Source organism: Pseudomonas sp. NPDC047961, assembly GCF_050272435.1.
Lineage (GTDB): Bacteria > Pseudomonadota > Gammaproteobacteria > Pseudomonadales > Pseudomonadaceae > Stutzerimonas.
In genome coordinates, this window is record NZ_JBNNMD010000007.1 from 1 (window position 1) to 56,830 (window position 56,830).

General features: G+C 60.0%; 51 protein-coding genes (1 of these 51 cut by a window edge). 24 read left to right on the plus strand and 27 right to left on the minus strand.

Annotated elements, in window-relative coordinates; translation table 11 throughout:
* Positions 1 to 101 precede the first annotated feature (101 nt).
* A complete protein-coding gene (gene tyrS / locus ACQKIK_RS20065) occupies positions 102 to 1,301 on the minus strand; it encodes a tyrosine--tRNA ligase (protein WP_499137250.1) in 1,200 nt (399 codons plus the stop codon).
* Positions 1,302 to 1,484: 183 nt separating this feature from the next.
* On the opposite strand from tyrS, the gene ACQKIK_RS20070 reads away from it, so the two are divergent.
* Together ACQKIK_RS20070 and ACQKIK_RS20075 are read left to right on the plus strand one after the other, a co-directional pair.
* The gene (locus tag ACQKIK_RS20070; RefSeq protein WP_499137397.1) at positions 1,485 to 2,882 is read left to right on the plus strand and encodes a peptidoglycan DD-metalloendopeptidase family protein; all 1,398 of its coding nucleotides are present in this window, start codon (positions 1,485 to 1,487) and stop codon (positions 2,880 to 2,882) included.
* Positions 2,883 to 3,974, plus strand: coding sequence for an anhydro-N-acetylmuramic acid kinase (locus ACQKIK_RS20075; protein WP_499137251.1), 1,092 nt, complete (start codon positions 2,883 to 2,885; stop codon positions 3,972 to 3,974). It begins immediately after the preceding gene.
* Positions 3,975 to 4,070: 96 nt separating this feature from the next.
* Here ACQKIK_RS20075 and erpA read toward each other — a convergent pair whose 3' ends face one another.
* The gene (erpA, locus tag ACQKIK_RS20080) at positions 4,071 to 4,421 is read right to left on the minus strand and encodes an iron-sulfur cluster insertion protein ErpA (RefSeq protein WP_045430630.1); all 351 of its coding nucleotides are present in this window, start codon (positions 4,419 to 4,421) and stop codon (positions 4,071 to 4,073) included.
* Between the two features lie 134 nt (positions 4,422 to 4,555).
* Entirely contained in the window at positions 4,556 to 5,590 is a 1,035-nt protein-coding gene (argC, locus tag ACQKIK_RS20085; RefSeq protein WP_046164302.1) for an N-acetyl-gamma-glutamyl-phosphate reductase, read from the minus strand.
* 134 nt (positions 5,591 to 5,724) lie between these two features.
* On the opposite strand from argC, the gene hemJ reads away from it, so the two are divergent.
* The 3 genes from hemJ (at position 5,725) to ACQKIK_RS20100 (ending at position 8,177) form a co-directional block, all read left to right on the plus strand.
* The gene (gene hemJ / locus ACQKIK_RS20090) at positions 5,725 to 6,150 is read left to right on the plus strand and encodes a protoporphyrinogen oxidase HemJ (RefSeq protein ID WP_045430635.1); all 426 of its coding nucleotides are present in this window, start codon (positions 5,725 to 5,727) and stop codon (positions 6,148 to 6,150) included.
* Between the two features lie 21 nt (positions 6,151 to 6,171).
* Entirely contained in the window at positions 6,172 to 7,146 is a 975-nt protein-coding gene (locus tag ACQKIK_RS20095; protein ID WP_499137252.1) for an NAD(P)H-dependent flavin oxidoreductase, read from the plus strand.
* Between the two features lie 107 nt (positions 7,147 to 7,253).
* A complete protein-coding gene (locus tag ACQKIK_RS20100; protein ID WP_499137253.1) occupies positions 7,254 to 8,177 on the plus strand; it encodes a DUF805 domain-containing protein in 924 nt (307 codons plus the stop codon).
* A 32-nt stretch (positions 8,178 to 8,209) separates the two neighbouring features.
* On the opposite strand, the gene ACQKIK_RS20105 is transcribed toward ACQKIK_RS20100, so the two are convergent.
* The gene (locus ACQKIK_RS20105; protein WP_499137254.1) at positions 8,210 to 9,685 is read right to left on the minus strand and encodes an AAA family ATPase; all 1,476 of its coding nucleotides are present in this window, start codon (positions 9,683 to 9,685) and stop codon (positions 8,210 to 8,212) included.
* A gap of 77 nt (positions 9,686 to 9,762) precedes the next feature.
* Between ACQKIK_RS20105 and ACQKIK_RS20110 the strand changes: the two genes are divergently transcribed.
* Positions 9,763 to 10,104: a histidine triad nucleotide-binding protein gene (locus ACQKIK_RS20110; RefSeq protein ID WP_127838361.1), complete on the plus strand. Its 342-nt coding sequence runs from the start codon at positions 9,763 to 9,765 to the stop codon at positions 10,102 to 10,104.
* 62 nt (positions 10,105 to 10,166) lie between these two features.
* The gene (gene coq7, locus ACQKIK_RS20115; protein ID WP_463308729.1) at positions 10,167 to 10,814 is read left to right on the plus strand and encodes a 2-polyprenyl-3-methyl-6-methoxy-1,4-benzoquinone monooxygenase; all 648 of its coding nucleotides are present in this window, start codon (positions 10,167 to 10,169) and stop codon (positions 10,812 to 10,814) included.
* A 60-nt stretch (positions 10,815 to 10,874) separates the two neighbouring features.
* Here the strand turns inward: coq7 and speD are convergent, their stop codons facing one another.
* Together speD and ACQKIK_RS20125 are read right to left on the minus strand one after the other, a co-directional pair.
* Positions 10,875 to 11,672, minus strand: a complete 798-nt coding sequence (speD, locus tag ACQKIK_RS20120) for an adenosylmethionine decarboxylase (RefSeq protein WP_499137255.1) — start codon at positions 11,670 to 11,672, stop codon at positions 10,875 to 10,877.
* Between the two features lie 251 nt (positions 11,673 to 11,923).
* Positions 11,924 to 12,346: an OsmC family protein gene (locus ACQKIK_RS20125; protein WP_045430653.1), complete on the minus strand. Its 423-nt coding sequence runs from the start codon at positions 12,344 to 12,346 to the stop codon at positions 11,924 to 11,926.
* 217 nt (positions 12,347 to 12,563) lie between these two features.
* On the opposite strand from ACQKIK_RS20125, the gene crp reads away from it, so the two are divergent.
* Positions 12,564 to 13,208, plus strand: a complete 645-nt coding sequence (crp, locus tag ACQKIK_RS20130) for a cAMP-activated global transcriptional regulator CRP (protein ID WP_045430655.1) — start codon at positions 12,564 to 12,566, stop codon at positions 13,206 to 13,208.
* A gap of 58 nt (positions 13,209 to 13,266) precedes the next feature.
* Here crp and trpC read toward each other — a convergent pair whose 3' ends face one another.
* The 15 genes from trpC to ACQKIK_RS20205 form a co-directional block, all read right to left on the minus strand.
* Positions 13,267 to 14,103, minus strand: a complete 837-nt coding sequence (gene trpC, locus ACQKIK_RS20135; RefSeq protein WP_241530107.1) for an indole-3-glycerol phosphate synthase TrpC — start codon at positions 14,101 to 14,103, stop codon at positions 13,267 to 13,269.
* Positions 14,100 to 15,146 (minus strand): anthranilate phosphoribosyltransferase, encoded by a 1,047-nt coding sequence (trpD, locus tag ACQKIK_RS20140; protein ID WP_045430659.1) that lies wholly within the window; start codon positions 15,144 to 15,146, stop codon positions 14,100 to 14,102. The genes trpC and trpD overlap by 4 nt, the downstream gene beginning before the upstream one ends.
* The gene (locus ACQKIK_RS20145; protein WP_045430661.1) at positions 15,146 to 15,739 is read right to left on the minus strand and encodes an aminodeoxychorismate/anthranilate synthase component II; all 594 of its coding nucleotides are present in this window, start codon (positions 15,737 to 15,739) and stop codon (positions 15,146 to 15,148) included. Before ACQKIK_RS20145 ends, trpD begins: the two co-directional genes overlap by 1 nt.
* Before the next feature lie 310 nt (positions 15,740 to 16,049).
* Positions 16,050 to 18,215, minus strand: a complete 2,166-nt coding sequence (locus ACQKIK_RS20150; protein ID WP_499137256.1) for a putative bifunctional diguanylate cyclase/phosphodiesterase — start codon at positions 18,213 to 18,215, stop codon at positions 16,050 to 16,052.
* A 143-nt stretch (positions 18,216 to 18,358) separates the two neighbouring features.
* Positions 18,359 to 19,837, minus strand: a complete 1,479-nt coding sequence (gene trpE, locus ACQKIK_RS20155; protein WP_499137257.1) for an anthranilate synthase component I — start codon at positions 19,835 to 19,837, stop codon at positions 18,359 to 18,361.
* Between the two features lie 185 nt (positions 19,838 to 20,022).
* On the minus strand, positions 20,023 to 20,724 hold the full coding sequence (locus ACQKIK_RS20160; RefSeq protein ID WP_499137258.1) for a phosphoglycolate phosphatase: 702 nt from the start codon (positions 20,722 to 20,724) through the stop codon (positions 20,023 to 20,025).
* On the minus strand, positions 20,721 to 21,395 hold the full coding sequence (gene rpe / locus ACQKIK_RS20165) for a ribulose-phosphate 3-epimerase (protein ID WP_127838354.1): 675 nt from the start codon (positions 21,393 to 21,395) through the stop codon (positions 20,721 to 20,723). The genes ACQKIK_RS20160 and rpe overlap by 4 nt, the downstream gene beginning before the upstream one ends.
* 102 nt (positions 21,396 to 21,497) lie before the next feature.
* On the minus strand, positions 21,498 to 22,778 hold the full coding sequence (gene gabT / locus ACQKIK_RS20170) for a 4-aminobutyrate--2-oxoglutarate transaminase (protein WP_046162865.1): 1,281 nt from the start codon (positions 22,776 to 22,778) through the stop codon (positions 21,498 to 21,500).
* A gap of 155 nt (positions 22,779 to 22,933) precedes the next feature.
* Complete coding sequence (gene gabD / locus ACQKIK_RS20175; protein ID WP_499137259.1) at positions 22,934 to 24,400, minus strand: NADP-dependent succinate-semialdehyde dehydrogenase; 1,467 nt, start codon at positions 24,398 to 24,400, stop codon at positions 22,934 to 22,936.
* 13 nt (positions 24,401 to 24,413) lie between these two features.
* Positions 24,414 to 25,241: an ABC transporter permease gene (locus tag ACQKIK_RS20180; protein WP_499137260.1), complete on the minus strand. Its 828-nt coding sequence runs from the start codon at positions 25,239 to 25,241 to the stop codon at positions 24,414 to 24,416.
* Positions 25,242 to 25,305: 64 nt separating this feature from the next.
* Positions 25,306 to 26,559 carry an ABC transporter permease gene (locus tag ACQKIK_RS20185; protein ID WP_499137261.1) on the minus strand — a complete coding sequence of 418 codons (1,254 nt, stop codon included), beginning with the start codon at positions 26,557 to 26,559 and terminating at the stop codon, positions 25,306 to 25,308.
* Between the two features lie 79 nt (positions 26,560 to 26,638).
* The gene (locus tag ACQKIK_RS20190; RefSeq protein ID WP_499137262.1) at positions 26,639 to 27,670 is read right to left on the minus strand and encodes an ABC transporter substrate-binding protein; all 1,032 of its coding nucleotides are present in this window, start codon (positions 27,668 to 27,670) and stop codon (positions 26,639 to 26,641) included.
* Positions 27,671 to 27,725: 55 nt separating this feature from the next.
* Positions 27,726 to 28,835 (minus strand): ABC transporter ATP-binding protein, encoded by a 1,110-nt coding sequence (locus ACQKIK_RS20195; protein WP_463287911.1) that lies wholly within the window; start codon positions 28,833 to 28,835, stop codon positions 27,726 to 27,728.
* Between the two features lie 211 nt (positions 28,836 to 29,046).
* Complete coding sequence (locus ACQKIK_RS20200) at positions 29,047 to 29,676, minus strand: response regulator (RefSeq protein WP_046162870.1); 630 nt, start codon at positions 29,674 to 29,676, stop codon at positions 29,047 to 29,049.
* A 4-nt stretch (positions 29,677 to 29,680) separates the two neighbouring features.
* Entirely contained in the window at positions 29,681 to 32,050 is a 2,370-nt protein-coding gene (locus ACQKIK_RS20205; RefSeq protein ID WP_499137398.1) for a PAS domain-containing sensor histidine kinase, read from the minus strand.
* Positions 32,051 to 32,207: 157 nt separating this feature from the next.
* Between ACQKIK_RS20205 and ACQKIK_RS20210 the strand changes: the two genes are divergently transcribed.
* Complete coding sequence (locus ACQKIK_RS20210) at positions 32,208 to 33,215, plus strand: alpha/beta hydrolase family protein (RefSeq protein WP_499137263.1); 1,008 nt, start codon at positions 32,208 to 32,210, stop codon at positions 33,213 to 33,215.
* Between the two features lie 17 nt (positions 33,216 to 33,232).
* Here the strand turns inward: ACQKIK_RS20210 and ACQKIK_RS20215 are convergent, their stop codons facing one another.
* From ACQKIK_RS20215 to ACQKIK_RS20225, 3 genes are read right to left on the minus strand one after another with little or no spacing between them, the layout of a single operon-like run.
* On the minus strand, positions 33,233 to 34,003 hold the full coding sequence (locus ACQKIK_RS20215; RefSeq protein ID WP_499137264.1) for a DnaJ domain-containing protein: 771 nt from the start codon (positions 34,001 to 34,003) through the stop codon (positions 33,233 to 33,235).
* Entirely contained in the window at positions 34,004 to 34,669 is a 666-nt protein-coding gene (gene murU, locus ACQKIK_RS20220; RefSeq protein ID WP_499137265.1) for an N-acetylmuramate alpha-1-phosphate uridylyltransferase MurU, read from the minus strand. It abuts the gene before it with no gap.
* Positions 34,666 to 35,688, minus strand: a complete 1,023-nt coding sequence (locus ACQKIK_RS20225; protein ID WP_499137266.1) for an aminoglycoside phosphotransferase family protein — start codon at positions 35,686 to 35,688, stop codon at positions 34,666 to 34,668. Before ACQKIK_RS20225 ends, murU begins: the two co-directional genes overlap by 4 nt.
* A 131-nt stretch (positions 35,689 to 35,819) precedes the next feature.
* Between ACQKIK_RS20225 and ACQKIK_RS20230 the strand changes: the two genes are divergently transcribed.
* From ACQKIK_RS20230 to ACQKIK_RS20280, 11 genes are all read left to right on the plus strand, one after another.
* The gene (locus ACQKIK_RS20230; protein WP_499137267.1) at positions 35,820 to 38,585 is read left to right on the plus strand and encodes an LPS-assembly protein LptD; all 2,766 of its coding nucleotides are present in this window, start codon (positions 35,820 to 35,822) and stop codon (positions 38,583 to 38,585) included.
* On the plus strand, positions 38,566 to 39,873 hold the full coding sequence (locus ACQKIK_RS20235) for a peptidylprolyl isomerase (protein WP_499137268.1): 1,308 nt from the start codon (positions 38,566 to 38,568) through the stop codon (positions 39,871 to 39,873). Before ACQKIK_RS20230 ends, ACQKIK_RS20235 begins: the two co-directional genes overlap by 20 nt.
* Before the next feature lie 87 nt (positions 39,874 to 39,960).
* On the plus strand, positions 39,961 to 40,944 hold the full coding sequence (gene pdxA / locus ACQKIK_RS20240) for a 4-hydroxythreonine-4-phosphate dehydrogenase PdxA (RefSeq protein WP_499137269.1): 984 nt from the start codon (positions 39,961 to 39,963) through the stop codon (positions 40,942 to 40,944).
* A 262-nt stretch (positions 40,945 to 41,206) separates the two neighbouring features.
* Positions 41,207 to 42,004, plus strand: a complete 798-nt coding sequence (rsmA, locus tag ACQKIK_RS20245) for a 16S rRNA (adenine(1518)-N(6)/adenine(1519)-N(6))-dimethyltransferase RsmA (protein ID WP_127838344.1) — start codon at positions 41,207 to 41,209, stop codon at positions 42,002 to 42,004.
* 26 nt (positions 42,005 to 42,030) lie between these two features.
* Positions 42,031 to 42,414 (plus strand): Co2+/Mg2+ efflux facilitator ApaG/CorD, encoded by a 384-nt coding sequence (gene apaG, locus ACQKIK_RS20250; RefSeq protein ID WP_046162875.1) that lies wholly within the window; start codon positions 42,031 to 42,033, stop codon positions 42,412 to 42,414.
* Complete coding sequence (locus ACQKIK_RS20255) at positions 42,411 to 43,232, plus strand: symmetrical bis(5'-nucleosyl)-tetraphosphatase (RefSeq protein ID WP_127838343.1); 822 nt, start codon at positions 42,411 to 42,413, stop codon at positions 43,230 to 43,232. The genes apaG and ACQKIK_RS20255 overlap by 4 nt, the downstream gene beginning before the upstream one ends.
* Positions 43,229 to 43,558 carry a thiosulfate sulfurtransferase GlpE gene (glpE, locus tag ACQKIK_RS20260; RefSeq protein ID WP_499137270.1) on the plus strand — a complete coding sequence of 110 codons (330 nt, stop codon included), beginning with the start codon at positions 43,229 to 43,231 and terminating at the stop codon, positions 43,556 to 43,558. Before ACQKIK_RS20255 ends, glpE begins: the two co-directional genes overlap by 4 nt.
* 270 nt (positions 43,559 to 43,828) lie before the next feature.
* The gene (locus ACQKIK_RS20265; protein ID WP_499137271.1) at positions 43,829 to 45,751 is read left to right on the plus strand and encodes a PrkA family serine protein kinase; all 1,923 of its coding nucleotides are present in this window, start codon (positions 43,829 to 43,831) and stop codon (positions 45,749 to 45,751) included.
* 93 nt (positions 45,752 to 45,844) lie between these two features.
* A complete protein-coding gene (locus ACQKIK_RS20270) occupies positions 45,845 to 47,116 on the plus strand; it encodes a YeaH/YhbH family protein (RefSeq protein ID WP_499137272.1) in 1,272 nt (423 codons plus the stop codon).
* 10 nt (positions 47,117 to 47,126) lie between these two features.
* Positions 47,127 to 48,680, plus strand: a complete 1,554-nt coding sequence (locus tag ACQKIK_RS20275) for a SpoVR family protein (protein WP_499137273.1) — start codon at positions 47,127 to 47,129, stop codon at positions 48,678 to 48,680.
* A 93-nt stretch (positions 48,681 to 48,773) separates the two neighbouring features.
* Entirely contained in the window at positions 48,774 to 49,985 is a 1,212-nt protein-coding gene (locus tag ACQKIK_RS20280; RefSeq protein WP_499137274.1) for a multifunctional CCA addition/repair protein, read from the plus strand.
* Between the two features lie 53 nt (positions 49,986 to 50,038).
* On the opposite strand, the gene folK is transcribed toward ACQKIK_RS20280, so the two are convergent.
* Together folK and folB are read right to left on the minus strand one after the other, a co-directional pair.
* The gene (gene folK / locus ACQKIK_RS20285) at positions 50,039 to 50,575 is read right to left on the minus strand and encodes a 2-amino-4-hydroxy-6-hydroxymethyldihydropteridine diphosphokinase (protein WP_499137275.1); all 537 of its coding nucleotides are present in this window, start codon (positions 50,573 to 50,575) and stop codon (positions 50,039 to 50,041) included.
* A complete protein-coding gene (folB, locus tag ACQKIK_RS20290) occupies positions 50,566 to 50,919 on the minus strand; it encodes a dihydroneopterin aldolase (RefSeq protein WP_046162881.1) in 354 nt (117 codons plus the stop codon). Before folB ends, folK begins: the two co-directional genes overlap by 10 nt.
* A gap of 75 nt (positions 50,920 to 50,994) precedes the next feature.
* Between folB and plsY the strand changes: the two genes are divergently transcribed.
* On the plus strand, positions 50,995 to 51,564 hold the full coding sequence (gene plsY / locus ACQKIK_RS20295; protein WP_499137399.1) for a glycerol-3-phosphate 1-O-acyltransferase PlsY: 570 nt from the start codon (positions 50,995 to 50,997) through the stop codon (positions 51,562 to 51,564).
* Positions 51,565 to 51,575: 11 nt separating this feature from the next.
* Here plsY and tsaD read toward each other — a convergent pair whose 3' ends face one another.
* Positions 51,576 to 52,601: a tRNA (adenosine(37)-N6)-threonylcarbamoyltransferase complex transferase subunit TsaD gene (tsaD, locus tag ACQKIK_RS20300; protein WP_499137400.1), complete on the minus strand. Its 1,026-nt coding sequence runs from the start codon at positions 52,599 to 52,601 to the stop codon at positions 51,576 to 51,578.
* Positions 52,602 to 52,797: 196 nt separating this feature from the next.
* Here tsaD and rpsU point away from each other — a divergent pair, with 196 nt between their 5' ends.
* The 3 genes from rpsU to rpoD form a co-directional block, all read left to right on the plus strand.
* Entirely contained in the window at positions 52,798 to 53,013 is a 216-nt protein-coding gene (rpsU, locus tag ACQKIK_RS20305; protein WP_003283508.1) for a 30S ribosomal protein S21, read from the plus strand.
* Between the two features lie 138 nt (positions 53,014 to 53,151).
* Positions 53,152 to 55,086: a DNA primase gene (gene dnaG, locus ACQKIK_RS20310; protein ID WP_499137276.1), complete on the plus strand. Its 1,935-nt coding sequence runs from the start codon at positions 53,152 to 53,154 to the stop codon at positions 55,084 to 55,086.
* Between the two features lie 67 nt (positions 55,087 to 55,153).
* A protein-coding gene (gene rpoD, locus ACQKIK_RS20315; RefSeq protein ID WP_045430723.1) for an RNA polymerase sigma factor RpoD crosses the window boundary here: on the plus strand, positions 55,154 to 56,830 show its 5' portion. Its footprint extends 180 nt past the window's final position; 1,677 of the gene's 1,857 nt are visible here — the first part of the coding sequence; its start codon is at positions 55,154 to 55,156; the stop codon falls past the right edge of the window.

Genomic DNA, 56,830 nt, shown 5'->3' on the forward strand with positions numbered 1-56,830 from the left:
TTATTTTCGCTAACTTCTTGATTTACAAGAGGTTTCGCTAAAGGCCTGCGCCGGAGAAGGTGCGCATTATAGGCACTCAGAAACTCAAGTCAACCGTTGTTTTATTCCGACTTAAGCGAAACACGACCGAAAGCTTTTTTCCCTGCTTGGCAGACGTGAACGGAACCAACGCGGAAGAGAAACGCCCGATCGACAACCTGCCCATCAACCCGCACCCCACCCGAAGCCAACAGATCACGAGCCACGGCCGCATTCTTGACTAGCCCTGCCCGGTTCAACACCGAGGCGATTGGCATATCCTCTATAGAACACAGGTCGATCTCAGGAATATCTTCCGGTAATTCACCCTCTTTCATTCTGTTGCCAGCAGAGCGATGAGCTGTCGCGGCGGCCTCCTCGCCATGAAAGCGAGCAACAATCTCTTCCGCCAGCTTGATTTTGATGTCGCGAGGATTCGCGCCGCGCGAAACATCGACCCGATACTCGTCGATTTCCGCCAGGTCTCGGAAGCTCAACAACTCGAAATACCGCCACATGAGCGCATCCGGAATCGACACCAACTTGCTATACATGACGCCCGGCGCTTCCTGGATCCCGACATAGTTACCCAACGATTTGGACATTTTCTTCACGCCATCCAGACCCTCTAGAAGCGGCATGGTGACGATGCATTGAGACTCCTGCCCATAAGAGCGCTGCAGCTCGCGCCCCATTAACAGATTGAACTTCTGATCCGTCCCACCCAGCTCTACATCCGCCCGCAACGCAACGGAGTCGTAACCCTGGACCAATGGATAAAGGAACTCGTGGATAGCAATAGGCTGGTTGGTCGAGTAGCGCTTATTGAAATCGTCTCTTTCCAACATACGAGCCACGGTGTACTGCGATGCCAAACGAATAAAGTCGGACGGAGTCAAACCATCCATCCAAGAGGAATTGAAGGCCACCTCGGTCTTGGCAGGATCAAGAATTTTGAACACCTGACTTTTATAGGTTTCCGCATTCTCCAGCACCTGATCCCGCGTCAAAGGAGGACGCGTTGCGCTCTTGCCGCTTGGGTCGCCGATCATCCCAGTGAAATCCCCTATAAGGAAGACCACCTGGTGCCCGAGATCCTGAAACTGGCGCAGCTTATTTATAAGCACGGTATGACCGAGATGCAGATCCGGCGCAGTTGGATCGAAGCCGGCCTTGATTCGAAGCGGCAGGCCGCGCTCCAGCTTGTTAACCAGCTCTGCCTCGACGAGCACTTCGTCAGCGCCCCGCTTGATCACCGACAACTGCTCTTGAACCGACTTCATTGGAGGCCCCACGCCAGGAAATAAGGCGGTAAACCTTACAAGAACCCCCGGAAAATTCAACGTCGTCGAACGCGAACCAGCCCGCGGCCGGTGGATTCAAGGGTTGCCTCGACAGCACTTTGCTTATATTTTAGGCAAATATTTTCTCTGTACAAAATATCGCCAGACATTCCAGACTTTCTAATGACCTATTCAAAATCGAAAGCCCCCCTCTACCCGAAGAGCCATCTCCTGGCTGCAAGCGGTATAGCTGCGCTTCTGAGCCTGGCACTTCTTGTATTCCCATCCCGCGAAGTCGAAGCCAAGAAAACCTTTCTCGATCTGCGTCTCGATACCGCCGCAGAATTTGAGACCGCAAGCGAAGAACCTCTTGTTAGCCTTTCGGTTGAGTCCCCCTTCACTCGGACCGAAACCCCTGGCGAACCTGACCTTCAGTCCTTGCAGCAGGAAGACGCCGAAGCGGCTACCAAAGCCACACCTCTGTCGAAAGAAGTGGTCGTGGCGAACGGGGATACGCTGTCGACGGTATTTGCAAAGGTTGGTCTTCCTCAAGCAACAGTTCACGACGTCTTGGCCAGCAGCAAAGAGGCAAAGCAATTTGCTCGCCTGAAGGTTGGCCAGCGCCTAGAATTTGAACTGGATGACCAGGGCAACCTAGCCCAGCTACGCAGCCAGTTGAACAAGCTGGAAAGCGTGCAACTGGAGCGATCTGGCACCAGCTACGTATTCAAGAAGGAACAGCTCAAGCCGGACGTAAGTACTGCTTACGCCTATGGCCGTATAGAGAGCAGCTTGTTCCTAGCTGCGAAGCGCGCAGGACTCAGTCACAACTTGACGATGGATCTGGCCAACGTGTTCGGATACGACATCGATTTCGCCATGGACATACGTAAAGGCGATTCATTCGAGGTGATATACGAGCAAAAAACTGTTGCCGGCGACCGGGTAGGAACAGGCAACATTCTCGCGGCCCGCTTCACCAATCGCGGCAAGAGCTATACAGCTGTCCGCTACACCAACAAGCAGGGCAATAGCAGCTATTACACCGCTGACGGCCAAAGCATGCGCAAGGCTTTCATTCGCACGCCTGTGGACTTCGCGCGCATCAGCTCACGCTTCTCCAACGGTCGCAAACACCCCATCCTGAACAAGATCCGCGCGCACAAAGGTGTGGACTACGCCGCAGCCCGCGGCACGCCCATCAAGAGTGCCGGAGACGGCAAAGTGCTTCTCGCGGGCCGTAAAGGAGGGTACGGCAACACCGTGGTCATTCAACACGGTAATCGTTACCGCACGCTTTATGCCCACATGCAGGGATTTGCCAAAGGCGTACGCAACGGTTCCTCGGTCAAACAGGGCCAAATCATCGGCTATATCGGTACGACCGGCCTGTCGACCGGCCCGCACCTGCATTATGAATTCCAGGTCGATGGCGTGCATGTCGATCCGCTGGGCCTAAAATTGCCAATGGCAGACCCCATTGCGAAGAACGAAAAACAGCGTTTCCTGCAGCTCAGCAATCCCCTTATGGCGCGCATGGACGACGAGCGCGCAACCATGCTGGCAATGAAGAGCGAGTAGATGTCGTTCTACATCGGGGTCATGTCAGGTACCAGTCTGGATGGCCTTGACTTCGCTCTGATTGAGCAGGGTCAACGAACGACCCTGCTGGAGACACATTACGAGCCTATGCCTGGGCAGCTCAAACAGGATCTGCTCGATCTGTGTACGTCCGCTTCTGACGAACTAGCTCGGGCAGCCATTGCTGAACAGGCTTGGGCCGAACTCGCAAGCGCCGGGATACACCAACTGCTACACAAAGCGCAGTTCGCCCCCTCAGCCATCCGTGCGATCGGTAGCCATGGGCAGACCGTGCGGCACGAGCCGCAACGCGGCTTCTCTATCCAGATCGGACACCCTTCTCTACTCGCAGAACTAACCGGCATCAGCGTTGTGACTGATTTTCGTCGGCGTGACATTGCAGCCGGTGGCCAGGGCGCACCGCTGGTACCCGCCTTCCACGAAACCATGTTCAGCGACGCAAAACGGATCAGAGCGGTGCTCAATATTGGCGGGTTCAGCAACGTCAGCTTGCTACATTCTGGCACGCCGACACGCGGTTTCGACTGCGGCCCAGGCAACGTGCTGCTCGACGCTTGGATACATCGCCACCAGGGGCAACCCTATGATTGCGACGGAAACTGGGCATCCAGCGGCCATGTCAATCACCAGTTGCTGACGCTACTGTTAAGTGACAAGTTCTTCTCTACTCATGGCCCAAAGAGCACCGGACGGGAACTATTCAACCTGCCCTGGCTGGACACCCACCTCGCATCTTTCCCCGACCTCGCTCCTGAAGATGTCCAGGCTACGCTGCTCGAACTGACTGCCCGCAGCATCAGCGAATCGCTCATGGCGGCCCAACCTGACGTAGAGGATGTACTGGTCTGCGGCGGCGGTGCACACAACACAGCTCTGATGCAAAGACTGCGAGCATTGCTGCCAACATGCGAGCTGGCGAGCACCACGAGCTACGGAGTAGAACCGGACTGGCTAGAAGCCATGGCATTCGGCTGGTTAGCGCACTGCTGCATAGAGGGTATCGCCGCCAACCGTCCAAGCGTGACAGGCGCTCGCGGGCTGCGAATCCTAGGCGCCATCTACCCTGCATGAGCTGTTCGCGTCGCACGGTCATACCGGCCCGTCACCATCCTGGCTCAGAAACAAAAACACCGTGCCAAGGCACGGTGTCTCTTTGCTGCAAGAGCTCTAGATCGAGAACGACTGGCCGCAACCGCAGGTTGTCGTAGCGTTCGGGTTTTTGATGATGAAGCGTGAACCCTCCAAGCCTTCCTGATAGTCGACTTCAGCACCAGCTAAATACTGGTAGCTCATCGGGTCCACCACCAAGCTCACACCCTCACGTTCAATGATGGTGTCGTCTTCCGCGAGCTCCTCATCGAACGTAAAACCATACTGAAAACCAGAGCAACCGCCGCCGGTGACGAAGACACGCAGCTTCAGCCGCGGATTGCCCTCTTCATCGACCAGACTCTTCACCTTGCTCGCGGCGCCCTGACTAAACTGGATCGCGGTGGGCGTGAAGGATTCGACACTCATTTGGTTCTCCTGGCGCGTGAACGCACGTTACTGCTTGACGCCGCATTATCGGCTTGTCCTACAAAATCGGTCAACTATTCATCGATCACGGGCCGATACGATGCCGATCTCAAGCGATTTCACTGACAGCCAGTTCAGGGCAGCAAAGCCGCATTGCCAAGGCCGAGGCGCTCATCCAGCCCGAAGATAATGTTCATGTTCTGTAGCGCCTGACCGGACGCGCCTTTAACAAGGTTATCGATGACCGACAGCACGACCACCAGATCTCCATCTTGAGGGCGATGGATTGCGATACGGCATACATTGGCACCGCGAACACTGCGCGTCTCTGGATGACTGCCTGCAGGCATCACATCGACAAACGGCTCGCTAGCGTAACGTTGTTCGTAAAGCGCTTGCAGATCCACCGAGGTGTCGGCAACCGTCGCGTACAAAGTGGCATGAATGCCGCGGATCATCGGCGTCAAATGAGGAACGAAGGTCAACCCCACATTACCCCCGGCGGCACGTCGCAGCCCTTGGGTGATCTCTGGCAGATGACGGTGACCTTTGACGGCGTAGGCCATCATGCTTTCGCCCGCCTCAGTGAACAACGAGCCGATCTTCGCTGCTCTTCCGGCGCCGCTGACGCCCGACTTACAGTCGGCTATTAGCCGAGACGTATCGGCCAGGCCACGCTCCAGCAACGGCAGGTAGCCGAGCTGGGTTGCCGTGGGATAGCAACCGGGCACAGCAATCAGGCGCGCCCCCTTGATCTGTTCACGGTTCACTTCCGGCAGCCCGTAAACCGCTTCGGGCAGCAGGGCAGGCGCCCCATGTGGCTGGCCATACCACTTGGCCCACTCATCCGCATCTTGCAGGCGGAAGTCCGCGGAGAGGTCGATAACCCGAGTACCGGCATCCAACAGCTCCCCCGCTAGGGCATGGGCGACGCCATGGGGAGTGGCGAAGAAGACCACATCGCAGGCGCCTAGCGTTGCGGTGTCGGGCACACTGAAGGCCAGCTCGTCGTAGTGGCCTCGGAGATTCGGATACATATCCGTCACCTTGACCCCGTTTTCGGAGCGGGAGGTGATCACAGCCACTTCCGCCTGGGGGTGCTGGGCTAGCAGACGCAGCAACTCGACCCCGGTGTAGCCTGTGCCGCCAACGATTCCGACCTTGACCATGAGCTGCCTCTCGCAGTGGAACGATAAAGAACGCTGATGATAAAGGCGCCTGCGCTCAGGGCCAACCACCGAGATGACGCGCGGGCCCTCAAGCCACTACTATCGAGCTGACTCTGAACCGAAGGAACTTCCGAATGCTCTATCTCTGGCTGAAAGCCCTGCACATCGTTGCAATAGTCTGCTGGTTCGCGGGGCTGTTCTATCTGCCGAGATTGTTCGTTTATCACGCCATGAGCGAGGACGCGATCAGTCGAGAGCGGTTCCAGGTCATGGAACGCAAACTCTATCGCGGCATTATGATTCCCTCGATGGTCGCCACGCTGGCTTTTGGCATAGGCATGATTGCGCTTAACCCTGCCCTGTTCAGCGGAGGGTGGCTACACGCCAAGCTCGCACTGGTTGTCCTGCTGATCGGCTATCACCATATGTGTGGCGCTCAGCTAAAACGATTCGCACGCGACGAAAACACTCGCAGCCATGTGTTCTACCGCTGGTTCAATGAGTTTCCGGTATTGCTGCTACTGGCTATCGTCATTCTGGTCGTCATCAAACCATTCTGAAACCGACTCAAGGAATCTGCCATGTCATTGCCAGCACTCCTAGAAGAGCGCCTTAGCCTGCCATTGGTCGCCGCTCCCATGTTCCTGGTATCAAACCCTGCACTGGTAGCAGCATGTTGCACCAGCGGTGTGGTCGGCAGCTTTCCTGCACTGAATCAGCGAGAAAGCAGCGGTTTCCGTGATTGGCTACAGGAGATAGACCACCACCTGTCGGGTGCCCATAAACCTGCGCCGTATGCGGTCAATCTGATCGTGCATCACAGCAATCCTCGGCTCCAGGCTGATCTTTCAATATGCGTGGAGCAGCGGGTGCCTATTGTCATTACCAGTCTCGGCGCCGTGAAAGAAGTGGTGGACGCCGTTCACAGCTACGGCGGGCTGGTTTTTCATGATGTCACCACGCGGCGCCATGCTGAGAAAGCTGCTGATGCTGGGGTTGATGGTCTGATAGCGGTGGCAGCAGGCGCAGGCGGGCACGCCGGCACTTGGAGCCCCTTTGCCTTGGTGGCAGAAATTCGCCAGTTCTTCGACAAAACACTGCTGCTCTCCGGCTGCCTCAACCATGGCCACGAGATACTCGCGGCGCAGCTCCTCGGCGCGGACCTGGCCTATATGGGGACGCGCTTCATTGCCACCCGCGAAAGCCAGGCTTCGGATGAATACAAGCAGATGCTTCTGCAGGCACATGCTGCGGACATCATTCACACCGCAGCGGTTTCAGGCGTACCTGCAAGCTTCCTGCGTCAAAGCCTGCAGCAAGCCGGCTACGACGAGGAGCGCCTGAAAAACAAAGGCGAAATGAATTATGCAGAAAAGCTCAAGCCTGTCAGCGATGAGGCCAAAGCATGGAAAACCGTGTGGTCGGCGGGCCAGGGCGTGGGGGAAATACGAGACCTGCCGACCAGTGAAGAACTGATTGCCCGTCTGGATCGGGAATACCGTGCCGCCCACGATCACGCAGCGCAGCTGTCGCATCGCTGGCTGCACCAACCGTGACGCATCTCTCAATTGCCACAAGCCTCGTGCAACTCTGATTGGCGCCGCTTGTTGGCCGTTCACCCGCCATTTAGGCTTGCGCGAAAAACCGGCAACAGGGACGCTGGATGAGCACTGATCAATTCCGAATCGTTTTCGACGGTGAACTTGTACCGGGTGTATCGCCCGATACGGCCAAGAGCAACCTGACCCGACTCTTTAAAAGCGACGCCGACAAAGTCGAGCGCCTGTTTGGTCGTGGCTCAGTACATATCAAGCGTAACCTGAGCGCTCCGGAAGCTGACCGATACGTGCAAGCGCTGCAGCGTGCCGGCATCCAGGCACGCAAGGAACCCGAAGCAGCAGAAGGTCTGACGCTCACAATCGCTGACTATGCGCCGGCATCTTCGAGCGAGGTCCCTATCGCCAGTGAGCAGATGGACTGCCCCAAATGCGGCCACACTCAGCCAGCCGCTATCGAATGCCACAGCTGCGGCATCGTTATCCAGAAGTACCTGGCACGCCAGGCACAGCTGGGCGAAACGCCAGCGCAACGTTACAGCGCTGCGCATCCGTACGCTCCGCCCCGCGCTGAAGTGGGCACCCCGACTGCGGAGTACGGCGAGCTAAAAGTATTTACAACACAAGGCAGAATTGGCCGGTTGCGCTATCTGGCCTGGACAATGGCGCTGACGGCTGCGGCGCTGGGCCTAATGTTAGTAGCAGGCATGATGTCCGCCGCCTCAGTCGTGCTCGGTGTGATTCTTACCGGCGTATTCGGCATCGCTTTCCTGCTCGTAAGTATTCAGATTGGCGTGCAGCGTTTGCATGACCTGGGTTGGTCCGGCTGGCTCATGTTGCTCTATCTGGTGCCGATCATCGGCACCGTCTTGCCACTAGTGGTATTGCTGATGCCCGGCAACCCTGGTGTGAATCGCTTCGGCCCGCCACAACCACCGAATAGCCGGGCGGTAAAAATTCTCGCGGCGCTCTGGCTGCTTGTGCCTGTGATCGGCGTCCTGGCCGCCATCGTCTTGCCAACCTACCAGTAAGCTGTAGCGCTCATTGGGGGGCAGCACGCCAGTCAGGCCAGCACGGCTCGCCCCGAAGCCCAACCACGAAGCTCGTCCAGTTTTTCGGCCATCACCACCGAAAGCGGTGCAGTCGCCCGGATACAGTGCAGAAGCATGTCCTGATCGGGTTCGCGAGATTGGGCCTGACCAGCATAGACGGCCGATACCACCACCTGTTCGATCTCCGCACCGGAGAAACCATCACAGGCCACCGCAAGTGCTTCCAGATTGAACTGATCGGCTTTCAATTCACGCCGTGCCAGATGAATTCGAAAGATCTCAGCCCGCGTTGATGTATCGGGCAGGTCGACGAAGAACAGCTCGTCAAAGCGGCCTTTGCGCAGCAGTTCTGGCGGAAGCCGATCCACCGCATTGGCAGTCGCAACCATAAACACCGGCGCTTCACGCTCAGCCATCCAGGTCAGCAGGGTGCCTAGGACTCGCTGACTGACGCCGCCATCCATCTCGCCCGTCGCGAGCCCCTTCTCCAACTCGTCCATCCATAACACGCAAGGCGCCATCTGTTCGGCCAGTTTTAGCGCCTCGCGCAGATTGCGCTCGGTTTCACCGAAGAACTTGTTGTATAGGCAAGCAAAATCCAGGCGCAGCAGTGGCAACCCCCAGAGCCCAGCGACCGCCTTGGCTGCCATGCTCTTACCGCCACCCTGCACGCCGACAAGCATCACCCCGCGCGGCCTATCCGATCCGCTGCCTGCCACAAAGGCAGCCTGACGTTGCACCAGCCATCGCTTAAGGTTCTGCAGCCCTCCAACATCAGCGAAACGCTCTGTTTCGTATTCGAAGCCGAGCACGCCTTCCATGTCCAACAACTCAAATTTCTTGCGATTGAGCTCCGGCAGATCTTCCTGTGTGATCGCGCCGTCGTCGCAGATCAGGCTGTGCGCCAAGCTGCGAGCTTCGGCATGACTGAGCCCACGCAAATTCTTCACGACCTGCTGCAGAGTGCGATTGTCGGTACGTACGCGGGCGCCTCGATTACGCTCGCTCCAGACGGTCGCTTCATCCCGAACGATGCTCAGCAGCTCCTCCTCGGACGGCAGGGTGAGACTGAATCGAGCCGCGTAGCGCTGAACCTCCGGGGGTAACTTGAGGGCATGGGAAACCAGCACAAGCGTGGGCGCAGAAGGCCCTTGCGCCATTGCGATTTCCTTCAACAAACGCACCGAACGTGGCTCATCGAGAAACGGATGTAGATCGCAGAACACATACAGATTGCCAAGGGGATCGTGCTTGACCCGTCTCAATGCAACCTCAGCTGAACAGCTTTCGCCGGCATCCAGCGCCTCGCCACCGAACGCGAGATGCCGCAAGCCTTCCGTCACGGACCAAACATGCAGCGTCATACCCCGGTTCACAGCCAATCCGCTCAGGGTTTCGAGCACCCGACGCTCGTCCCAGGACTCGATCAGCACCAATCGCAGCCTTGATTCGAGCACCAGAGCCAAGTCGTGGATATCATTCTTCATTCGCTATGCTCCGTGCCAGCTGACCAGTCCGAAAATCGCCTGTTACACTGCTTTCTGATCAATTCTGGAGAAACGCCGTGGATTGTCTATTTTGCAAGATCGTGGCCGGGGCTATCCCTGCGCAGAAGATCTATGAAGACGAACAGGTTATCGCCTTCAATGACATCGCGCCCCAGGCGCCGGTACATTTCCTGGTAATTCCGAAAAAACATATCGCGACCCTGCATGATCTAAGCGAAGACGACGACAAGATCCTTGCTGGGCATATTCTTTTTACCGCGCAGCGTCTCGCTGAAGAGCAGGGCTGCCAGGAAGGCTTTCGGGTTGTCATGAACTGCAACGACCTTGGCGGTCAGACGGTCCATCACATACATATGCATGTGCTCGGCCAGCGTCAGATGCATTGGCCCCCCGGCTGAACACCCGCTACCCAAACGCACCACCCACTGTCCACGCCTGCTCCGAATCATCTGGAGGCGACATGCCCAACCAACGCCAATACTCACCTGCCGACCGTCTGCTGCTGCAGGCCGATGCCGCGTTACGGACGCTGCTGCCGTTCAGCGGCCAACCTCAGCGACCGACTCCCGCCGTATTAAAGAACGAGGCCGAGCTGAGCGACAGCCAAGCGCGTCACGTTGCCGGCCTGATGCGCATCAATCACACCGGTGAGGTCTGCGCGCAGGCCCTATATCAGGGGCAGGCACTGACGGCACGGTTGCCGAGAGTACGGGAGGCGATGGAGCGAGCTGCAGCTGAAGAAATCGACCACCTGGCCTGGTGTGAACAGCGTATTCACCAGCTGGGCAGTCACACCAGTGTTCTGAATCCGCTTTTTTACGGATTGTCGTTCGGCATCGGCGCATCAGCTGGCCTGATCAGCGACCGGATCAGCTTGGGCTTCGTAGCCGCCACCGAGGATCAAGTCTGCAAACATCTGGATGAACATCTCGAGCAGATTCCACAAGACGACGAGAAGACCCGGGCAATACTCGAGCAGATGCGCACGGACGAAGCGCAGCACTCGACCGCCGCTCTGGATGCCGGGGGCTTGCGCTTCCCAGCGCCAGTGAAGTTCGGCATGAGCCTGATGGCTAAGGTGATGACTAAAACCACCTACCGGATCTAACCCGATCCTAACGAAGAGGGCGCCTACATGGCGCCCTTCTTCTTTCAGAAGACCGTTGTCTTAGCTCGGCATATTGCGCGCATAGAAAATCTCCAGCATTTCATGGCGCAGACGCTCCTCCACCTCTCCACGTTGTTCTGGCGAAAGATTGCAAGTGGCGTCCCCGAATAGATAATTCTCCAGCTCGAAGTCTTTCAACAGCATCTTGGTGTGGAAGAGGTTCTCTTGATACACGTTCACATCGGTCATCTGATAGGCCGATCGGGTGTCTTCAGATAGATAGTTCTGAATTGAGTTTATTTCGTGGTCGATGAAGTGCTTCTTGCCTTCGACGTCACGAGTAAAGCCGCGAACCCGATAATCGACGGTGACAATATCCGAATCGAACCGATGGATCAGATAGTTGAGGGCTTTGAGCGGTGAGATAACGCCGCAAGTCGACACGTCGATATCCACCCGAAAGGTGGCAATACCTTCGACCGGATGGATCTCTGGATACGTGTGAACGGTGATATGACTCTTGTCCAGATGCGCCAGAATGGTCTCAGGCAACGGACCAGGTGACTCTTCGATCTGGCTGTCGGTGGGCGTTACCGGTTGTTCAGAGATAAGGATGGTCACGCTTGCGCCTTGCGGCTCGTAATCCTGCCGCGCAATGTTCAGGATATTTGCACCAATGATCTCTACAACATCAGTCAGAATCTGCGTTAGCCGCTGCGCGTCATACTGTTCGTTGATGTACTCCACATATGCCTGCTGGTCTTCCTGTGTTTCGGCATAGCAGATGTCGTAAATATTGAAGCTCAAGGACTTGGTCAGGTTGTTGAACCCGTGGAGCCTGAGTTTGCTTTTAAGCATTGGAGACTCTCTTCGATGCGGCGCACCGCGTGATCGAGCGTGCCCGTCAGATACCCCTGTATCTGTGTAGGACTGCAAACACCTCTTCGCATTTGCGATCGTGGCTGAGTTGTTCTAGCAAAACGCCCCGCTAAAACGGGGCGCGCATTATGCCGGTCGATGCCGCCCGACCCCATTCCGGTAGCCCTAATCAGATGCCGGCTTCGGTAGTGCCCGGCATTGTCGAGTCGACGAAGTTCGCCGGACTGACGTCAGCCAAGCTCGACGATCTCATAGTCATGGCTGATTTCCACACCCGCGCGGCCGAGCATGATCGAGGCGGAGCAGTACTTCTCGGCAGACAGTTCCACGGCACGCTTGACTTGCGCGTCCTTCAATCCACGTCCCTTAACGACGAAGCGCAGGTGGATCTTTGTGAACACCTTCGGGTCCTCATCAGCGCGCTCTGCCTCAAGAAAGGCTTCACAGCTTTCCACAGCCTGGCGCGACTTTTTCAGGATGCTCACGACATCAAAGTTGCTGCAGCCACCGAGGCCCAGCAAGAGCATTTCCATCGGACGGACACCTAGATTGCGTCCACCATTTTCTGGTGGACCATCCATGACCACGACATGGCCGCTGCCGGACTCGCCAAGGAACATTGCCTCGCCAGCCCACTGAATGCGCGCTTTCATCGATAGACCCCGCTTGAAAAGGAGCGAAGCTTAGCATGACCATAGGCGGTCACTGGAGGCGGTAAACCGACGAAATGAATGCCCAAAAGTTGATATTCGTGTCGCAGTTTTATTGTCGACCCGAACGGGTCTGTTAAGCTCGCTAAGCCTGATAACAGAACTCAGTCATACATAATAAGAACTGCCTCCTATTGGACACATCTTCCGGGACTACAGCATGGTCGCTATTACACTCACGCCCAAGATCAAGAACATCGACAAACTACTTGCACATTGCCATCGCCGACGCTACACCGCCAAGAGCACTATCATCTATGCCGGTGACCGTAGCGAAACGCTTTTCTTCATCGTTAAAGGTTCGGTCACGATCCTGATCGAAGACGACGATGGTCGTGAAATGATCATTGCCTATCTCAACTCCGGCGACTTCTTCGGAGAGATGGGATTGTTCGAGAAAGAAGGTTCAGAAAAAGAGCGCAGCGCATGGGTTCGCGCTAAGACTGAATGTGAAGTAGCAGAACTGAGCTATGCCAAATTCCGTGAACTGACCCAGCAAGACCCCGATATTCTTTATGCGCTCGGCAGCCAGATGGCTGAACGCTTGCGCAACACGACGCGCAAGGTGGGTGATCTGGCGTTCCTCGACGTAACCGGTCGCGTAGCCCGCACATTGCTCGACCTGTGCAAGCAGCCCGATGCGATGACGCACCCCGATGGCATGCAGATCAAGATCACTCGCCAGGAGATCGGCCGCATCGTTGGTTGCTCGAGGGAAATGGTCGGGCGTGTACTGAAGAGCCTGGAATCCCAGGGGTTGGTACACGTGAAAGGCAAGACCATGGTGGTATTCGGCACTCGCTGAGCCAACCGTCACGCCAATAATAAAGCCGGCTATTAACCGGCTTTTTTATTCACGCTGCTTATTCGGGATCGACCGACGACCGTAGGTTCGCGCGTCCGGGAAAGAACAAACGCTGCAGCTCAACCCCAGGCTGCTCGGCTCGCATGAAAGCCTCTCCCACCAAAAACGCATACACCTGGTTGATTTCCATCAACTCAACGTCGGCACGATGAAGAATGCCGCTTTCGGTAACCGCCAGACGGTCTCGAGGGATGCGTGGCAGCAGATCGAGAGTCGTTTCCAGGCTGAGTTCGAAGGTGTGAAGGTTACGGTTGTTGATCCCGACCAGAGGCGTATCGAGGCGCAGCGCGCGCTCCAGCTCTGCTCCATCATGGACCTCGACCAATACGTCCAGATTCTGAGCCTTCGCCACATCGGCCAGCTCCGCCATCTGACCGTCCTCCAGCGCAGCGACGATCAGCAGAATACAGTCCGCGCCCAAGGCTCTGGCTTCGATGATCTGGTAGGGGTCGACCATGAAGTCCTTACGGATGACAGGCAGTTTGCATGCCGCGCGCGCTTGCTTCAGGTAGTCGTCGGCCCCTTGAAAGAAGTCGATGTCGGTCAATACCGAGAGGCAGGTGGCGCCACCTGCCTCATAGCTTCTGGCGATGTCCGCCGGCACGAAATCCTCTCGCAGCACCCCTTTGCTTGGTGAGGCTTTCTTAATTTCTGCAATCACAGCCGGTTGTTTGTTACGCGCCTGCTCCTGCAGCCGGCGGGCAAAACCGCGGACCGGGTCGGCTGCCGCCGCCATTGTTTCGAGTTCAGCCAGGCCGACCCGGCCGCGACGCTCAGTCACTTCCTCGCGCTTGCGCCTAATGATCTTTTCCAGAACCGTCGGCACACTGGTCATTGTGAACTCTCCTGCTTGAACACCACGGTGAAGGACACCAGCTCCTCGAACTTGTCTCGCGCCAAACCTGTATGCAACGCATCGTGAGCGATCTCTACGCCCTGCTTCAGGCTGCTGGCGATATCGGCCGCGTAAAGCGCAGCACCGGCATTGAGGACGATCATGTCGGCAGCCTTTTGCCCATTGTCCGTTTTGCGCCGTCCCAGTGCGTCGCGAATCAGCGCCAGCGAACCCTGTGCATCCTCGACATTGAGACCTATCAGGCTCTGGCTCTTGATCCCGAAATCTTCAGGCTGGATACGGTATTCGGTGATCTCGCCCTTGTTCAGTTCGGCGACATAGGTCGGGGCCGCCAGACTGATCTCGTCAAGCCCATCCTGCGCATGCACCACCAACACATGCTGGCTTCCCAGGCGCGACAGCACCTCGGCCATGGGCCGGCAGAGTTCCTTGCTGAACACGCCAAGCACCTGATGCTTGACGCCTGCGGGGTTGGACATCGGGCCGAGGATGTTGAAAAGCGTGCGCAGGCCCAGCTCGCGACGTGGGCCTGCGGCAAATTTCATCGCGCCGTGATGCGCAGGCGCGAACATGAAGCCAACACCCACTGCATCGACGCTGCGCGCAACCTGCTCGGGCGTGAGATCCAGGTAAACACCGGCCGCTTCGAGCAGGTCGGCGCTGCCACTCTTGCCCGACACCGCACGGTTACCGTGCTTGGCCACCTTGCCTCCCGCGGCGGCGACCACGAAGGCTGCGGCAGTTGAAACATTGAAAATGTTCATCCCATCGCCACCGGTACCGCAGGTGTCCACCAATCGATGGGTATCGAAATGCACCGGTTCGGCCAGCTCACGCATCACCTGTACGGCGCCGACGATCTCGTCGATCGTTTCGCTCTTCATGCGCATGCCCATGAGGAACGCGCCAATCTGCGCATCGGTGCACTGACCAGTCATGATCTGGCGCATCACCGCCTTCATCTCATCGGTACTCAAGTCCAGCTGACCGACGATGCGGTTGAGGGCTTCCTTGATATCCATCAGCGCACGCCTCCGGTCTGTTTAAGAAAATTGGCGAACAATTCGTGCCCCTGCTCGGTGAGGATTGACTCAGGATGAAACTGCACGCCTTCAATGTTCAGCGTCTTATGCCGCAAGCCCATGATCTCGTCGACACTGCCATCTTCCAGTTGCGTCCAGGCAGTGATTTCCAGACAGTCGGGAAGCGTTTCGCGCTTGACCACCAACGAGTGGTAGCGCGTCACCGTTAATGGATTGTTCAGGCCGGCGAACACGCCCGTGTTCTGGTGAGCGACCGGACTCGTCTTGCCGTGCATGACCTGACGCGCCCGCACGACCTCACCACCAAACGCTTGCCCGATGCTCTGATGGCCAAGACAAACGCCTAGAATCGGCAGCTTGCCGGCGAAATGGCGGATCAGGTCGAGTGAAACTCCCGCCTCGTTCGGCGTGCAGGGGCCAGGCGATACGACGATACGCTCCGGGTTCAGTGCTTCGATTTCGGCGACGCTCAACTCATCGTTGCGCACCACTTTGACGTCAGCACCGAGTTCGCCGAGGTATTGCACGACGTTGTAAGTAAAGGAATCGTAGTTATCCAGCATTAGCAGCATTTGCGTCACCCTAGGGCTTGAGGCTGATCCACCACCTGCCATGACGGTCCGAACCGGCGCGATAGCGGCTCGGCAGAACGATCGGTAATACAGGTGTGAACGGGGTATTCCGGCACGGGGCCAGCAACGAGGATCAGGCGCGCCAACGCCAGCGGGCATGAGCCTTGAACAGACGCATCAGGAGGGTGCTGCTGAATTTCACGGAAAAGGTCTCGCAGAGCTGACAGCGCAAAGTAGCCCATGCCAGGCCACGATTTCAACCGGACTATACCAGAGCATCGCTTGCCCGCTACAGCCAAGCCGGGGCGCCCTATGCCGGCAGCGAAGCGATAGCGGCGGGTAGCGCGGATGCCGGAACTGGCCGAGCGTAGAAAAAACCCTGCGCCTGCCGGCAGCCAAGTCGAAGCAGCTCCGCAGCAGTGGTCTCGTCCTCGACCCCCTCTGCCAGCGTGTTCAGCCCGAGCGACTCGGCCATGTGGATGATAGCGGCGACGATGGCATGGCCGTCTTCGTTAGGTAGATCGCTGACAAAGGAGCGATCGATCTTCAAGGTGTCCACCGACAACCGCCGAAGATACGCCAGACATGAATACCCGGTGCCGAAATCATCGATAGACAGCGTAACTCCCAGAGCCTTCAGACTTGCCAGCGCAATCATCACCTGCTCAGTGTTGTCGACGAGGCTGGACTCGGTCAGCTCAAGCTCCAGCGCCGAAGCCGGCAGACCGGTCTGCGCCAAGGCAGCGGCTACAGTCTGTTCCAGCGAGCCCTGGTGCAGTTGTATCGCCGCGACGTTCACAGCGACACGCGGGATGTCCAGCTTTTCAGCCTGCCACCGCGCGGCCTGTCGGCACGCCTCGAGGATTATCCATTCTCCGATGTCGACGATCAGGCCGCTCTGTTCCGCTGCAGGAATGAACTGCCCGGGCGCGACCAACCCCCACTGCGGATGCTGCCAGCGCAACAAGGCTTCAGCGCCCACTACCCTGCCACTGGCGAGGTCCAGCTGCAGCTGGTACTCCAGAAAAAACTCCTCTCGCTCGATAGCAAGCCGCAGGCCGTTGATCAGGTACAGCCGCCCACGCATCTCAGTATCCAGGGCAGCGTTGTAATAGCACCAGGTCCGACGCCCGGCTTCCTTGGCTTTGTACATAGCCATTTCTGCGTTGCGCAGGAGGCAGGAAAAGTCCATGCCATCGCTCGGGCCGACCGCGACGCCAATGGAAATCGACACCACGATCTGCTGGCGCTCAACCATGAAGGGTTCGGCCAATTCGTCGAGGACAAGCTGGATCACAGCCGACGCACCCTCGGCATTCTTCAGGTCCGCCAATAACACGACGAACTCGTCGCCGCTGGCACGTGCCAGCATGGCGCTGTCTGGCAATGCCTGCTGCAGCCTTACTGCGGTTGTGCATAGCAGCTGGTCACCGAAGCTGCGCCCGAACGAGTCATTGACCATCTTGAAATGATCAAGATCGACATACAGCACCGCAACTGCTCCCTTGAGTTTCAGGGCGCTGGCCATCGCCTGACGGGTCCGGTCCTCCAGCTGGGACAAGTTGGGCAGCCCCGTCAGGCTGTCGAAGTGGGCCATATAGTCAATGCGCTGTTGCGCAGCGATCCGCTCGCTCATTTCGATCGCCAACCGCTCATACGGAGCCCGCACACTCGAAACGAACACCACCTGATAGATGAAGCCGTAGGAGACAATCTTGTACAGATGCCCGAGCAAGCTGTAGAAGCTGTTCACGCTGGAGTAGGCGGTAAAGCACAGTTCGGCGAGTATCGAGACCAGTGTCGCGGCCAGCATTCCATCAAAATAGCCACCGTCTTCAACCTCGCGAGCCCGCCAGAACACCCATGCCGCCAGCGCGAAGAGGCTGATGATCAACCATTCCATCTGGACCTTGAAGCGGGTCAGCCCCTCCCCTTCGACAAAGGTTCGCGGCCACAGCTGCGGCTGAAACAGCTGCAGATAAACAACCAGGGCGACCAAGCCCAGCGACGATGCCAACAGCAGGTGCCGCGGCAGTGGAATGCTTCGGTGGCACAGGCGGCACGCCACGGCGAGCAGGGTGAAGGCGAGCAGGACGCGGGAAACCAGCCAGAAGGCGATCGCCTTTTCCGCCGAAGCGGGTGTCACCCAAACGGGCATACCCCGGTAGGACAGCATATGCGCCAGATCCAACAGCGCGATGGCCAGGAACGCACAGGCGAGCAACGGATTCGATCGATGCACTGGCTGCTGGCTGTGCCAGGCCACCGCGAACACCAACGCGGCAACAACGATCGAGAAGGTTTCGACAGCGATGTGCAGCGGTAACGGAAACCACACCGGGCTGCCGTTGAGATCCGCCAGACTCGATAACAGCCAGACCAACATCAGCAGCGCAGCGAGGGCAATCACCAGCGATGACGCCAACGGCCAGGACTGACGAACGGAGGATGAGCGGGGACTCGGCAGTAGCGACATGGGTGGCTCGAATTGGCTGGGGTTGGATCGCCGAGCGATCCTGCTCGGCTTCCACGACTATATGGCTAGCCCATAGCCATTACCATACGGCTAATAAGGACTTTAGTCGCAGTCGCCGAATGAACCCCTGAGCCGCGCCGAAGTCAGTCGCTCCCGTGCTCCGCCAAGGCCACCGCGCGGAACATCGCGCGGCGTTTATTCAGTGTTTCTTCCCATTCCAGCGCCGGTTGCGAGTCGGCGACGATGCCGGCACCGGCCTGCACGTGCAGTTCGCCGTCCTTGATCACTGCGGTACGGATAGCAATAGCGGTATCCATGTTGCCGTTCCAGCCCAGATAGCCGACTGCACCGCCATACACGCCGCGTTTTACCGGTTCGAGTTCGTCGATGATCTCCATGGCGCGGACCTTCGGTGCACCAGACAGGGTGCCGGCCGGCAGGATCGCGCGCAGCGCATCCATGGCCGTCAGTGGTGCCTTGAGCTGGCCGGTGACGTTGGAGACGATATGCATCACGTTGGAATAGCGCTCGATGACCATCTTTTCGGTAAGCCGCACCGAACCATTCTCGGCCACGCGGCCGACGTCGTTGCGGCCCAGGTCGATCAGCATCAAGTGTTCGGCCAGTTCCTTGGCGTCGCTGAGCAGATCCTGTTCCAGAGCCAGATCGGCTTCCTCGTTGACGCCCCGCGGGCGGGTGCCAGCGATAGGCCGGACCGTCACCAGACCTTCCTCCACCCGCACCAGCACTTCCGGCGACGAGCCCACCACGTGGAAATCGCCGAAATTGAAGAAGTACATATAAGGCGTCGGGTTGAAGCAGCGCAGCGCGCGGTACAGATCGATCGGCGCGGCCTTGAAGGGAATCGACATGCGCTGGGAGATCACCACCTGCATGCAGTCGCCGGCGAGGATGTAGTCCTTGATGCGGTTGACCGCCTGCTCGTAGTCCTCGCGGCTGAAGCTGGAGCGGAAGGTCGGCTCGGTGCCGCCGCCATTCTCGAAGTCCAGGCCCAGGCGCGGCGTGATCGACTGGCGCAGTTTTTCGCGCAGCGCCTGAAGTTTCGCCTGCCCCGCCTCATAGGCGTCCGGCTGCGACGGATCGGCTAGCACGATGCAGTGCAGCTTGCCGGCGAGGTTGTCGAAGACCACCACGGCGTCGGAGACCATCAGCAGGATATCCGGCGTGCCCAACGGATCGGGATTGGGACAGGTCGCCAGCTTGCGTTCGACATAGCGCACGCTGTCGTAACCGAAGTATCCGACCAGCCCGCCATTGAAACGCGGCAAGCCTTCGACCGGCGCCACACGATAGCGCTGCTGAAAGGCTTCGACGAAGGCCAACGGATCCTCGACATCGGACTGTTCGGTCTCGATGCCATCGGTGGTCACGCTAACGTTGTGATCATGCACCCTGAGCACGGTGCGGCACGGCAGGCCGATAATCGAATAGCGCCCCCACTTCTCGCCGCCCTGTACGGACTCGAGTAGGTAGGAGTTAGGCGCGTCGGCCAGCTTGAGATAGAGCGTCAGCGGCGTGTCGAAGTCAGCAAGGGTTTCGAACGACAGAGGGATGCGGTTGTGGCCTTCGGCGGCCAAACGCAGGAATTCTTCGCGGGTCATGTCAGCCTCGTGGTCGGAGGGGAACTACATAAGGTCGAGTTGTGCAAACGTACCGGGCGAAGCCGGCAGGAAATGTCAGGCGCGCCAGCGCCAACGGGCCAGGGCCTTGATGACATTCATCCATTGTTTGCGGGTGACCACCACGATCTGATCTCGTCTGCGGGATGTGCGGAACAGAGGCCACACTAGCTCAGCCCCGAAACCGAAGCAACCAGCTCGCGCAGGTTATCGAGCACCAGTGTCGGCGCCTCGTTGGCGATGGGTTCGCCGTGGTTGTAGCCATAAGTCAGCGCTACACAGGGAACGGCCGCCGCTTTCGCCGCGCGCACATCGTTGCGTGAGTCGCCGACGAACAGTGATGCATCGGGCTCGACGCCGGCCTGGCTCATGACCCACAACAGCGCTGCGGGATCGGGCTTCTGCTGCGGCAAGGTATCGCCCCCGACCAGCCACTGGAAGTAACCCGCGAGCCCCTTCTCCTCCAGCAGCGGCTCGATGAACTGCGCCGGTTTGTTGGTGATGATCGAGAGTTTCACGTCATGCTCGCGCAGCCAGTCCAGGCATTCCCGAACGCCCGGATACACCGTGGTCAGTTCGTGGCCGCCGGAATAAGCCTGCATGAACAGCGCCAGCGCCTCGTCGGCTAATTCATCGGCAACGCCGTCATGCTGCAACTTACCGGCCAGTGCCCGACGTACCAGTACCTTCGAACCGTTGCCGACCCAGTCGCGTACTCGCGCCATGCCGGCAGGTTCACGGCCCAGCAGCATCAGCATCTTGTCCACCGCAGCGGCCAGGTCCGGAACCGAATCCATCAGGGTGCCGTCCAGGTCGAACATCACCAGCCGCGGCAACTTGCCGTCGAAGAGCTGCTCCAGGCGAGTCATGAGCGGGCCAGCGCCAGTTCGGCGCGCATCTGGTCGATCACGGCCTTGTAGTCCGGCTGGTTGAAAATGGCCGAGCCAGCGACGAAGGTATCGGCCCCGGCTGCAGCGATCTCACGGATGTTCTTGGGGTTCACCCCGCCGTCGATCTCCAGGCGAATTTCACGCCCGCTGGCATCGATCAACGCGCGCGCCTCGCGCAGCTTATCCAGGGTGTTGGGGATGAACTTCTGGCCGCCAAATCCAGGGTTGACGCTCATCAACAGGACCATGTCGACCTTGTCCATCACGTACTTGAGCACATCCAGCGGGGTGGCCGGATTGAACACCAGACCGGCCTTGGCACCGCCATCCTTTATCAGCTGAAGCGATCGATCGATGTGATCCGAAGCTTCCGGGTGAAAGGTGATGTAGCTGGCGCCGGCTTCGAGGAAGTCGCCGATCATGCGGTCCACCGGACGGACCATCAGATGTACATCAATTGGCGCGGTGACGCCGTGCTTGCGCAGGGCGGAGCAAACCATCGGGCCGATGGTCAGGTTGGGCACGTAATGGTTGTCCATCACATCGAAATGGACGATGTCGGCGCCGGCGGCGAGGACGTTGTCCACTTCTTCACCCAGACGGGCGAAATTGGCGGAAAGAATGGAGGGAGCGATGGCGAACGGCTGCATGACGACCTCGGGTAGCACGGCGGAATGCGGCGCATTGTAACCGAGGGTCGGGGTTGCGGCGCGCCTGACATCCGTTGCGGATGCCGACGCGCCTCGGGTGGATCAGGTCAGCTCGTCGAAGCACTCGGCGATGATCGCCAGACCACGTTCGAGCAGCTCGTCCTCTGCAGTCAGCGGCACCAGCACACGTAGCACGTTGTAGTAGGTGCCGCAGGACAGCAGGATCAGGCCCTTGTCGCGTGCCTTGGCGACAATCTGCGAGGTCAGCGCCGCTGCCGGACGCGCATGGTCGCCGTCCTCGAACAGCTCGATGGCGATCATCGCGCCGAGCCCACGAACCTCACCGATTTCCTTGTGCCGCGCCTGGATCGCCTTGAGCCCGGTGGTGAGTTTTTCTGCCACCACCTTGCAGCGGTCGAGCAGCTTCTCTTCCTCGAAGATTTCCATGACAGCCAGCGCCGCCGCGCAGGACAACGGGTTGCCCGCGTAGGTGCCGCCCAGTCCGCCAGGCGCGATGGCGTCCATGATCTCAGCCTTGCCGCAGACGCCGGCAATCGGAAAGCCGCCGCCGACCGATTTGGCGAAGGTGGTCAGATCAGCGACCACGCCCATCTGCTCCATGGCGAAGAACGTCCCGGTTCGTCCGGCGCCGGTCTGCACTTCATCGGCGATCAGCAGGATGCCGTGCTCGTCGCATAGCGCGCGCAGGCGGACCATGAACTCTTTGGGTGCGACGTTGAAGCCGCCCTCGCCCTGCACCGGTTCAATGATGATCGCGGCGATATCGCGCGGCTCGGCGTCGTTCTTGAAGATGCGTTCGATACTGGCGATCGACTCATCAACGCTGACGCCATGGATTGCGCAGGGATACTGCGCGCGGAAGATGCCGCCCGGCATCAGGCCCATTCCAGCGGAGTACGGCGCGACCTTGCCGGTCAGCCCCAGGGTCATCATGGTGCGGCCGTGATAAGCACCAGTGAACGCGATCACTCCGGCACGTCCGGTGGCAGCGCGGGCGATCTTCACGGCGTTTTCCACCGCCTCGGAGCCGGTAGTGACCAGCAACGTCTTCTTGGCGAAATCGCCTGGCACCCGCGCGTTGATCTTCTCGCACAGTTCGACGTAGGGCTCGTAAGCCAGCACCTGGAAGCAGGTGTGGGTCAGCTTGTGCAGCTGCGCTTCCACCGCTTTGATGATTTTCGGGTGCAGGTGGCCAGTATTCAGCACAGCAATGCCGCCGGCGAAATCAATGAACTCGCGACCTTCGACGTCGACCACGCTGCTGTTCTTAGCGTGATCGGCAAAGATCGGATGGATCTGGCCGACCCCACGGGGAACGGCGGCGACACGGCGTTTCATTAGGGATTCGTTGGTCTTGCTCATAAGCTCCTCAGTAGCCGCTCATCGTCGGCTCGGGTCGGAATGAACACCTGGAAGCGGGTCCGGCAGCATACGATGATCGACTGCCGGGCCATCCGGGCGTTCGGATAACAGTAATAGCATGTGCAATATTTTGCACGACGCAATTGCTGGCCGGCTCAAAGGCCGCCCAGACACAGATATTTGATCTCCACGTACTCGTCCAGACCGTAGCGCGAGCCCTCGCGCCCGAGCCCGGAGGCCTTCATGCCGCCGAACGGGGCCACCTCGGTGGAGATTACCCCGGTGTTGATACCGACCATGCCGTACTCCAGCGCTTCGGCCACGCGAAACACCCTTCCCAGGTCGCGTGCATAAAAATAGGCAGCGAGGCCGAACTCGGTGTCGTTGGCCTGGTGGATCACAGCTGCCTCGTCGCTGAAGCGGAACAGTGGCGCCAGCGGGCCGAAGGTTTCCTCGCGCGCCACGGCCATCTCGGCGGTGACGTCGCCGAGCAGGGTCGGCTCGAAGAAGGTGCCACCCAGTGCGTGCGGCTTGCCGCCGGTCAGCAGTGTGGCGCCTTTGTCCAGCGCGTCCTGCAAATGGCGCTGGACCTTGGCCACTGCGGCGGCGTCGATCAGCGGGCCGGTGGTGACGCCCTCCTCTGCACCGTTGCCAACCTTAAGCCGCGCCACTGCGGCAGCAAGCTTGTCAGCGAAGGCGTCGTAGACACCGTCCTGCACGTAGATGCGATTGGCGCAGACGCACGTCTGCCCGGCGTTGCGATACTTGGAGATCATCGCGCCCTCGACCGCCGCATCCAGGTCGGCGTCGTCGAAGACGATAAAGGGCGCATTGCCGCCCAGCTCAAGCGAGAGCTTCTTCAGGGTCGGCGCGCACTGCTGCATCAGCTTGATGCCCACCGCCGTCGAGCCGGTAAACGAGAGTTTGCGCACGATAGGGCTTTCGCAGAGTTCGGCCCCCACTTCACGAGACATGCCGGCGTCGGCGGTGACCACGCTGAACAACCCAGCCGGGATACCCGCGCGTTCGGCAAGCACGGCCAGCGCCAGCGCGGAGAACGGCGTCTGCGGCGCCGGCTTGAGCACCATGGCGCAGCCGGCGGCGAGCGCCGGACCGACCTTGCGGGTGATCATGGCGCTGGGGAAATTCCACGGCGTAATGGCGGCAGTCACGCCCACCGGCTCCTTCTGCACCAGAATGCGCTTGTCGCTGGCGTGCGCCGGGATCACATCGCCGTACAGGCGCTTGCCCTCCTCGGCGAACCATTCGAGAAAGGATGCGGCGTAGGCCACTTCGCCACGGGCCTCGGCCAGCGGTTTGCCCTGTTCGGCCGTCATGATGCGCGCCAGGTCTTCCTGGTTTTCCAGCATCAGCCCGTACCAACGACGCAGACGCGCGGCGCGCTCCTTGGCGGTGAGCGCCCGCCAGGCCGGTTGTGCCGCCTGTGCGGCCTCGATGGCGCGACGGGTTTCGGCGCGCCCCATGTTGGGCACCTCGCCGATGAGTTCGCCGGTGGCTGGGTTGAAGATAGCGGTCCGGCCGCCCTCGTCGGCATCGCACCACACGCCGTCTAGGTAGGCCTGCTGGCGAAGCAGGCCGGGGTGATCGAGTTGCAGGGTCATGGAAGCGTCCGAATCAGGCGGGTTGTTGGGTACGCATCTTCTCGGAGCGGCCGCGCAGCCACTCCAGGGTCAGCAGCAGCGCGATCGAGAAGCCAATCAGCAAGGTGGCCGCGGCGGCGATGGTCGGGCTGAGGTTTTCACGAATGCCGCTGAACATCTGCCGCGGCAAGGTGATCTGCTCGGGGCCGGCGAGGAACAGCGTCACCACCACTTCGTCGAAGGAAGTGGCGAAAGCGAACAGCGCACCACTGATCACTCCCGGCGCGATCAGCGGCAGCGTCACGCGAAAGAAGGCGGTCAGTGGCGAGGCGCCCAGGCTGGCCGCGGCGCGCACCAGGTTGTGGTTGAAGCCCTGCAGCGTGGCCGACACCGTGATGATCACGAACGGCACGCCCAGTACTGCATGCACCAGAATCAGCGACAAGTAGCTATTGCCCATACCCAGCGGGGCGAAGAACAGGTAGCTGGCCACACCGACGATTACAACCGGCACCACCATCGGCGATATCAGCAAGGTCATCACCAACGCCTTGCCGCGGAATTCGCCGCGGGTCAGGCCGATCGCCGCCAATGTGCCGAAAACCATCGCGAGCGCCGTGGCGGCCGGCGCGATGAGCATCGAGTTCTTCAGTGAACGCATCCAGTCCGCCGAGCTGAACAAGGCCTCGTACCAGCGCATGGAGAATCCCTGCAGCGGATAGGCCAGAAACGAGCCTGAGTTGAAGGACAGCGGCACGATGACCAGCACCGGCACGATCAGAAACAGCAGCACCAGCCCACAGAGGATGCGCAGCGTGTAGAACCAGACCCGCTCGATGGGCGACATGTAGGGGCTCAGCATGGAACGGTCTCCTGCCCAAATGAACGAATGGTTTGCTGTGATCGCTGGGTATGCGCCGTCATGCTCAACCCAGCCTCAGTCGGCTGGCGCCGACCAGCCAGCTGTAGACGACGTACAACAGCATGGTCGCCAGCAAGAGCAGGCCGCCCAGCGCCGTCGCCATGCCCCAGTTGATGGTCGTGTTGGTGTAGAAGGCGACGAAGTAGCTGACCATCTGGTCGTTGGGGCTGCCGAGCAGCGCCGGCGTGATGTAGTAGCCAATGGAGATGATGAACACCAGCAGACACCCAGCACCCACGCCGGCCAGCGTCTGCGGGAAATACACCCGGCAGAAGCTGGCGAAGGGATGACAGCCCAGCGAGATCGCCGCACGCATGTAACTCGGCGAGATGTTCTTCATCACGCTGTAGATCGGCAGGATCATGAACGGCAGCAGGATATGCACCATGGCGATGTACACGCCGGCGCGGTTGAATACCAATTGCAGCGGCTCGTCGATCAGGCCCATCTTCAACAGCGCACCGTTGATCAGGCCGCTCGACTGCAGCAGCACGATCCAGGCGGCGACGCGCACCAGGATGGAGGTCCAGAACGGCAGCAGCACCATGATCATCAGCAGGTTGCTCTTGCGCGCTGGCAGATTTGCCAGCAGATACGCGAGCGGATAGGCAAGCACCAGGCAGATCGCCGTGATCACCAGGCCCATCCAGAAGGTGCGGGCGAAGATGTCCAGGTACACCGCCTGATCAGGCGAGACCGGTGCCAGCTCGCCCATGTCGTCGATGCGGTGATCGACGGCAGCCAGCAGATAGTAGGGTGCGAGCGCACTGTCGTTACGACGGATGACCTGCCAATAGGCAGGGTCGCCCCAGCGCTCATCGAAAGTCTCGAGCGCTTCCTTATAGGACGTTGGCAATTCCTTGAATGGGAGCGCGCGGGCCGTCTTGGTCATCAGGCTGCGGAAACCGGCCTGCTCCATATTCAAGCGTTTGGACAGATCGCCCAGCGACTGATTCTGCCTCGCCTCGAGCAGGTCTTCGCTGAGGGCCCGGTATACCGATTCCTCCGGTAGACCGCGGCCATCCCAGGCCGCAATTGCCTCGACCGTGCGCGGCAGACTTCCCACCACCTCCGGGTTGTCGACGCTGCGCCAGAGCAACGAGGCGATTGGCAGCACGAAGGTCAACAGCAAGAACACCAGCAACGGCAGGATCAGCGCCTTGGATTTCAACCTGTTCATGCGCTCGGCACGCGCCAGCCGACGCTTCAGGTTGGGCTCGGCGATATCGGGAACAGGCAAGGAGATGGCAGTCGCCATGGCGAACTCCGCAAAGTTTCAGTTTCCGGCGGCGCATGGCCCGCCTCAGGGCCGGCCATGCGAGGGGTGCCAGGCTTGCTTAGCGCGCAGCCCAGGCGTTGAAGCGCTGTTCCAGTTGCTCGCCATAGTCGGCCCAGAAGGTGACGTTCATAGCCACTTGGTTGGCGATGTTCTCGGGGGTCGTGGGCATGTTCTTCACCAGCTTGGGATCGAGCAGTTCGACCGCTTTCTTGTTCGCCGGCCCGTAGGCGATGTTTTCTGAGAAGGCTTTCTGCTGCTGCGGTTGCAAGGTAAAGCTGACGAATTCGAGCGCCGCCTTCTGATCCTTCGCACCTTTGGGCATCGCCCAGGAATCGAAGTCATAGATGCCACCGTCCCAAACCACCTGCAGATTGCTCTCGTCCTGCACCGCGGCGATGCGACCGTTGTAGGCGCTGCTCATGACCACGTCACCGGAGGCCAGAAACTGCGGTGGCTGCGCGCCGGCTTCCCACCATTGAATGCTGGGTTTGATCTGGTCGAGCTTCTTGAAGGCCCGGTCCTGGCCTTCTTTGGTCGCCAGGACTGTGTACACGTCTTTCGGCGCAACCCCATCAGCCATCAAGGCGAATTCAAGGGTGTACTTGGCCCCCTTGCGCAGGCCGCGCTTGCCGGGAAATTTCTCGGTATCCCAAAAATCCGCCCAGCCGGTCGGCGCGCTGGCAAGCTTGTCGGCGTTGTAGGCCAGCACCGTGGACCAGACGAAGAAGCCGACACCGCAAGGCTGTATGGCACCCTCGATGAAGTCATCCGGATTACCCGCCACCGACGGATCGATTTCCTCGAACAGCCCTTCGTCGCAGCCGCGCGACAGCTCCGGTGATTCGACTTCCACGAGGTGCCAGGACACGCTGTTGGTATCGACCATGGCCTTCACCTTGGCCATCTCGCCGTTGTACTCGCCGGCGATGATCTTGTGGCCGGTCTTGGCCTCGAACGGCTCGTTGAAGGCTTTAATCTGGGCCTGCTTGTTGGCCCCGCCGAAGGTGACGGCCGTGAGGTTTTCCGCCGTGGCCTGGGCAGCGCATACCAGTCCGATGCTAAGCGCGGTCAGTTTCAGAGAGTTCAGCATTGTTATTCGCTCCATGATGCGGTTGAAGACAGCTTTCTTGCTTGCTCGCCCCTGCTTATGCCGCTTGCAGCGGATCCAGCGCACGGACGTGTTCCACTTGCCAGCCGATCGGCACGACATCACCAACCGCCAGGGCGGGATCGAACTCGGCGATTGGTTGCTTGACGAAGAAATCGCTGATGCCACAGACCTCGAGGCGGATGCGGATGTGATCGCCCAGATAGACGAATTCGGCCACCCGCCCGGTGAAGCGATTCGGGCAATTGGCGCTGGCGCCGTTGAGGCGGACCCGTTCCGGGCGGATCGACAGATTGACCGGTGTACCCGGCGCACCGACCTTCACCGCAAGGGCCTCGACCCGTTCGCCGCGGCCTAATTCAACGGTGCAGTTGTCGCCATTGCGACTGACCAGCCGTGCCGGCAGCCGGTTGTTCTCGCCGAGAAAGTTGGCGACGAAGGTGTTTGCCGGCCGCTCGTAGAGCGCCCGCGGCTCATCGATCTGCTGAATTTCGCCCTGATGGAATACCGCAACCCGATCTGACATGGTCAGCGCCTCGCCCTGATCATGGGTGACATAGACCACGGTCACGCCCAGGCTTTGGTGCAGGTGCTTGATCTCCATCTGCATCTGCTCGCGCAACTGCTTATCAAGCGCCCCCAGGGGTTCATCCATCAACACCAGCTGCGGCTCGAACACCAGGGCACGGGCCAGGGCCACGCGCTGCTGCTGGCCGCCGGAGAGCTGAGCCGGGTAGCGATTGCGGAAGCCCTCTAGCTGCACCATCGACAGGGCGCGTTTGACTCGCTCCTTGATGTCGAGCTTGGCCATGCCCCGCACGCTTAGCGGGAACGCCAGGTTCTCGGAAACCGTCATGTGCGGAAACAGCGCATAGTTCTGGAATACCATGCCCATGTCGCGCTTGTGCGGCGGCAGCTTGTTGATCGAACGGCCGCCGAGCAGGATTTCACCTGCAGTCGGCGTCTCGAAGCCGGCCAGCATCATCAGGCTGGTGGTCTTGCCGGAGCCGGACGGGCCCAGCAGCGTGAGGAATTCACCCTTGCGGATGTCCAGGTTGAGGTCTTTGACGATCAGCGCTTCGCCGTCGTAACTCTTCTGGATGCCACGAAAGCTGACCAGTACTTCGTTCGCTTGAGAATCGAGCATGCCGCACCTGTGTTCCGTTGTTCCATGACCACAGGTTAGGAGCCTGCGCAGTCCGCGAACATCGGCGCAGCGGAGTGATTGAACTCAGTCAAACGGAGAGACCGGTGTAGGGATTGCCCTACAACAGCTGTTGCCCCAGCGGCCTGACCAAGCAGCTGTCAAAGGGTGAAGGCCGCTGGGTTGAGGCGTGCAGGGCGACCGTGGAGCGAGCTCAGACCAGCTTGTGCTCCATGGCATAGCGGACCAGATCGGCCACTGAGTGCGCGACGAGCTTCTGCATCAGGCGCGCCTTGTGCGTGCTGATGGTCTTGCTACTGAGCGCCAGCTTGGCGGCGATGTCGTTGACCGAGTCACCATGCACCAGGCGCTCGAAAACCGAGTACTCACGCTCGGACAGCAGCGCATGGGGTGGCCGGGAATCAGTGAGCCCGACTTCGAAGACCATTCGATCCGCCAGCTCCGGATCGATATAACGGCCGCCGGCGGCGACCTTGCGCACCGCGGTCAGCAATAGCGCCGGGTCGCTGTCCTTGGTGGCATATCCGGCAGCGCCGATTTTCAGCGCACGCGCCGCCATCTGTGCCTCGTCATGCATCGACAGGACCAGGATCGCTGGCGGCTGGCTCAATGCACGGATCCGTGGAATGGCTTCCAGTCCGTTGATGCCCGGCATGGAGATGTCCAGCAGCACCACATCGCAAGGCGTCAGCCGCAACTGGTCGAGCAGCTGCTGACCGTTACCCGCCTCACCGATCACCTGCATGTCCTTGGCCAATCCGATCAGCTGCTTGATGCCCTCGCGAACAATGGTGTGATCCTCGGCGACGATTACCCTAATCATGGCGCTAGCTCTCCAATGTACTGATCAGAACCGCAGGCGCGGCTGGGACATCCAGGGGCACCGAGACGTGAATCAAGGTCCCCTCGCCCGGCTGGCTTTCCAGCAGCAACGTGCCGCCGAGCATCTGCGCTCGCTCGTGCATACCAACCAGGCCGAATGAGGGTCCCTGGCGGCTCTGCTGAACCACGAAACCCTGGCCGTCATCGCTGATGCTCAAGCACAGCATATCCCCTTGCTGCTGCAGGGTGAGGCTCACGGTTTGTGCATTGGCGTGACGCATGACATTGGTCAGGGCTTCCTGAAGGATGCGAAACAAGCCGATGGCCTTGGCATTACCGAGTTGCGGCGGGCATTCCGGCACTTCCACTAGGCAGGCGACGCCAGTGCGCTCCTCAAAGCGCCGCGCCTGCCAGTCGATGGCCGATGCGATGCCGGCGTCCAGAATCGGCGGGCGCAGGGCGGTCGCCACGTCGCGCACCTGCTGGAACAGCTGCGCAATCAACCGCTTCATGCCCTGCAAACGGGCCGCCAGGCCGGGATCGAGCTCGGCGAAGCTGATCTCGCACATGGAGATTTCCAACTTCAGTACCGTCAGCATCTGCCCTAGCTCGTCATGGACCTCGCGGGCGATGTGGGCTTTTTCCTCCTCGCGCACGGTCTCGACGTGCGCCGCCAGCTTGCGCAACTGCGCACGCGAGGCGTCCAGCTCCAGCTCAATCCGCTTGTTGTCAGTGATATCCCAGACGATGCCGTCCCAGACCTGCCGTCCCTCCAGCTGGCCCCGTACCGACGCACGGATATCGGCCCAGCGAATCTCGCCGGAACGAGTCAGAATGCGCCCCTGCCAGTACCAGTCACTCATGCTGTCCAAGGCTTGCTGCTGGCTGCTCCAGTAACCCGGCTCGTCATCGGGGTGAACCAGGCTGCGGATACCGCGTCCGGGCTGCAACAACAGCTCAGCCGAGTAGCCAACCAGGCGCTCGCTGGCCTCGCTGATGTAGGCGATGCTGACCGGCGCACCGGCGTCCTGCCGCTCGAGGCGGAACACCAGTCCGGGGACGTTGCCGGCCATGGCCTTAAGGCGCACCTCGCTTTCCTGCAGCGCGGCACTGGCGCGGCGGCGCTCGGTAATGTCAGCGAGGAACACGACCAGGTATTCCTTACTGCCGAATCGCAGGAAACTCAGGGTGACTGCGGCGGGGAACCGGCTGCCGTCGGCACGCTGCCACTCACATTCGTGGACCCGATGGTCCTCCACACCACTGCGGGCGTCACGCCAGAGCTGCAGCCAGTCGTCCATGCTCATTCCCGGCTCCAACGCTTGCAAGGGCTGGTCGAGAAGACTGTCCGAGGCATACCCGAGCAGTTCGACGGCAGCCTGGTTGGCATATCGAACATGGCTGTCCCAGTTCAACCAGAGAATGCCGACCGTACTGTGATCGAGGCAGAACTGAGTCAGCCGCTGCGCCTCTTCGGCCGCGGCGCGCGCCTCGATGTCTCGCCGCGCCGATTTCAACCGGCTCTCCAGAAGCCCCTGCTGGCGGCGCTGCCAGACCAGCATGGTCACGGTAGCCACCAGCAGCAACGTCAACAGTAGGCTGAGGCTGCGCCAGTAACTGATGCGTCGGGATTGGTCGATGCTGCGCGATTTCAGCCAGTGCTCCTGCAACTGACTGAACTCACCGGCAGGAAAGTTGCGCAACGCCTGATCGATGACCGCGCTCATCACCGGGCTGTCGCGCCGGGAACCGATGCGCAGCAACAATGGATTACCTAGATCGCCTACGACATCCAGCGATGCATATTCGGCCCGCTGCGAGAGCCGGCCGTAAAGCGGCTCATCCACCACTGCGAAGCGCACGCGTGCCTCGAGCAACTGACGAAGTGCCTCGAACTGGCTACCGACTTCCAGCACGGGCTGGCTCGGGTAGTTGCTGCGCATGTAGTCGGCCACCGCGCCGGGCCCTTCCAGGGCGATCACATCATTACTGTCCAGACGCTCTAGATCGATCGCACGGGGGCCGTTTATGTCGCCGATAATCAGCCTTGGCACTCTCAGAAACGGATCGCTATAGCGCCAGATGCGCAGCCCTTCCCGAGTCTGTCGCAGCCCTGGCGCGAGGTCGATCTCGTTGGCGCGCATGGCATCATTCAATGCTGCCTCATCGACGAATCGATGCCATTGCAGGGTGACGCCGAGGCTGGCGGCCAGCCGCTCAATGAACTGCACGTGGAAGCCGGACAGGCGACGCTGGCGCTGGTCATACTCGGCGTAAGGCGGCGCCATCACGACACCCACACGCCACTGCTGGTGTGCCGCCAGCCATTCCTGTTGCGCATCGCTCAGCGGCACGCTCGAGGCCTGTACGGTCATTACGTTCAGCGCAAGCAACAGACAGCAACAACGCAGCAGAAATGACACCATAAGCCTCACGAGATCGGCATTCGTGCCGAAAACGCTTTTGTAGTGCATCTGCACCGCCTGCGCCAGCACCACGGCAGCGCCAGGCCGGCGTCTATCAGGAAAGCCCATGGTTCATGCTCGCGTTTCAACTGGTTTGGCGATCGTCTTGTTCGCCATCGTCACCAGTCCTTTGGTCAACGCCGTTGAGGAGCTTGCCGAACCGGAAGCCACTCCGGCTCCGGTGGCTGTTGATCGCCCGCCGCTGCCCTCTCGCAGCGCGACCATGGCCGCCGACCTGTTGCGCCAGCTGCCGCCCAGCGAGTTCATCAGCCTGACCGCGGACAAGGACGACTTCGTTGCGCTCTGGCGCCCCGCCAATGTCGCTGAACCCAAGGGTGTCATCGTCCTGTTGCCTGGCGAGGGCGAAAGCACCAACTGGCCGCGCGGCATAGGCCCGCTGCGTCGTGGCCTGCCGGACCACGGTTGGCACACCCTGAGCCTGAGCCTTCCGGACTCGCCGGGCTTGCTGTTACCGCCAGCCACTGAGCAAACGCCCGAGCAACCGATCGACGAGCCCGAGCCTGAACAGCCCACCGAAGAGCCGCCGCCAAGCGAAGCTGGATATCTGCCTGAAGAAGCCGCAGCAGTGCCAGACGAACCGGCAGCCGACGACGGCGACGCGCAAGCCCCGGCCGAAACGGCCGCGCCCAAGCCAGAGCAGGCCGAGCAAATCACTGCACGCATCGAGGCGGCCCTGACCTTCGCCCGCAGCAAACAACCTGCAGCGATTGTGCTGCTTGGCCAGGGTACAGGCGGCTATTGGGCGGCCCGCTATCTTCAGCAACGGGCGCCGGCGGATGTCAGGCATCTACTGGTGATCCAGCCGCGCCAACCGGAAGGACAAGACGAGCCGCTTGCGCAGCTGGTGCCGACCCTCAAACTGGCCACCGGGGACTTCTATTACAAGGACTCAGGGAGTGAGCAACGGACAGCTCGCGAGCGACTGAACGCCAGCCGCCGAATCCAGCACCCGGCCTATCGCCAAGTCGGATTACCCCAGCAGACCGGCGATCGCCCCTCCGATCAGGAAGCGCTTGTTCGACGAGTCCGCGGCTGGCTCAAACGAGAAATATAAGCGCCGACCGGCTCTCGCTAACGAAAGCCTCGCCGCTCGCGAATCAGGCCGTAGGCATGGTGCAGTTCGCGGGTCCGCTCGGTTGCCTCGCGCACCTCGATGGCGGTTGCGCCGGCACCGGCCTGCTTGTCCGGGTGGTGCTTGCTGAGCAGGCGCCGATAGGCCCTTTTGATGGCCTGCGGCTCGCTGTCGGCACGGACTCCCAGCAACCGCAATGCCTGCTCGTAGGCCCCACCGGGGTTGCTCGGCGCGCCCTGGCGGCGCCCCCCTTGCTGGTCCAGCGCCGCCACGGCCACCGAATCCCAGCCCATCCACTTGCCCCAGAGTATGATCAACTCATGCTCACGCGCATCGATCTGCCCCTGTGCCCTGGCCATGCGCCAGCAGGCTTGCAGGAGCGCCTTCGCTTCATCCTGCCGCCCCCTTAATCTTTGCAAGGGCTCGCGTAGTCCGTCCCCACTGGATTTGCCACGGTAAAAGGCATCGATCGCCATGCGTTGTTGAGGCGCGGTCAATTGGAGCCGGCGCATCTCACTGCGGGCGGCCTGGATGTGTGCCTCGCTGATACGCCCGCTGCTTTTCGCCAAGCGTCCGAGCAGGAAAAACAGCAAGTCGTTGCCCTGAATCAGCGGTTTGACCCTTGATAGCAGTTGGCGAACACTCGCCCAGGAGTCGAGCCCGAAGCGACGATCCAGCACCTGCCCGATCAGTGCACCCAACAGGGCGCCCGGAATGCTCGCCAGCAGCCACCCTGCAAGTGCGCCTAGAAACGTGATTGGCCAGAACATTCAGCGCTGTGCCTCAAGCGTGCGCTCGACTTCAGCCAGACGCTCATGCGTCCCAACGTCAATCCAGCGCCCGCGATAATGCTCACCGCTCAGCTTGCCAACAGCCATAGCCTGGCGCAGCAGTGGCGCAAGTTTGAACGCACCGGCACTGCACCCGCTAAACAATTGCGGGCTGAGGACGGCGATGCCGCTGTAGGTCAGCGTCGCAGTGTCCCCGTCGCCAATGCAGCCGTCGATCAAGCTGAAATCACCTTTGAGGTTATGCGCTGGATTGTCCACCAGCACCAAATGCGCCAAGCCTTTGAGTGGCCGCTTCAGCGCACCAAAGTCATAGTCGGTCCAGATATCGCCATTGACCACGATAAAAGGCTCCGCCACCAGCAGCGGTAAAGCACGAAGAATCCCCCCGCCGGTCTCCAGTGGCTCGCCCTCGGCTGAGTACTGAATGCGAACGCCCAAACGCCGACCGTCACCGAGGTACGCCTCGATCTGCTCACCCAGCCAGGCGTGATTGATCACTAGCTCATCGATACCGGCCTCGGCCAGCGCCCGGATGTGGTACTCGATCAGCGGCACGCCGCCCGCGCGGACCAGCGGTTTGGGTGTGTGCAAGGTCAGGGGCCGGAGGCGCTCGCCCTTTCCCGCCGCCAAGATCATCGCCCTCATGATGCAGTGGGCTCCTGCGGCAACCCTTGCAGCAGCCGCTTGAGATCGGCCAGTTCAGGGCGGCGCTCCAGCACGGTGTCGAGATAAGCGAAAAAGCGCGGCACGTCGCCCAGGTAGCGTGGCTTGCCGTCACGGTGACAGATTCGCGCAAAGATACCGATGACCTTGAGGTGGCGCTGCAGGCCCATCAGATCGCTGGCGCGATGAAACTCGGCGAAGCTCTCCTGCACCGGTATCCCCCGCGCACGCGCGGAATCCCAGTAACCCTGCAGCCAGCCAAGCACCCGCTCTTCCGGCCAGCTGAGAAAGGCATCCTTGAACAGCGAGGTGATGTCATAGGTGACCGGGCCAATCACAGCGTCCTGAAAATCCAGTACGCCGGGGTTCGGCTCGCTGAGCATCAAGTTGCGTGGCATATAGTCGCGATGCACCAGCACTGTTGGCTGGGCCAGCGCCGAGTCGATCAGCACTCGGCAGGTTTGATCCCACAGCTGCTGCTCATCCGCAGTGAAGCTGTGGCCCAGATGCCGTTGTACATACCATTCAGGGAATAGCTGCAGCTCGCGGCGCAGCAGGGCTTCGTCATAGATAGGCAGCGCTGCTTGGTTGGCGTTGGCCTGGAACGTCAGCAGCGCCGAAATAGCGTCAGCGAAGAGTGCGTCAGCATTATCGCCGTCAATCACGTCCAAGTAGGTCTGCCGACCCAGATCGCTGAGCAGCAAGAAGCCTCGCTCGAGGTCAGCCGCAAGAATTTCGGGCACATGCACGCCAGCCTCGCCCAGTATTGCAGCGATGTTCACGAACGGCTGGCAGTTCTCCTGGGGCGGCGGTGCGTCCATCAGGATAAAGCTGTGCTGCCCTGCCTCCCAACGGAAGTAACGACGAAAGCTGGCGTCACTACTGGCAGCAACCAGCGACACCTCAGGGACTTCGCCCCAGCCGCGACGAGCGAAAAGCGCGTTTAGATGGGGCTCCAGCCAGGCGTTGAGGTCCAGCAGACGTTGATCAGGTTGCGGCATATCAGGGGCTCTCCACGGCGCTAGCCGATAAGCGGGTCATGCTTTATTATCCAGCATCTTTTTCAGCCCATCGAGAGGCGTGCGGCCCAGCCCGGCCGATGGCTCGCCGCAAGCACGGACCAAAAAACAAGATGGCAGTCAAATATCCCGCTTTTCGTAAAAAATTCCCTCTATTGGTAACTGGCGGCTTGCTCGCACTGCAACCTGTAACGGCGCCCATGGTCATCGCAGCCGAACAGTTCGCCTGCCAACCCGGCGCCGACGGGGGTTGGAATTGCGCAGCGGATGCCGCCAGCCCGGCCCTGCCACCGCGTCCGACTCATCGTGGCACGCCTACTGGCGAGACCACTAGTGCTAAGCCCAGCGCCAACAAGGCCGAGCGCCAGGCGGCCACCACCAAACTGGTCACCGAAAGCAAGGGCCGGGCACTGGCCTCGCGCAGCGCCGATTACAGCCATCTGGACTGGGTGCCGCGCGATCAGCTGACCAATGCACAGCTGGCCGAGACAGGTCCGTACTGTGCCGGTACCTATGTTGAACCAAACCGCCCCGGTCAGTTCGACGACACGCCGATGAGCGAGGCACCGACCTACGTATCGGCTAAAGCAACCCGTTACGAGCAACAGCAGGAAATCGCCACGCTGGCCGGCGACGTGGTACTTCGCCAGGGCAGCATCCAGGCCGAAGCCGACGAGGCGAGCCTGTACCAGCTAGAGAACCGCGGCGAGCTGAAAGGCAATGTCCGTCTGCGTGACGGCGGCGCACTGATGGTCGGTGACCGCGCTGAACTGTTCCTCGACACCGGTGAAGCGCAGGTCGAAAACGCCGAATACGTGGTTCACGAAGGTAAGGTCCGCGGCAGTGCACTGTATGCCAAGCGTACCGAGGACGCGATCATCCGCCTCAAGGACGGGACCTATACCCGCTGCGAACCCGGCGATAACGACTGGTATCTGCAAGGCAACAACGTCACCCTTAACCCGGCCACCGGCTTCGGCTCGGCAACCAACGTCACGCTGCGGGTCAAGGGTGTTCCGGTGTTCTATACGCCTTACATCTATTTCCCGATCGATGACCGCCGTCAGTCCGGCTTCCTGGCGCCGAGCATCAGCTCATCCAGCGATACAGGCCTGTCGCTGATCACGCCGTACTATTTCAACCTGGCGCCGAATTTCGACGCCACGCTCTACCCGAATTACATGACCGATCGCGGCTTGCTCATGGAAGGTGAGTTCCGTTACCTGACCCGTCGCAGCGAAGGCCAGTTCGGCGCCGCCTACCTGGATGACAGCAACGACGAGCGCAAGCTGCAGTCCGAGTACGAGGACCAGCGCTGGATGTACAGCTGGCAACACCGTACCGGCCTGGACACGCGCTGGCTGGCGGAAGTCGATTACACCGACATCAGCGACCCCTACTACTTCCAGGATCTGGATACCCAGCTGGGCATCGATCAGCCGGATCACCTAGATCAGCGTGGCACCCTGACTTACCGCGCGCCGTCCTACACGGCTCAGCTGAACGTGCACGCTTACGAGCGTGCAACCATTGCCGACATCACACCCTACGAGCGCCTGCCGCAGCTGACGTTGAACGGCGCATTGCCGTTCCAGCCGGGTGGATTGCGGTTCGCTTATGGCACCGAGTTCGTCAGCTTCCAGCGCAGCCTGCGCAATGGTTACTTCACCGACCAATATGGCAACACCGGCACGCCGGAGCAGCTGTGGTACGACGCCCGTCTTAGCGGTCTGACTCGAGCGGAAGGCGAGCGTCTGCACCTTGAGCCCGGCGTTAGTCTGCCGCTCGATTGGAGCTGGGGCTTCGTCCGGCCATCGCTGAAATACGCTTACACCAAGTACGACCTGACGCTGGACAATACCGGCCGCCGTCAGGTGAGCGACTTTAATGACTCGCCCGACCGCAGCGTACCGATCTTCAGCATCGACAGCGGGCTGTATTTCGACCGCGACACTCAGTGGTTCGGCAAGGATTACCGTCAGACCCTCGAACCACGTATGTTCTACCTGTACGTTCCAGAAGAGGACCAGGACGACATTCCGGTCTTCGACACCGGCGAAAACACCTTCAGCTACTCTTCGCTGTGGCGTGAAAACCGTTTCTCCGGTAGGGACCGCATAGGCGATGCCAACCAGCTCTCGCTAGGCGTGACCAATCGCTGGATCGAGCCGAACGGACTAGAGCGCCAGCGCTTGAGCGTTGGCCAGATCATCTACTTCCGCGACCGCGAAGTGCAGCTGCCGAATCTTGAGGATCGCCCAGGCTCGACATCGGACGTATCGCCATACGCCCTTGAGTATCTCTATCGCTACAACCGCGATTGGCACTTCACCTCGACGTTTAACTGGGACCCGGACGAAGGCCGTACGCAGTCAGGCAGCGCCATGTTCCACTATCAGCCGGCTGACAACCCGCGAAAGATCGTCAATTTCGGCTACCGCTATCGCAACGACACCGTGCGCTTCGACCAGGCCACCGGGCAGTGGACTTATGGTGGCGACTACGGCGTACCGGGCACGCCTGAGTACATCGAGGATTATTACAAGATCAACCAGCACGACATCTCCACTATCTGGCCAATCCTGCCGCAGTGGAGCGTGATCGCACGCTGGCAGCACGACTACAGCCGCAACCGTACACTCGAGGCCTTTGGTGGCTTCGAGTACGACAGCTGCTGCTGGAAGCTGCGTCTGATCAACCGCTACTGGATCGATTACGACGAAACCAGTCTCAACCCATCGCAGAACGATGAGCCGGACAACGGCATCTTCCTGCAAATCGTCCTCAAGGGACTCGGCGGCGTGTTCGGCAGCTCGACCGAGACATTCCTCGACGAAGGCATACAAGGTTACCGTGAACGTGAAGATCAAGCTTTCTGATTATCTGCGCCCCCTGTTGGCGGGCGTCCTATTGCTGGGCAGCGCGACTGCTGCCCTGTCCGCGTCGGCCGAAGTTCGACAGCTCGACCGTATCGTCGCGATCGTGGACAACGACGTGATCATGCAAAGCCAGCTGGACCAACGGACCCGCGAAGTACAGCAGACCATCGAAAAACGCGGCGCGGAAATGCCGCCCGCGGACGTCATGCAACAACAGGTGCTAGAAAGGCTGATCACCGAAAATCTGCAGCTGCAGATCGGTGAACGTTCGGGCATACGTATTTCCGATGAAGAGCTGAACCAGGCGATGAGCACCATCGCCCAGCGCAACAACATGACCCTGGACCAGTTCCGCGCGGCCCTTGAGCGTGACGGCCTGAGCCTCGACACCGCTCGTGAGCAGATTCGCCGCGAAATGGTCATCAGCCGGGTGCGCCAGCGCCGGATTGCAGAGCGTATTCAGGTATCGAACCAAGAGGTGGAGAACTTCCTGGCTTCAGATCTCGGCAAATTGCAGCTGTCAGAAGAATACCGACTGGCCAACATCCTAATCCCGGTGCCAGAGTCCGCCGATTCGGCCACGATCCAGGCGGCTGAAAAAACCGCGATGGATACCTATCAGCAACTTCAGCAAGGCGCCGACTTCGCCAAACTGGCCGTCTCACGCTCAGCCAGTGAAAACGCACTGGAAGGCGGCGATATGGGCTGGCGCAAGGCCGCTCAGCTGCCACCGCCATTCGATACCGAAGTCAGCAGCATGTCGGTCGGCGACGTCACCCGGCCGGTGCGTACCCCGCCGGGCTTCATCCTGCTAAAAGTGCTCGACAAGCGGGGCGGTGATACTCAGGTACGCGACGAGGTCCATGTTCGCCACATTCTGATCAAGCCGAGTCAAATCCGCAGCGAAGAAGAAAGTCAACGTCTGATCCAGCGACTGCGTGACCGCATCCAGGCCGGCGAGAACTTTGCCGAGCTGGCGAAGAACTTCTCCGAAGACCCAGGCTCGGCGCTGAACGGCGGTGACCTCAACTGGATCGACCCAAGCTCGCTGGTTCCGGAGTTCCGTGAAGTCATGGCCAACACGGCCAGTGGACAGCTGTCCGAAGCCTTCAAGACGCCGTATGGCTGGCACATCTTGGAAGTGCTCGGACGCCGCGCCACCGATGCCAGCGAAGAGTTCCGCGAGCAGCAGGCCCTGTCTTTGCTGCGCAACCGTAAGTACGAAGAAGAGCTGCAAAACTGGCTACGCCAGATTCGCGACGAAGCCTACGTCGAGATCAAGCTCTGATTTCGCGTTGAGTTGCCCATAAGCGACGCCTCAGCGGGCCGGCCAATCGGCCGGCCCGCTTCATTTCATCAGCCCAAAGGCCTAGAGATGACCGTCAAACGTTTCGCCCTGACGCCCGGCGAGCCCGCCGGTATTGGTCCGGACCTCTGCTTGCTTCTCGCACGCGATAGCCACCCTCACGCCTTGGTCGCCATCGCCAGTGCCGAGCTGCTACGCACCCGAGCAGCCGAGCTTGGGCTGGACATCACCCTGATCGACGTCGCCCCGGGCAGCTGGCCGAACCAGCCGGCACCCGCCAACAACCTGTATGTCTGGGACACGCCGCTCGCTGCGCCGGCCATAAGCGGCCAGCTCAACCCGGCGAACGCCGACTATGTGCTAGCGACGCTGACACGTGCCGGTAACGGATGCCTTGATGACAGCTTTGCCGGCATGATCACTGCGCCAGTGCACAAGGGCGTCATCAACGAGGCAGGCATCTCGTTTTCAGGACACACCGAGTTTCTCGCGGAGCTGACCGGCACAGAGCAGGTCGTCATGATGCTGGCCACGCGTGGGTTACGGGTTGCACTGGTCACCACCCATCTGCCGCTCAAGGAGGTGCCAGCGGCCATCACGGCCGAGCGGCTGCGGCGTGTGACGCGCATATTGCACAACGACCTGGTGACAAAATTCGACATTGCCCATCCACGAATTCTGGTCTGCGGGCTCAACCCCCATGCCGGCGAGGGTGGACATTTGGGCCGCGAGGAAATCGAGCTCATCGAGCCAACGTTGGAAACCCTGCGACGCGACGGGCTCGACCTGATCGGCCCGCTACCGGCTGACACAGTGTTCACGCCTAAACACCTCGAACACTGCGACGCGGTGCTAGCGATGTACCACGATCAGGGGCTGCCGGTGCTCAAGTACAAGGGCTTTGGCGCAGCCGTCAACGTCACACTGGGGCTGCCGATCGTACGCACCTCGGTCGATCACGGCACCGCCCTGGACCTTGCAGGCACTGGCCGAATCGACACCGGCAGCCTGCAAGTCGCGCTGGAAACGGCGTATGAGATGAGCGGCAGCTAGAAGCAGCACGCAGCACAAGCCCTGTTCGGGCGTAAGGCATACACCTGAAACAGAATCGGCGTGGCGGCCGCAGCCTGCCGAGCAGGGGTCGAACAGCGGTATCGAGTCGACAAAAACCGCTTCCGGACTTTCCAGCACGCCTCCGAACCGCAAAGGCCCGCGGCGGGGGCACTCGCCTCAGCTACCGCAGCTGCTAAACTGCGTGCCTTTTCGCTCCCAGCTGCAGGCCTCACGCTTCCAGCTGCTCCTGAGACTGCTGTATATGTCCGAGAACTACCAACACCGCGCGCGCAAGCGTTTCGGCCAGAATTTCCTTCACGATGCGGGCGTTATCCATCGCATCCTGCGCTCCATCCATGCCAAGCCGGGCGAGCGGATCGTCGAGATCGGCCCGGGCCAGGGCGCACTGACCGAAGGCCTGCTAGACAGCGGCGCGCACCTAGACGTGGTCGAGCTGGACCTGGACCTGATTCCGATCCTGCAACAGAAATTCGCCGACCGCGAGAACTTCGCCCTGAACCAGGGTGATGCGCTGAAATTCGACTTCGCCCAGTTAAGCTCGGAGCCAAACAGCCTGCGCATCGTTGGCAACCTGCCGTACAACATCTCCACGCCGCTGATCTTTCACCTGCTCGATCACGCCAGTCTGATTCGCGACATGCACTTCATGCTGCAAAAGGAAGTGGTCGAGCGCCTTGCCGCAGAGCCAGGTGGTGGCGACTGGGGACGGCTGTCGATCATGGTGCAGTACCACTGCCGCGTCGAACATCTGTTCAACGTAGGCCCTGGCGCTTTCAATCCGGCGCCGAAAGTCGACTCGGCCATCGTGCGCCTGGTCCCGCATGAGGTGTTGCCGCACCCGGCGCGCGATCACCGGCAGTTGGAGACCGTGGTTCGCCAGGCCTTCAATCAGCGCCGCAAAACGCTGCGCAACACCCTCAAGGGGCTGCTGGACGCAGATGCGATCGCCGCCGCCGACGTCGATGGTAGCCTGCGCCCGGAACAGCTGGACCTCGCCGCGTTCGTAAGACTATCGGATCAATTATTTGCCCGCGGCTGAAAGCGACCTACGCGAAGGAGCACACCATGCCTGAAGACCTCCGCTACCGGATCGACGTCAATGTCCGCCCGGCCTACCTCGCAGACCAGTCACAGCCAGACCAAAACCGTTTTGCCTTTGCCTACACCGTAACCATCGAAAACAAGGGCGAGCTCACAGCGCAGTTGCTGTCACGCCACTGGATCATCACTGATGGGGACGGTCAGGTGCAGGAAGTGCGCGGCGAAGGCGTGGTGGGTGAGCAGCCGGTACTAGCCCCCGGCCATCGCCATGTCTACACCAGCGCCACGCTGATGGCCTCACGCGTCGGCACGATGCAGGGCAGTTATCAAATGCTTGCCGAGGACGGGCACCGCTTCGATGCCACGATAGCGCCGTTTCGGCTGGCGGTACCGGGAGCCCTGCATTGACTACCTATGCTGTCGGCGACCTGCAAGGTTGCCTCGAACCCTTGCTCTGTCTTCTCAAACAAGTTGATTTCAGCCCATCACGCGACTGCCTGTGGCTGGCTGGCGACTTGGTCAACCGCGGACCACAATCGCTGGAAGCATTGCGCTTCGCGCGCGACCTGGGCAGTTCGGGTGTCACCGTTCTGGGTAATCATGACTTGCATCTGCTGGCCGTCACGCACAAGGTCGAGCGGCTGAAGAAGTCCGACACGCTTCAGCCGATCCTCGATGCGCCCGACCGAGCCGACCTGATCTTCTGGCTGCGTCAGCAGAAACTGGTCCACCACGATGCCGAACGCCAGGTCACCATGGTTCATGCCGGCATCCCACCGCAATGGACACTAAGCAAATCCCTGCGCCGTGCGGCCGAGGTCGAACAGGCCCTTCGCGATGACGCCATGCTGCAACCCTTCCTCGACGGCATGTACGGTAACCAGCCGGCCAAGTGGAGCAAGGAGCTGCACGGCATCCCTAGGTTGCGTCTGATCACCAACTATTTCACCCGGATGCGCTTCTGCAAAGCTGACGGCACCCTCGATCTCGAAGCCAAAGAAGGCCTCGACTCAGCACCCGCCGGGTTCGCGCCCTGGTTCAGCCACCCCACTCGCAAAACCCGCGGCGAAAAGATCATTTTCGGCCACTGGGCCGCGCTGGAAGGCAATTGCGACGAGCCGAACGTCTACGCGCTGGATACCGGCTGCGTATGGGGCAATTCCATGACACTGATGAATGTGGACAGCAACGAACTGTACAGCTGCGACTGTGAGGCCAAGCCATGACCGAATTCAAACGTATTTCACCCGAGCAGGCGCAGTCGCTGCGCAATGAAGGTGGCGTGTTTGTCGACATCCGCGACCCGAACAGCTTCGCCAATGGTCACGTCACCGGCTCGACACATCTGGACAACCAATCCTTGCCAGACTTCATCGCTGCCGCCGATCTCGACCAACCGCTGATAGTCGTCTGCTACCACGGCAACTCCAGCCAGAGCGCAGCCGCCTATCTGGTAGGCCAGGGTTTTTCAGACGTCTACAGCCTTGACGGCGGATTCGAGCTTTGGCGACAAGCGTTTCCGCAAGAGACTGAACAAGGCGATCCCGCCTGAAAAATCACCCCAGCCTAGGCCGCAGATAATGCGGCCTTGAGCCTCCCTTCCGACGAAACGCAGCGGCAATAACACCGCTCCTCCCTTGAACTTGCCGAATCCGAACTATCCTTCAGTGCAGGCCATCCAAACAGGTGGAAGCCGTGCAGCGGCTACCGGGCCTCAGTTTCGACCATCAGGTGTTCGGGGGAACTCCACAGGCCAGTAAGGCGGCCGTACCTGAATGCATGATGACAACACCGGCTCCGAGCATCGTCCGAGGTGAAGTCAATGAGCATTTTCAGCCATTTCCAGCAACGATTCGAAGCAACCCGCCAGGAAGAGTATTCGCTTCAGGAGTACCTCGACCTGTGCAAGGAAGACCGGGGAACCTACGCCACTGCAGCCGAACGCCTTTTGATGGCGATTGGCGAGCCCGAGCTGATCGACACGTCTGCCGACTCCAGACTTTCGCGAATTTTCTCCAACAAAGTCATACGCCGGTACCCCGCCTTTGAAGACTTCCACGGAATGGAAGACTGCATCGACCAGATCGTTTCCTATTTTCGCCACGCCGCCCAGGGCCTGGAAGAGAAGAAGCAGATCCTCTATTTGCTGGGCCCGGTGGGCGGCGGTAAGTCATCGCTCGCCGAGAAGCTCAAGCAACTGATGGAGCGAGTACCCTTCTATGCGATCAAGGGCTCGCCAGTGTTCGAGTCGCCCCTGGGGCTGTTCAACCCGGCTGAAGATGCGCAGATCCTCGAAGAGGATTACGGCATTCCCCGTCGCTACCTCAGCTCGATCATGTCGCCCTGGGCCACCAAACGCCTGCAGGAGTTCGGTGGCGATATCAGCCAGTTCCGCGTGGTCAAGCTCTATCCCTCGGTTCTCAATCAGATCGCGGTGGCCAAGACCGAGCCGGGCGATGAGAACAATCAGGACATCTCGGCGCTGGTGGGCAAGGTCGATATTCGCAAGCTTGAAGAATTTCCGCAGAACGACGCCGACGCCTACAGCTACTCAGGCGCGCTGTGCCGCGCCAACCAGGGCATTATGGAGTTCGTCGAGATGTTCAAGGCACCGATCAAGGTGCTGCACCCGCTGCTGACCGCAACCCAGGAAGGCAACTACAACAGCACAGAGGGCCTTGGCGCGATTCCGTATAACGGCATCTTGCTGGCTCACTCCAACGAGTCGGAATGGCACACCTTTCGCAACAACAAGAACAACGAAGCCTTCATCGACCGCATCTACATCGTCAAGGTGCCGTACTGCCTGCGTGTGACCGATGAAATCAAGATCTATGACAAGTTGCTGGTCAATAGCTCGCTGGCGAAAGCTCATTGCGCACCTGACACGCTGAAGATGCTGGCGCAGTTCTCGGTCCTGAGTCGGCTGAAGGAGCCCGAAAACTCCAACATCTATTCGAAAATGCGGGTCTATGACGGCGAGAACCTCAAGGACACTGACCCCAAGGCCAAGTCGATCCAGGAGTACCGCGACACTGCCGGCGTCGACGAAGGCATGAACGGGCTCTCGACCCGCTTCGCCTTCAAGATTCTGTCGAAGGTGTTCAACTTCGATCCGCACGAGATCGCCGCTAACCCGGTGCATCTGTTGTACGTACTGGAACAGCAGATCGAGCAGGAGCAATTCCCAGCCGAGGTGCGCGAGAGGTATCTGCGCTTTATCAAGGAATATCTGGCGCCGCGCTACGTCGACTTCATCGGCAAGGAAATCCAGACCGCTTACCTCGAGTCCTACAGCGAATATGGCCAGAACATCTTCGACCGCTACGTGCTCTATGCGGACTTCTGGATTCAGGATCAGGAATACCGGGATCCGGAAACCGGTGAGATTCTCAACCGCATGGCGCTCAACGAAGAGCTGGAAAAGATCGAGAAGCCAGCCGGCATCAGCAATCCGAAGGACTTCCGCAACGAGATCGTCAACTTCGTGCTGCGTGCCCGCGCCAACAACAACGGCAAGAACCCGTCCTGGCTCAGCTACGAGAAGCTGCGGGTGGTGATCGAGAAGAAGATGTTCTCCAACACCGAGGACCTGCTCCCGGTCATCAGCTTCAACGCCAAGGCCAGCAAGGAAGATCAGAAGAAGCACAACGACTTCGTCGTGCGTATGGTCGAGCGCGGCTACACCGAGAAGCAGGTTCGCCTGCTTTCGGAATGGTATCTGCGCGTACGTAAATCGCAGTAAGAGCAGCTGAGGGCTTGGAGCCGGAGCTGGAAGCCAAAGCAGCACGCTTCCGGCTCGCGGCTCCCGACTTCCAGCTCAGCCCGGAGGGCTCGTATGAGTTACGTGATCGACCGCCGTCTGAACGGCAAAAACAAGAGCACGGTCAATCGCCAGCGCTTCTTGCAGCGATACCGAGGGCACATCAAGAAAGCCGTGGAGGAGGCCGTTGGTCGCCGCTCCATTACCGACATGGAACACGGCGAACAGATCAGTATTCCCGGCCGAGACACCGATGAGCCGATCCTTCACCACGGTCGCGGCGGCCGGCAAACTATCGTGCATCCCGGAAACAAGGAGTTCATTGCCGGTGAGCGCATCCCTCGCCCACAAGGCGGTGGTGGCGGCCAAGGGGCTGGCCAAGCCAGCAACAGCGGCGAAGGCATGGACGATTTCGTATTCCAGATCACCCAGGAAGAATTCCTCGATTTCATGTTCGAGGATCTGGAATTGCCCAACCTAGTCAAACGCCACCTGAGCGGCACTGACACATTCAAGACGGTCCGCGCCGGCATCAGCAACGAGGGCAATCCTTCCCGTATCAATATCGTTCGCACGTTGCGCTCGGCCCATGCGCGGCGCATCGCCCTCTCGGGCAGCAGCCGCGCCAAACTGCGCGAGGCCAAGGCCGAACTGGCGCGTCTCAAGCTGGAGGAGCCCGCCAACTTCACCGACATCCAGGCGGCCGAAGAGGAAATCGAACGACTCAGCGCTCGCATTCACCGCGTTCCTTTTCTCGACACCTTCGACCTCAAGTACAACCTGCTGGTCAAGCATCCCAACCCAAGCTCGAAAGCGGTGATGTTTTGCCTGATGGACGTGTCCGGGTCGATGACCCAGGCCACCAAGGACATCGCCAAGCGCTTCTTCATCCTGCTGTACCTGTTCCTCAAGCGGAACTACGACAAGATCGAGGTGGTGTTCATCCGTCATCACACCAGCGCGAAGGAAGTCGACGAAGAAGAGTTCTTCTACTCCCGGGAAACCGGCGGCACCATCGTTTCCAGTGCCCTGAAAATGATGCAGGAGATCATGGCCGAACGGTATCCGGCCAACGAGTGGAACATCTACGCCGCGCAAGCTTCCGACGGTGATAACTGGAACGACGACTCGCCGGTATGCCGGGACATTCTGATTAACCAGATCATGCCGTTCGTCCAGTACTTCTCCTACGTCGAAATCACCCCTCGCGAACATCAGGCTCTGTGGTACGAATACAACCAAGTGGCCGAGGCCTTCGGCGACTCGTTCGCCCAGCAGCAGCTGGTAACCGCGGGAGACATCTATCCGGTGTTCCGCGAGCTCTTCCAGCGGCGCATGGCTAGCTGAGGTACGCAGCATGAAACGACAGCCCATTTCCACCGGCTCGGAATGGACCTTCGAGCTGATCCGCACGTACGATCGCGAGATCGGGCGCATCGCCGAGCGCTATGCGCTGGATACCTACCCCAACCAGATCGAGGTCATCACTGCCGAGCAGATGATGGATGCCTATGCCTCTGTAGGCATGCCGCTGGGCTACCACCATTGGTCCTACGGTAAGCATTTCCTAAGCACAGAAAAATCCTATACCCGTGGGCAGATGGGCCTGGCGTACGAGATCGTGATCAACTCCGATCCTTGCATCGCCTACCTCATGGAAGAGAACACCATCACTATGCAGGCGCTGGTGATCGCCCACGCCAGTTACGGCCACAACAGCTTTTTCAAAGGCAACTACCTGTTCCGCACCTGGACCGACGCCAGTTCGATCATCGATTACCTGGTGTTTGCCAAGCAGTACATCATGCAGTGCGAGGAGCGCCACGGCATCGACGCGGTGGAGGACCTGCTCGATTCTTGCCACGCACTGATGAACTACGGGGTCGACCGCTACAAGCGTCCCTACCCGATTTCAGCCGAGGAAGAACGGCGGCGGCAGAAAGACCGTGAAGAGCACCTGCAAAAGCAGATCAATGATCTTTGGCGGACCATTCCCAAATTCGGCGAAAAGGAAGACGAGCGTCAGCGAGACCAGCGCTTCCCCGCTGAACCACAGGAGAACATCCTCTACTTCATCGAAAAGCATGCGCCGCTGCTGGAACCCTGGCAGCGCGAAGTGGTGAGGATCGTGCGCAAGATCGCACAGTATTTCTATCCACAACGCCAGACACAGGTGATGAACGAAGGCTGGGCAACCTTCTGGCACTACACGTTGCTCAACGACCTGTACGACGAAGGCCTGGTAACCGATGGCTTCATGATGGAGTTCCTTCAGTCACACACCAGCGTCATTTACCAGCCCGGCTTTGACAGCCCGTACTACAGCGGCATCAATCCCTACACGCTGGGCTTTGCGATGTACCAGGACATTCGCCGGATTTGCGAGCACCCCACCGAGGAAGACAAACACTGGTTCCCGGATATCGCCGGCAGCGACTGGCTCACCACGGTCAAGTTCGCAATGAACAACTTCAAGGATGAGAGCTTCATCCTGCAGTTCCTTTCACCCAAGGTCATCCGCGACCTCAAGCTGTTCAGCATCCTCGACGACGATCGCAAGGACGAATTACTGGTCCCTGCCATCCATGATGAAAATGGCTATCACGCCATCCGCGAATTGCTTGCAGCCCAATACAACCTCGGCAATCGCGAACCCAATGTGCAGGTCTGGAGCGTCGATCGCCGCGGTGATCGCTCGCTGACCCTGCGTCACCAGCAGCACGACCGCAAACCCTTGGGCGGCTCCACCGACGAGGTCCTCAAACACCTGCATCGGCTCTGGGGGTTCGATGTGCACCTGCAATCGATGCAGGATGACAAGCTGATCGCCACGCACCACATGCCGCCGAGAGTCGACAACGACGTTGAAGCCAGATACCCCGGTATGAATCTGGCGCTGCCACCCATCTGACGGTTACAAATCGCTTCAGATCGAATACCCGAGAGCAGTCGCAGCTTGCTGCTTCGGGGCATTCGTTTATCCTCCGCCGCAATGGAGGACTGCATGCGAATCTATAAAGTCGGCGGAGCGGTACGTGACCGGTTGCTGGGGCGCCCTGTGACCGAGGTGGACTGGGTGGTCGTCGGCTCCAGTGCCGAAGAGATGCAAGCCAAGGGTTTTCGCCCGGTGGGCGCAGATTTCCCCGTGTTCCTCCATCCGGTCACAGGCGAGGAATACGCACTGGCCCGCACCGAACGCAAGAGCGGTCGCGGTTACGGTGGGTTCACCTTCTATGCCAGTCCAGACGTGACCCTGGAAGAGGATCTGGCCCGACGCGACCTGACCATCAACGCCATGGCCGAGGATGACCGGGGACAGCTGATCGATCCATACGGCGGCCAGGCCGACCTCGCCGCTCGCCAGCTCAGGCACGTATCCCCCGCCTTCGCCGAAGATCCTTTAAGGGTGCTGCGCGTGGCGCGCTTTGCCGCGCGTTATGCCGAACTCGGCTTTAGCGTGGTGCCCGAAACCAAGGCACTGATGCGTCAGCTCGCCGAATCAGGTGAACTACTGGCGTTGACACCGGAACGCAGCTGGAAGGAAATCGCCCGCGCGCTGATGGAGCCTCGCCCGGACGTCTTCATACAAGTCTTACGCGACTGCGGCGCCTTGAAGGAGCTATTTCCGGAAATCGACCGGCTGTTCGACGAGACGCTACCGCTCGAGGGTGGTACCCAAGCCGGTAAACACACGCTCGAGGTGCTACACAGATGCGCCGCTCATGCTCAGCCCCTAACAGTGCGCTGGGCCTGTCTGCTGATGCCGCTGGGACAGACAGCTGACCTAGATGCGCCGAGTTCTGAAACAGCCATAACATCGCCAATTGACATCGTCAGCACGCGTTACAAAGTGCCGCGGGACTGCCAGGAGTTGGCCAGGCTGGTCGGCGAATTCCACTCGCTCGGCCATCAGGCCATGTCACTGCCAGCGCAGACGTTGTTCGAGTTGCTGCAGCATTTCGACATCTACCGCCGCCCGGAACGCTTCGAGCAGTTCGTCGCCTGCTGCGCTATGGACGCGCAGAGCGGTCACGAGGGGCACGCCTATCCGCAGGCCGAATACCTGCGCGGAGCCGCCGAGCATGTCCGCTCGGTACAGGTGAAACCGCTGATTGAACAGGGTTACAAGGGCGCAGAACTAGGAGAAGCACTCAAACGCGAACGACTGGAAGCTGTCCGCCAATATCAACGCCTCTATCAAGACAACGCCAACTGATCAGCGCTTGCCGTGCTGCAACGCGAGGAACCCGCGCTCCTCGCAAGGCGAGGTCAGCGCGGGTCCGCGGCGGACAACAACGACGCTGGCGTCAACTCCTCGCCCTTCCACTGAAAACGCACGGGCCACAGCTGCTGCTCGATGACCGATTCCCGCCACAATTCAGCGAAGCACCGCCCGGCTTCGGGATGCATCACGTCCGGCGACAGCAAGGCCAGTGGCCAGAGCACGAAAGCGTTTTTCAGCGTCTCCGGCCGCGGCAGTTGCAATCCATGAAAATTGCCCTGCAGATCGCCATACATCAGCACATCGATATCCAGCGGTAGACCTTTGCGGTCCGGCGCGTAGCGACCATTGTCCGCTTCGATGAACTTGAGCCGTCGGTCCAGCTCCATCAACGGCAACTCGGTGCTACCGGACACCACGAGGTTGTAGAAATGGTCACCCTTGTAGCCCACCGCAAGGCTTTCAAAAACGGGTGAACAGCGCATGTCTCCGAGCAGCTTTTCCAGCGCATCGAGACCGGCAGCCAGATTCCGCTCACGGCGGTTATTGCTGCCGAGCCCCAGCAGTACGCGAGTCAGAGGCATCCGCGTTCGATCTCCACACCCAACGCTTTTGCGCGCGGGTTGACGCCCGGTTTGGTCACCCGTAGCCGCAACCATGGAATGCCGAACTCACTCATCAGGGAAGCAGCCAGGCGTTCGGCAAAGGTTTCTACCAGCTCGAAGCGTGACGTTTGAGCGAAACGATCAATGGAGGCAGTCACTTCGGCGTAGTCCAACGCTTTATCCAGTTCGTCGTTCTGGGCGGCGGGACGGATGTCCCAGCCGAGGGTCAGATCCAGCCGCAAGCATTGTCGAATGCCGCGCTCCCACTCATAGGCGCCGATCAGCGTATCCACTTCCAGCCCTTCGATGAAAACTGTATCCACGCAACGTTCTCCCTCGGCACGACAACTTCATGACAGGCCGTTAGACTCAGGAGCTCCTTGCCCCAGATGAATGCCATGTTCTGGCAATTAGCACTGCTCGCCTATCTGACCGGCTCGCTTTCATTCGCCATTCTACTCAGTCGTCTGACCGGCGCACCCGATCCACGCGCCGGCGGTTCCGGCAATCCCGGCGCCACTAATATGCTGCGACTGGCCGGCAGAGGCCTGGCCATCAGCACCCTGTTCGGTGACCTACTCAAGGGTTTGCTGCCAGTGCTGCTCGCCGCAGCGCTAGGCCTGGCCATCGAGCAACAAGCCTGGATCGGTCTCGCAGCGGTGCTGGGACACTTATATCCACTGTATTTCCGCTTCCGTGGGGGCAAAGGCGTGGCCACCGCCGCTGGCGTCTTGCTTGGCCTGCATCCCGCAACGGCATTGCTGGCGCTGCTCATCTGGCTGGCTGTTTTCACGTTGTCACGCACCAGTTCACTGGCCGCACTGGTCGCACTACCGCTCTGCCTGCCCCTTCTTGCCTGGATGCAACCTACGGCGCTCTGGCCTATGGCGTTGTTGGCCGCGCTCGTCGCCTGGCGTCACCGTAACAACCTGCGCGACCTGTCTAAAGGCAGAGAGCGACATTTTTAAGCTAACCGGCGTCAAATTGCCGGAAGCGTTTCCATTGGCCAGCGCGCCTGTACCGAAATCTCGGGACCATCCTGCTGGCCCGCCAGCAAACGCTGGCAGCCGGCGTAGGCAATCATCGCCCCATTGTCGGTGCAGAAACGTGGCCGAGCGTAGAACACACGTCCCTTCAACTCAGCGAGCATCGCTTCAAGACTCTGGCGCAGCGAAATATTGGCGCTCACACCACCGGCAATAACCAGGCTGTGCAGCCCTGTCTGCTTCAGCGCACGCCGGCATTTGATGGTCAGCGTATCGACCACGGCTTGCTGAAAAGCCAAGGCAATATCGCAGCGGGTCTGCTCACCGTCGTCGCCGGCGCTCTGACGTTGCTGCCAAGTCGTCAGCGTGGACGTCTTGAGGCCGCTGAAACTGAAATCCAGCCCGGGCCGATCTGTCATTGGCCGGGGAAAAGTGAACCGACCCGGCGTGCCCCGCTCGGCAAGCGCTGCGATTTCCGGACCGCCCGGATAGCGCAGCCCCATCAGTTTGGCCGTCTTGTCGAACGCCTCGCCAGCGGCGTCGTCCACCGACTCGCCCAGCAGTTCATAGCGTCCAATGCCATCTACTCGAACCAACTGTGTATGCCCACCGGAAACCAGCAACGCCACGAAGGGAAACGCCGGCGGCCGTTCTTCGAGCATTGGCGCCAGAAGGTGCCCTTCCATATGGTGAACCCCAACTGCAGGCACCCCCCATGCAAACGCCATTGCCTGAGCGCAGGAGGCGCCAACCAACAGCGCCCCGACCAGACCGGGGCCTGCCGTGTAAGCCACCGCGTCGATCTGGCTAGACTCGCGCCCGGCCTCTTCGAGCACCTGACGGATCAGCGGCAGCATCCGCTTGACGTGATCACGCGACGCCAACTCTGGCACCACGCCTCCATAGACGCGGTGCAGATCGATCTGACTGAACAGCGCGTCGGCCAACAGGCCGTGCTCGCTGTCATACAGTGCAACACCGGTCTCGTCACATGAAGTTTCCAGCCCCAGAACCAGCATGGGCACGACCTTTCCAAAGAAGCGAATGAAGCCGCGCATATTAATCGCCGGGGCCAGCGACCGACCAGCGCTTTTCGATAAGGGGCTTTGCATTCCACGCGGCAAGGCGTTAACATCCGCAACCCTTAAAACCAGCGTGCTCGCGATATTTGCCGAAGCGCGTTGTAACCGGTAAACAAGTGAAGGTACGTCCTGGATGCCCAACGTTAAAGTTAAAGAGAACGAACCATTCGACGTAGCTCTGCGTCGCTTCAAGCGTTCTTGCGAAAAGGCCGGTGTTCTGGCCGAAGTCCGCAGCCGTGAGTTCTACGAGAAGCCTACTGCTGAGCGCAAGCGTAAAGCTGCTGCCGCAGTCAAGCGTCACGCTAAGAAAGTGCAGCGCGAACAGCGCCGTAGCGTTCGCCTGTACTGATCCAGTACTGCTGACGCTGCATCAAGCCCGGCCAATGCCGGGCTTTGCATTTGAAGGAGACTCCGCTTCGCCAGCCGGCGAAATGCCGGAGTTTTTTTCATTCCGGCCTGAACACTGCGAGCGTATTCTCATACCCCTATGGCCGGCTTGATCCCGCAATCATTCATTGATGACCTACTCAACCGCTCCGACATCGTCGAGGTGGTGAGTTCGCGCATCCAACTGAAAAAAGCGGGCAAAAACTACACCGCCTGCTGCCCGTTTCACAAGGAAAAGACCCCCTCATTCAGCGTCAGCCCGGATAAGCAGTTCTACTATTGCTTTGGTTGCGGCGCTGGCGGCAACGCGCTCGGTTTCATCATGGATCACGACAGCCTGGAATTTCCCCAGGCAGTCGAGGAGCTAGCCAAGCGCGCCGGCATGGAAGTGCCGCGCGAAGAAAGCGGACCGGGGCGCAAACCACGTCAGCCCGTGGACTCGCCGCTCTACCCCTTGCTCGAATCCGCCGCTGATTACTATCGACAGTCCCTCAAGGGTCACCCGGCGCGCAAGGCCGCGGTGGAGTACCTGAAAGGGCGGGGCTTGTCAGGTGTCATCGCTAGGGATTTCGGCCTCGGCTTTGCCCCGCCCGGCTGGGACAACCTGATGAAGCACCTGGGTGGCGATGCCCTTCAGCAGAAGGCCATGATCGACGCTGGACTGCTAATCGAAAACGCTGAAACCGGCCGGAGCTACGACCGTTTCCGTGACCGGGTGATGTTTCCGATCCGCGACAGTCGAGGGCGCGTCATTGCTTTCGGTGGACGAGTGCTGGGCGATGACAAGCCAAAATATTTGAATTCGCCGGAAACACCTGTCTTTCATAAAGGCCAGGAACTTTACGGGCTCTACGAGGCACGCAAGGCTAACCGCGACCTGGATGAAATCATGGTCGTTGAAGGCTACATGGACGTCATTGCCCTGGCACAGCAAGGGCTGCGCAACGCCGTCGCGACGCTGGGCACCGCGACCAGTGACGAACACCTCAAGCGCCTGTTCCGCGTCGTGCCCAGCGTGCTGTTCTGTTTCGATGGTGACGCAGCCGGTCGCAAGGCTGCCTGGCGCGCTCTGGAATCGGCGCTACCAAACCTGCAGGATGGCCGCCGCGCACGTTTTCTGTTCCTGCCGGAAGGCGAAGACCCGGACAGCTTGGTGCGCAGCGAAGGTACCGATGCCTTCAGAGCCCGAATCCAGCAACAGGCGCAACCGTTGGCCGACTACTTCTTCCAGCAGCTTAGTGAAGAAGCAGACCCACGCTCACTGGAAGGCAAGGCCCACCTGGCGACTCTTGCAGCACCGCTCATCGAAAAAATCCCCGGCAACAACCTGCGCGCATTGATGCGGCAGCGCCTCGGGGAAATCACCGGCCTGCACAGCGAAGCGCTTCAGCAGATGAGCTCAGCATCGCCGAGCCCCGCGCTGGAATATGACGACAGCGTGTATTACGACACCGCGGCTGGCCATGACGAAGGCGACTACTACGCACCGCCGGCCACCACCCAGCCGAAGACCGGCGGCAAGAAAGAGTGGAAAAAAGACTGGAAAAAGCCTGGCCAGCGTTCAGACTTCAAAAAGCCACGCGCACCGAGAACGCCCGCTTCAGTAGAACCACCGGCCCTGACCACACTGCGTACGCTCCTCCACCACCCTGAGCTTGCGCAGAAGGTCGAAGATGCCAGCCACTTCGCGGCGGAAGACGACACCTACGCACAACTGCTTGTCGCCCTGCTGGGAACGCTGCAAAAGAACCCCAAACTGCGCAGCCTGCAATTGATTGCACGCTGGCATGGAACCGACCAAGGGCGCCTTTTGCGCGCACTTGCCGAGAAAGAATGGCTAATCTCGGCCGATAACCTTGAACAACAGTTTTTCGACACCATAACAAGCCTTGCTGCCAGACAACGCGACCGCAGCCTTGAAACGCTGCTGCGCAAAGCTCGCCAGGGTGAACTCAGCGCAGAGGAGAAAGAGCAGCTGCGCAGCCTGCTAAATCGCAACTCAACACCCGCTATATCGACCTCAACTGGCGCGTGAGGTCCTTGCTCGGCTATAATGCTCAGCTTGTTTTCAGCCCGCCAGAACCGTCAGTGGATAGGGTTATATGTCCGGAAAAGCGCAACAGCAGTCCCGTCTCAAAGAATTGATCCAGCGTGGCCGTGAGCAGGGTTACCTGACTTACGCCGAGGTCAATGACCACCTACCGGAGGATATTTCCGATCCGGAACAGGTGGAAGACATCATTCGCATGATCAACGACATGGGTATCAATGTATTCGAGGTTGCCCCGGATGCCGATGCCCTGTTGCTGGCCGAAGCCGATACCGATGAAGCCGCAGCCGAAGAGGCCGCGGCGGCACTTGCCGCTGTCGAAACCGACATTGGCCGCACCACCGATCCCGTGCGCATGTACATGCGTGAAATGGGTACTGTCGAACTGCTGACCCGCGAAGGCGAGATTGAAATCGCTAAACGCATAGAGGAAGGCATTCGCGAGGTGATGAGTGCCATTGCCCACTTCCCGGGTACCGTCGACAGCATCCTCGCCGATTACGATCGCGTCACCACCGAGGGTGGGCGTCTCTCCGACATTCTCAGCGGGTATATCGACCCTGACGATGACGGCGCGGCCGGCCCTCAGGCAGAAGTCGAGCCCGTCGCACCGCAGGCAGCAGCAAAGCCGGCCGGTGACGACAAGGATGACGAGGAAGAGGACGATTCCGACAGCGATGAAGAAGAAGGCGATGGCGGTCCGGATCCGGAAGTTGCTCGCGTTCGCTTCGGCGCCGTCGCCGAGCAATTGGACGTTGCCAAGAAGGCCTTGAAGAAGCATGGCCGCGGTAGCCAGCAGGCGACCGATGCCCTGCAGGAACTCGCCACGCTGTTCATGCCGATCAAGCTAATCCCTAAGCAGTACGATGCGCTGGTCGATCGCGTACGTGATGCTTTGAGCCAGGTCCGCGCCCAAGAACGCGCCATCATGCAAATCTGCGTGCGTGACGCACGTATGCCCCGCGCCGACTTCCTGCGTCAGTTTCCTAACAACGAAACAGACCTTGATTGGGCAGAAAAGCTGGCCAATGGCAAAAGCAAGTACGCCGAAGCCATCGCCGCACGCAAGGAAGACATCCAACGCTGCCAGCAGAAGCTGCTCGCGCTGGAAGAAGAATGCATATTGGCGATCGCCGACATCAAAGACATCAACCGTCGCATGTCGATCGGTGAAGCCAAGGCTCGCCGGGCCAAGAAGGAGATGGTCGAGGCCAACCTGCGTCTGGTTATCTCCATCGCTAAAAAGTACACCAACCGCGGCTTGCAATTCCTCGACCTGATTCAGGAAGGCAACATCGGCCTGATGAAAGCGGTGGACAAGTTCGAATACCGTCGCGGCTACAAGTTCTCGACCTACGCTACCTGGTGGATACGCCAGGCGATCACTCGCTCCATTGCCGACCAGGCGCGGACCATCCGTATCCCGGTCCACATGATCGAAACGATCAACAAGCTCAACCGCATCTCTCGTCAGATGCTGCAGGAAATGGGCCGCGAACCCACGCCTGAAGAGCTTGGCGAGCGCATGGAAATGCCCGAGGACAAGATCCGCAAGGTACTGAAGATCGCCAAAGAGCCGATCTCCATGGAAACCCCGATCGGTGACGACGAAGATTCGCACCTGGGCGACTTCATTGAAGACTCCTCCATGCAATCGCCGATCGACGTGGCGACGGTGGAGAGCCTCAAGGAAGCCACTCGCGAAGTCCTCTCCGGTCTCACCGCACGG

What these genes read in the sequence shown, in the direction of transcription:
- tyrS (WP_499137250.1), bottom strand. Translation starts at nt 1,301, where the DNA reads ATGAAGTCGGTTCAAGAGCAGTTGTCGGTGATCAAGCGGGGCGCTGAC.
- ACQKIK_RS20070 (WP_499137397.1), top strand. Translation starts at nt 1,485, where the DNA reads ATGACCTATTCAAAATCGAAAGCCCCCCTCTACCCGAAGAGCCATCTC.
- ACQKIK_RS20075 (WP_499137251.1), top strand. Translation starts at nt 2,883, where the DNA reads ATGTCGTTCTACATCGGGGTCATGTCAGGTACCAGTCTGGATGGCCTT.
- erpA (WP_045430630.1), bottom strand. Translation starts at nt 4,421, where the DNA reads ATGAGTGTCGAATCCTTCACGCCCACCGCGATCCAGTTTAGTCAGGGC.
- argC (WP_046164302.1), bottom strand. Translation starts at nt 5,590, where the DNA reads ATGGTCAAGGTCGGAATCGTTGGCGGCACAGGCTACACCGGGGTCGAG.
- hemJ (WP_045430635.1), top strand. Translation starts at nt 5,725, where the DNA reads ATGCTCTATCTCTGGCTGAAAGCCCTGCACATCGTTGCAATAGTCTGC.
- ACQKIK_RS20095 (WP_499137252.1), top strand. Translation starts at nt 6,172, where the DNA reads ATGTCATTGCCAGCACTCCTAGAAGAGCGCCTTAGCCTGCCATTGGTC.
- ACQKIK_RS20100 (WP_499137253.1), top strand. Translation starts at nt 7,254, where the DNA reads ATGAGCACTGATCAATTCCGAATCGTTTTCGACGGTGAACTTGTACCG.
- ACQKIK_RS20105 (WP_499137254.1), bottom strand. Translation starts at nt 9,685, where the DNA reads ATGAAGAATGATATCCACGACTTGGCTCTGGTGCTCGAATCAAGGCTG.
- coq7 (WP_463308729.1), top strand. Translation starts at nt 10,167, where the DNA reads ATGCCCAACCAACGCCAATACTCACCTGCCGACCGTCTGCTGCTGCAG.
- speD (WP_499137255.1), bottom strand. Translation starts at nt 11,672, where the DNA reads ATGCTTAAAAGCAAACTCAGGCTCCACGGGTTCAACAACCTGACCAAG.
- ACQKIK_RS20125 (WP_045430653.1), bottom strand. Translation starts at nt 12,346, where the DNA reads ATGAAAGCGCGCATTCAGTGGGCTGGCGAGGCAATGTTCCTTGGCGAG.
- crp (WP_045430655.1), top strand. Translation starts at nt 12,564, where the DNA reads ATGGTCGCTATTACACTCACGCCCAAGATCAAGAACATCGACAAACTA.
- trpC (WP_241530107.1), bottom strand. Translation starts at nt 14,103, where the DNA reads ATGACCAGTGTGCCGACGGTTCTGGAAAAGATCATTAGGCGCAAGCGC.
- trpD (WP_045430659.1), bottom strand. Translation starts at nt 15,146, where the DNA reads ATGGATATCAAGGAAGCCCTCAACCGCATCGTCGGTCAGCTGGACTTG.
- ACQKIK_RS20145 (WP_045430661.1), bottom strand. Translation starts at nt 15,739, where the DNA reads ATGCTGCTAATGCTGGATAACTACGATTCCTTTACTTACAACGTCGTG.
- ACQKIK_RS20150 (WP_499137256.1), bottom strand. Translation starts at nt 18,215, where the DNA reads ATGTCGCTACTGCCGAGTCCCCGCTCATCCTCCGTTCGTCAGTCCTGG.
- trpE (WP_499137257.1), bottom strand. Translation starts at nt 19,837, where the DNA reads ATGACCCGCGAAGAATTCCTGCGTTTGGCCGCCGAAGGCCACAACCGC.
- ACQKIK_RS20160 (WP_499137258.1), bottom strand. Translation starts at nt 20,724, where the DNA reads ATGACTCGCCTGGAGCAGCTCTTCGACGGCAAGTTGCCGCGGCTGGTG.
- rpe (WP_127838354.1), bottom strand. Translation starts at nt 21,395, where the DNA reads ATGCAGCCGTTCGCCATCGCTCCCTCCATTCTTTCCGCCAATTTCGCC.
- gabT (WP_046162865.1), bottom strand. Translation starts at nt 22,778, where the DNA reads ATGAGCAAGACCAACGAATCCCTAATGAAACGCCGTGTCGCCGCCGTT.
- gabD (WP_499137259.1), bottom strand. Translation starts at nt 24,400, where the DNA reads ATGACCCTGCAACTCGATCACCCCGGCCTGCTTCGCCAGCAGGCCTAC.
- ACQKIK_RS20180 (WP_499137260.1), bottom strand. Translation starts at nt 25,241, where the DNA reads ATGCTGAGCCCCTACATGTCGCCCATCGAGCGGGTCTGGTTCTACACG.
- ACQKIK_RS20185 (WP_499137261.1), bottom strand. Translation starts at nt 26,559, where the DNA reads ATGGCGACTGCCATCTCCTTGCCTGTTCCCGATATCGCCGAGCCCAAC.
- ACQKIK_RS20190 (WP_499137262.1), bottom strand. Translation starts at nt 27,670, where the DNA reads ATGCTGAACTCTCTGAAACTGACCGCGCTTAGCATCGGACTGGTATGC.
- ACQKIK_RS20195 (WP_463287911.1), bottom strand. Translation starts at nt 28,835, where the DNA reads ATGCTCGATTCTCAAGCGAACGAAGTACTGGTCAGCTTTCGTGGCATC.
- ACQKIK_RS20200 (WP_046162870.1), bottom strand. Translation starts at nt 29,676, where the DNA reads ATGATTAGGGTAATCGTCGCCGAGGATCACACCATTGTTCGCGAGGGC.
- ACQKIK_RS20205 (WP_499137398.1), bottom strand. Translation starts at nt 32,050, where the DNA reads ATGACCGTACAGGCCTCGAGCGTGCCGCTGAGCGATGCGCAACAGGAA.
- ACQKIK_RS20210 (WP_499137263.1), top strand. Translation starts at nt 32,208, where the DNA reads ATGGTTCATGCTCGCGTTTCAACTGGTTTGGCGATCGTCTTGTTCGCC.
- ACQKIK_RS20215 (WP_499137264.1), bottom strand. Translation starts at nt 34,003, where the DNA reads ATGTTCTGGCCAATCACGTTTCTAGGCGCACTTGCAGGGTGGCTGCTG.
- murU (WP_499137265.1), bottom strand. Translation starts at nt 34,669, where the DNA reads ATGAGGGCGATGATCTTGGCGGCGGGAAAGGGCGAGCGCCTCCGGCCC.
- ACQKIK_RS20225 (WP_499137266.1), bottom strand. Translation starts at nt 35,688, where the DNA reads ATGCCGCAACCTGATCAACGTCTGCTGGACCTCAACGCCTGGCTGGAG.
- ACQKIK_RS20230 (WP_499137267.1), top strand. Translation starts at nt 35,820, where the DNA reads ATGGCAGTCAAATATCCCGCTTTTCGTAAAAAATTCCCTCTATTGGTA.
- pdxA (WP_499137269.1), top strand. Translation starts at nt 39,961, where the DNA reads ATGACCGTCAAACGTTTCGCCCTGACGCCCGGCGAGCCCGCCGGTATT.
- rsmA (WP_127838344.1), top strand. Translation starts at nt 41,207, where the DNA reads ATGTCCGAGAACTACCAACACCGCGCGCGCAAGCGTTTCGGCCAGAAT.
- apaG (WP_046162875.1), top strand. Translation starts at nt 42,031, where the DNA reads ATGCCTGAAGACCTCCGCTACCGGATCGACGTCAATGTCCGCCCGGCC.
- glpE (WP_499137270.1), top strand. Translation starts at nt 43,229, where the DNA reads ATGACCGAATTCAAACGTATTTCACCCGAGCAGGCGCAGTCGCTGCGC.
- ACQKIK_RS20265 (WP_499137271.1), top strand. Translation starts at nt 43,829, where the DNA reads ATGAGCATTTTCAGCCATTTCCAGCAACGATTCGAAGCAACCCGCCAG.
- ACQKIK_RS20270 (WP_499137272.1), top strand. Translation starts at nt 45,845, where the DNA reads ATGAGTTACGTGATCGACCGCCGTCTGAACGGCAAAAACAAGAGCACG.
- ACQKIK_RS20275 (WP_499137273.1), top strand. Translation starts at nt 47,127, where the DNA reads ATGAAACGACAGCCCATTTCCACCGGCTCGGAATGGACCTTCGAGCTG.
- ACQKIK_RS20280 (WP_499137274.1), top strand. Translation starts at nt 48,774, where the DNA reads ATGCGAATCTATAAAGTCGGCGGAGCGGTACGTGACCGGTTGCTGGGG.
- folK (WP_499137275.1), bottom strand. Translation starts at nt 50,575, where the DNA reads ATGCCTCTGACTCGCGTACTGCTGGGGCTCGGCAGCAATAACCGCCGT.
- plsY (WP_499137399.1), top strand. Translation starts at nt 50,995, where the DNA reads ATGTTCTGGCAATTAGCACTGCTCGCCTATCTGACCGGCTCGCTTTCA.
- tsaD (WP_499137400.1), bottom strand. Translation starts at nt 52,601, where the DNA reads ATGCTGGTTCTGGGGCTGGAAACTTCATGTGACGAGACCGGTGTTGCA.
- rpsU (WP_003283508.1), top strand. Translation starts at nt 52,798, where the DNA reads ATGCCCAACGTTAAAGTTAAAGAGAACGAACCATTCGACGTAGCTCTG.
- dnaG (WP_499137276.1), top strand. Translation starts at nt 53,152, where the DNA reads ATGGCCGGCTTGATCCCGCAATCATTCATTGATGACCTACTCAACCGC.